The organism is Streptomyces sp. NPDC050263, assembly GCF_040655955.1.
GTDB lineage: Bacteria > Actinomycetota > Actinomycetes > Streptomycetales > Streptomycetaceae > Streptomyces.
This window is the reverse complement of the sequence record NZ_JBFAKW010000053.1, coordinates 1-55,439: the sequence shown is the minus strand read 5'-3', so window position 1 is coordinate 55,439 and position 55,439 is coordinate 1. Positions and strand designations below refer to the sequence as shown.

Here is a 55,439-nt window from a genome sequence, read left to right as displayed (position 1 = left end):
CGTGGGTGGGCTGTTCGGCCTGCGGGTCCAGGACGGTGGGCGGATGCGGGCTGTGCCCGGGACCGTGGATGATTCCCCGGTTGGCGGGGAAGCGTCCCAGGACTGGTGTCCCGTAGCGGGCGAGCTGGTCCTCGACGGCCAGGTCGAACTCGTCGGGCGGCATGTTCTGGTCGGCGGAGGTGAGGAGCAGCATCCCGGTCAGGGGGCGCTTCGGGGTCCATCGGCCCAGTTCCTGCTGCCGCCACTGCATGGCCGACTCGGCCGGCGTCAGCATCACGGCCCTGCCGTCCTGCCCGGTTGTGGCGGGGAGCGGGATGTGCCGCTCGTAGGGCTCTGCCCGGTGCACGAGGATCCTTGCGTCGGCGAGTCGGCTGAGGGTCCTGTCTTCCGAGGGCCAGTCGTCATTTCTGCCGATCAGGATGACTCGGTCGTAGGTGCGTCGGGCGTGCGCCAACGCGGCGGCGACTGTCTCGCCGTCGCGGGAGACTTCCAGGGATCAGAGTTCTCCGGGTGGTGGGGCGACGCGAAGCCGCCGCCATCCCGCGACCGTCTCCGGGACCGGGGCTGTGGCCCATGCCGGCCGGCCCCGGTCGAGGAGGCCGAACCCATGGTCCGGGTCCTGGGCCAGGACGACGGCGGTGGCCAGGCCCTGGGTCGTCCAGACGGCCGCGATCTGCTCGGCGATCCAGGACAGGTCTTCCCGGGCCACGCCGTCGGTGAGTGGTACGCCGGTGAGCTGGATGACGGCACCGTCGCGGTCCGGGACACCGCGGTCCGGGCTGCTGGCGTTGGTTTGCGGACGGCTGACGCTGAGACGATCACCGACAGCCGTCAGCGGCCGTGGACCGGGCGCCTGAATGTACGAGCCGAACGAGGCTTTCCGGCTGTGGACGGTGAGCACGCCCCGCCAGCCCCACCTCCCGGGACGCGGCGCCAGCCGTACCGTGCACCCCTCGGTGTCGCAGGTGTGGTTCAGGATGCGCAGGCCGCAGCCCACGACGTGGTCCGTGAGCACCTCGATGAGCCGGGCGTCGTCGAACTGTGGCCCGGCCACCTGACGTTCCACGATCCAGTCGAGCCCGTAGTCGGTCATCCGGGTGTCCACCTGCACCCCGGCGTAGCCGGCCAGGCTGTCCCACAGGCGCGGACGCCGCAGCAGCGCACTGCCCATCGCGGAGGAGGCGCTGAGCCGGCGAACCAGACTGCGCGCGGCCGGCTCCTTCCGTTTGGGCCCGGGTGCGGGACACTGAGGATCCCACTGCACGCTGTGCCCGGCCGCACGGATCTGCCCATCGTGGGCGGCCAGCAGCGCAGCCAGGTCCTCCCCGTGAGGTCCGGTCACCCACACCGCCGGTTCGGCCGACCACCACGACTGTTCGTACAGCCAGGTGCGGAACCCGAACCGCAACCGTGCACCGTCCATCTGCACGACCAGTCCGCGCACCCCGCGCCACGGTCCCTTCTTCGTGAGGGAGGGCAGCAGCCCGAACAGCGCCTGCACCTCCTCGGCCCGCTCCACCCGCAGTACCAAGCCCTCGTCCTCCGGCTTGGCCTCCCGTACCCCGAACGGCCGGGTCTGTCCGGTCACCGCGCCCAGCGCGGAGACAAGCACCGACTCCAGCCGCGCCTGGTTCGCCGAAGCGACTGGGACCAACTGGTCGAAGCGTTGAAGTGTGCCGAGGCGCAGCCGAGCGCCTTCCAAAGACTCACCGGTGAGCTGGGCGGCGGCGTTGCTGATCTGGTCGATGCTGTACATGGCGTGTTCCTTCCAGGCCGCCCCCCGACCTGGGCAGCGAAGGCGCATGTGAACACAGCAACAACACACAGGAAATGACGAAGATCAAACGACGTAGGTTCTCTGCTGATGCCCAGTGGTCGGGGCGGGCACCCAGAACTGGCCGCGTCCGAGGCCAGGCGGGACGAAACTAACCCATGCGTCCGTCGGGCTCCAACTGCATCACATGCTTATCGCTCGACTGGCGGTACGGACCCGGTTCGTTGTCGGTCTGGACAGCCTGCAGGGCCGTGCCCTGAACAGCCGGTGAAGGCTGGCGCTGCCGGGCAGTCGCTCCGCCGACGGTCGCATTGGGATGGGGATTTTCTCGAAGGGGGTTCTTCTGCACATGACGGGTATCAAGGTGGCAATGTGTACAGGCAATACCGGGAAGTTCCGAACAGCCCAGGAGCATCTTGCTCCATGGGGCATTGAAGTGGAACAGGTGCCGCTGGAGCTGGACGAGATCCAGACGGCGTCAGTCGTCGAGATTGCGCAGCACAAGGCTCGACAGGCGTATGCGATTCTCGGGCGGCCGTTGTTCGTCGAAGACTCAGGTTTCTACATCGAGGAGTTCGGCGGCTGGCCGGGGCCTATGGTCAAGCAGGCACTTGAGGCCTTCGGACCCAGCGGACTTACGCATCTCGCAGATCTCACGGAAAGAAGGACCTGCCGTTTCGCGAGTGCCGCCGTCTACGCGGAAGCTGACGGCCAGTTGAACACCTTCGCAGAGGACACGCGTAACCCAGGAACGATTGCGGCCGCTCCCGTTCGTGGAAACAGTTCACGGTCCTGGTCCGATCTGTGGTCGATCTTCGTGCCGAGCGGCGCAGTCACGACGCTGGCCGCGTTGCCGGAGGACGAGCAGAACCGTGTGTTCGCCGAGTGGGGAAAGAGTTCGGTCGTCGCAGCCTTGGGCGAGTGGCTGGCGCAGTCTCGTTGACATTGCGACGGTGATATCACCAGAGGGATAGGGAGTCGGGCGGCCTGTGGCTCATGGTGGTCATCCGTCACTTGCCGGGCTCTCATCGGATCTCCCGGTTGTCCTGCGGGGCTGCCCGGTGAGGTCGGCGAGCGATCCGTTCGCTTAGAGGAGATCGCGTTGACGCCCTAGCTCCTGCCCATCGAGAGGTTCCAGCTATGTCTCGCCCGCTCGAAGAATCGCCCTACGCGTTCACCGTCCCGCCTCTGGTCGAAGCGGTGCCAGCGGCACGGGAGCGAGTTGCGGACCGCGCTCGGTGGCTTGGGCTGCATCTGGGCGAGGAAACGATCAACGACTTGAAGCTGCTCACCGGGGAACTGGTTGCGAACTCGGTCACGCACACGAAGGCCGCGTGTGTGGTGTGCGTACGGTGGACCGGAGAGCGGCTCCGCGTGGAAGTCACGGATGCCGACCCCACCTCGGTGACTCCGTCCCAGGCGCTGTCCACGGACGAGCATGGCCGCGGCCTATTTCTCGTCGCAGCATTGGCAACAGAGTGGGGATCGCACCCCTGCACCGCGGGGAAGACCACTTGGTTCGAGCTGGCAGTCCCCACCTCTACGAAGCACACCGCAATCTTGACGTCCTCGCAGAGCGATGTGCCTGCTGAGAGGGTGATCGTCACCTGCGCAGGCAGTGCCCACCTGGCTTTCGCGAAAGCCGTACCAATAGCTGGTGCACAACCACGAGTTGAGCATCAAGCAGCCTGAGCGACGTCGACCACGCCGCTTCCATTCCCCGAAGCCAGGCATTGGCGCCTCGTGGCCTCCGTCCTGCCGGCCCCGGCGGAGTGCGGAACGTCATCGCGGCGGGGCGGGTCCAGTTGCCACTCCAGCTCCGCGAATCGCAGGACGCATTCGGACTCGCATAGGGGCTCAACACCGCGTTACCCGCGCTCTGCTCGTGAACCGGTGTCGGCGTGCTTGGTTTGGCGGTGCTCGAAGTCGTTGAGTCTCGACACCACTTCGCGATCAGTGGGGCGGGAAAAGTCGGTGGTTTTGGCGGCACCAGGGAACGCTGGCGCCGTTGCCTTATCCGCCAATTCCGAAGGGTAGCCCCTTGCGATCATTGCCCAGCGAACGTCGTATGACGTTGATCAGCTTCACCTGCGCTTCGGCGGGTGCCTGCCTGGCCTGTTCGAACTCCTCCGGACTCAGCGGGTCATGGAGCGGGGTGCGTTCGCCTCGCTCCACCTGGTTCAGGAAGGAATTTATGGCGCGGCCGAAATTGTCGATTTCCGTCGCAACCTCCGTGGGGGCGACCAGGGTTACGCGTATCAAGGCTGCGCTCCACTCGCCCCAGTCGTAGTCCCAGCCGCGCCGGTCACCATGCGCTCGCCGGAGTTCCATCGTGAACTTGGCGTAGTGACTGAACAGCTCCTGGTAGGCGGCAAGCTGCTGATCACGCGTCCACTGACGATCTTGAGCGCGGCGCGTGACGATACCGCCGACCAGCACACCCGCAGTGGCGGAAAGCGCACCAGCGGCCGTTGTCACCAGCGTGTCCAGCATCAAACCCCCTGAGGCCCCGCTGTCCCAACCTTCGGCGAGACGAACATACTGATCATCAGTCCTCGGAGACACCGATCTCCGGTGCAGGAAGTTCGGATCATAGGCCAGCGCGCGTCCCGCGTTCTTGGCAGACATCGTGACGATGCCCTGCCCTCCAGCTACGGGGTGAGCCGAAGGGCAGGGCGGCTTATCGGCAGAACGGTCGTGGCGAGACCAGGTTCCGTGGTGCTCTAGCGCAGCTCGCGAAGCAACGAGGCAGCGACGTCGGCCATGGTGTCGGTCAACGGCGCTTTCCTGCCCGTCCGTCGGAAGGCGCGCTCGACATTGGCGCACAACAGCAGGCGGGACAGCACGCCGCTGCGAGTCGACAGGACGTCGGAGAGCAGGGCCTGCACTCGGTCTGCGACCGTGGGCACGGTCAGGGAGGCGGACCACAAACAGGCCGCATCCCATCCGACCGGGCCCATGCCCCAGCTCTCCCAGTCGATGATCGACAGGCCGGGGCCGCAGAGGTTGGCGTATCCGAGATCGCCGTGGGCGCAGGCCCAGTCGGTGATCGTGGTGTCGATGTCCTTTCCGTAGACCTCGTGGATTCGACGGGTCAGGTGGGCCTGGCCCATGGACACGCGGTCCGTGGAGTGCTCCGAGAGGTTGACGAGCGCGGTCCGCAGGTCGATCCACCACCGCTCGGGCAGTCCAGGATCTGTGGTGATGTCGCCGGTGGCGGAGAGGGCTCCGTCTTCCACGAGCGTCATCTCGTCCGCCCGCCAGATCACGCCGCGTGCCTGGTCGGTCCAGACGGCTGCTGCCGACCATTCGGGGCGAGGCACGCCCTGGATGGCGGCTGCGGCCTCGAAGCCGGTCCAGGCCTGGGTGTCGATCTTCTCTATACGTCGCCAGGCGAGCCGGACCCAGGTGGCTTCGTCGGTTTGGAATCCGGCGGTTCCGTTGTACTTGCTGAAGTGGCCGTCCTCGCGCTTGAGCTGACGTCCGAGCCGGCGCTCGACGTCGTCGAGGACGTCGTCGAGCGGAACGGTCGAGAGGTCATCCAAGGTGGCTTGCACTTATTGGTCCTTCCTGGACGGGGCTCCTGCGCTCACGGTAGCCCTCTCGCGCAGCAGCGCCCGATACACCGTCACCGTCTTGGTGTTGACCTCAAGTCGCGAGCCACCGACAGCCTCGGCGAGGTGCTCGACGTGGGAGGTGCCGACCGCGAGACGGGTGACTTCGGGTATCGCGAACGCTGCGGCGACGCCTGCCTGAAGCGTGCTGCACTGCTGTCCCGGGACGAGAAACGTGGAGGTGTCCACGGTCTGCCAGATCGGGTCGTCCGCGTTCCCCGCGAAGGGAGCCATTCCCCACAGCTCTGTGATCCCTGCGCGGTCGACGAGTTCGTCCACCGCGTTGAGGATCCCGGCGGAGACGGTGAGGCCGGCGCGGACCATCGCCACGTCCGGGCGTGGAATCTCCCAGCTGGCATCGAGGAGAGACCGAGGGTCCCAGCTGGAGAGCCCCCAGCTCTTGCAGAGTCCCGACTCGCGCATCTCCAGGAGCGCGGCGCAGGCGCCGGCGAAGCCGGCGACCGAGGACTCGGGGTTGTGCAGGAGCACTGTGTCCGGCGTACGGCCGAGTTCCTGGGCCGACTGCTCGACGGCAGCGCGAAGCCGCGCCGGGTCGAGGTCGTGGCCGTCGGGGAAGTAGCCGACCTTCGTGGAGATGGTGAAGGCGGCGAGCAGGTCGTCGGCGATCGCCGCGAGGGTCCGGTGGGAGGTGAAGTGGTGGTAGTTGAACGCGGTGTCGAGGTCAGTGACACCCTGCTCCAGGGCGCCTTCTAGAAGGTGTCGGGTGTGACGAGTTCGGTGTAGGCCGAGAGCGATTCGACGGTCAGCGGTGCGCACAGCCCCTCCTGGATCAGGTTCTCGGCGAGCGTGGTGAGGTCTTGGTCGTCGTCGGTGAGGCGCACTGGGTGCCCGGACAGGAGAGTGCGAAGGGCGGGTTCCGCGCGGCTGTGGAAGGTGAGGCGCTTGCCGCCGCCGACCACCTGGACCGTGTCGCCAGAAGGTGTGATGACGGGTTCGAACTCCGTGACAGCCGCGGTGTACTGGAGCGGGCCGAACACCGGGATGTGGGGCATGTGCCGAGCGGGCGGCGTGTTCGCGCGCAGTTCCGCGAGGTATCGCTTGGGGTCGTACTCGCGGGCGAGGGCGGTCAGCTTCGTGGCGAGCACGTCGCCGTCGACGGTGTCGTCGCTGCGCTCCAGGTCCGTACGGAAGTCCTCGTCGGCGCGCGCGGCGTCGGACAGGAAGTTGGCCCAGGTCACACCGGTGCGCTTGGTGAGGCCGAAGGTCACGTGGAGGGAGTGGCCGTTGTCGCCGGAGCCGATCCTCGTTGCGGTGTGCCAGAAGCCGCGGGGTATGTGTATGACGTCGCCGGCCTGCATGGTGCCCTTCCAGAGCACCTCCTCCGACGGAGTGAGGTTGCGTTCGGCGTCGCGGTACATCGGTGCTGGGCGGGAGGGGCCTCGGACCTCCCAGGACTTCTCGCCGGAGAGCTGGACGGCGATTACGTCGTGGTCGTCCCAGTGCAGGTTGAAGCCGTCCGTGTCGCCGACGGCCAGGTAGGCGTTGGCCGAGGTGAGCTCGCCGGACCACCAGCCCAGCGCGCGGCAGGCGACTTCGAGGGTCGGGTCGAAGGAGTCGACGTGGTCCAGGACCACGGTTCCGCCGCCGTTGAGGATCCGGCCGAGGGCCGCCATGTCGGCCTGGCTGACGGCCTGCCTGCGCCGGTTGACGTTCGTCGACAGGAAGAGTGAGGGGTGCACCTCGTCTCCCTCGGCGTAGCAGCGCAGCTGGGGGTTGGCGAGCTGGCGGTGCCGGATGGTCTCCAGCAGCCGGTTCGGGGTCATCAGCCGGGCGATCAGATCCGGGTCGGCGAGGTGCCCGCGAGCGAACGCGGTGCCCACGGGCCCCGGCCCGCCCCAGCCGAGCGCCTTCTCGATACCTGTGACGAGCCGGTGCTCCATGGTTCCTCCTACTCCTTGGGAAGGTTCAGGTCGCGGTTGTCGCCGTCATCGCCCGCGCTGTTCTGCGAACTGGTGATGTCGGACCGTTCCGCCTCGCTGCGGTCGTGGGCCACGGCGAGCTGCTCGACGGCGACCAGCAGGCCGACACTGGTCCCGCCGCCCTCCTTCTTGGCCTTTGTACTCTTCGCGGTCGTGGTCACTCGGGTCTCCTCTCATCGGGGCCCTCGGTAGGCGAGTGGCCCGGGAATCCTGCGGCTGCAGGGGACGCAGCCGCTGAGTGGTGGTGCTGTCTGGCGCGGTGGGCGCCAGAAACCGCCCCGTGTTTGAGGCGTTCTCGGGTGGTGCAGGGGCGGTGCTCGTCGGCGGCGCGGTGCGCCGCGTGTCCGGCTGACGTGCCTGTGTTTGCGGAACCACGTGCTCCGCGACGCCAGCCATGGAGTCTCCGGGGCTTAACCCTGCCGCTGGTTGGCGGACTTCGCACATCACGGCCGTGATATCTCTCCAGTGATCCAGCAGCACTCGGCTCGGCGCCCGAGTTCTGGCGGAACTGCGGCTTCGGCCAGGTCAGTCCGGGCGTCGTCGGTAGTGCAGTCCGGGTGCGCGGTCGAGATCGAGGACGAAGCCGTTGATCGCCAGCTTGTCGTCGCCCGACGTGGCGGTAGGGAGCGTGAGCGTGTAGCCGTCCCCCGTGTACGTCGCGGACCCAGTGCGGGCAAGGCGGTCGCGTGTGCCTCGACGCCACAGGTACAGCGAGTCCTCGCTGCGGGTCAGGCGGACGGTGCCGGGCACGTCGTCGCAGGCGTATGTGCCGAGAGGGGTGTGTGGCGGGTCGGCGTCGGAGTGGTTCGTCGGCGAGGGCGGTGGCTCGGATCGGCGCTGCACGGATCGGGACAGAACTTCGCCGATGTCCGCTGTGGAGCAGGGATCGAGGTTGGCAAGAACGGTGGCGACGACGCTGTCGGCAGCGATTCCAGCATGGTTGGACAGGCAGATGACACGGAGTCCTGAGCTGGTGAGGTGGGTGGCCGCGGAGAACCCCTGTTCGTGACCGTAGTGGAAGACGGCGGTGCGGCTGGGGCCGCGGCTGGCGTACAGGCCGGCTCCGTACGTGAACGGAGGGTGGTCGCTGGGCCGATAGCCGAGTTGCCGCTCGAATGGGAGTGCGGCATCGGCGCAAGGTTGCCATTCGTGGTGCAGGTGGTCGAGCCACTGGTCGAGGTCTGCGGCGGAACACCACAGCGAGCCGGGGCCGGGCAGGGCGACCGGGCGCTCCTGGTGGAGCCAGCCGGGGGTGGTGCCCCGGTAGCTGGCGGCGGCGCCGGGGATGACCTCACGCGGATCGCTCTTGAATCGAGCAGCGGTCATGCCGAGCGGGGTGAAGACCTGCTCATCGGCAACTTCCTGTAATGCAGCGTCGTGGACGTGCCTGAGGACTGCGCCGAGGAGGAGATATCCGGTGTTGCTGTACAAGAAGCGGCCGGGCTCGACGGCTCGGTGGCCCTGACGGTAGGCCAGTTGCAGCAGGTCGTCGGCGGTGTAGTGATCGAGGTCGCGGAAACCGACCAGAGAGAGCATGGATTCGGCGTCGCGGATGCCGCCGTTGTGCCGGATGAGGTCGCCGATGGTCACGTCGGGGATCTGGAAGCGCGGCAGGATGTCGCCGACCGGCCGGTCCAGGTCGAGCAGCCGGTCACGTGCAGCGCGCACGCACAGGTACGCGGTGATCTGCTTGGCCACGGAGCCGACATTGAAGACGGTGTTCTCCCCGACGGGCGTGCCGAGTTCGACGCTCGCCACTCCGGTGTACGTCTGTGCCGGTGGTCGGTTGGCAGCGTGAACACGCAGGATCAGGCCGGGCTCATGGGTTCGGTCCGTAGGAATGGTGGCAGGCGTAGCGGCGGAGGCACTCGTCTTTGTCACAGGCTGAGAGCCTCGTGGTGGACGGCGTGCAGACGCTGGCGCAGGCCGGTGTCGGGGATGAGGGTGAGCGCGTGAGCGTGGTCGGCGGCTGTCGGGGCGAGCAGGTCGCGCTGTTGGGCGAGGTAGGCGGTCAGGAACCGGTGCAGGGTGCCGGTCGTCTGCGGCAGGACACGGGCGGTGTAGATCATGGTGAGGGGGAAGGCCCAGCAGGCGTGCAGGAAGCCGAAAGCAGGGCGCATCATCTGCTTCCACGGGGAGTGGAACCGGGCTTCGTCGCTGACTTTGGTGGCGGTGGCCGTGAGCGCGTCGTTGAGCCAGTTGTGGCCGGCTTCGTGGATGAGGTCGCGGGCCAGGACGACGGGCTCGTCGACGTGGTCACAGAAGACGGTGCCGGGCAGGCGGGTGATGGTCCAGCTGTCGAGGGCGTCGCCGAGTTGTTTGTGCCGCAGCAGAACCAGGACGACGGCGTGCGCGGCCAGCAGGTCGCCGAATCCGGTCTGTGCGCCCATGGAGCAGGCAGTGGCGGCCAGTTCCCGCAGGTCCGGTCCGGCTGCGATGGTGTCAGGGCCGAGCACGTAATACGGAGTCTCGGAGATTTCCGAGCGGGGCAGGCGGCCAAGGTCGGGGGCGACCATGATGCGCGGGCCGACCGCGGTGGGGGTGGACATCGCTGCTGTGTTCGCGTCCGTGTGGCTGGCGTACCAGTCGAAGGTGGTGGTGTCACTGGCGCGAGCGGCGGCTTCGGCGCCTTCAAGGACGTGGTGGGCCAGGCAGTAGTCGGCTGCCTCCGTTTCCGGAGGCCCAAGGGCGTCGGCCGAGTCCGGGGCGGCGGACCGGATGACAGCGCGGATCCGGAGAGTGCGGTCGCGATGCAGGATTTGGATGGGGGCGAACGAAAAGGCGATGGCAGGCGCGTCCACAGCGTAGGTCCTTCCGACTGGGCTGGGCCTGGGGCCGGACCGCGGTGGTCCGGCCCCAGGAGGTGCTCACGGGCGGCGTGCCGCCGGTGTGGTGCCCGATGATCAGACGGTGTTGTCCGTGCTGATCTCGGTCGTCGGCCAGCCCTCGGCGGAGACGCTGGAGGTGTGGGCGGTGCTGCGGACGGTCTCGTCGTCGCCGCGCAGGTCGTCCACGGCGGCGAGGAAGTCGCTGATCCGGTCGTTGTCCATGAGCATGCTCATCCTTTCCGAAACGGGGGGTCTTGAGGCCGTGCACCTGCTGGAGCCAGTGATGCGGCGGCGAGCGTGCGGATTTCACCGCGTCGTCCCTTCGGGAGAGGGCGGGGCAGTGACCGCGCTGAGCTTGCGCGGCTGTCGGGGGACTGCTTGGCACAGGGCGTCGCGAAGGTCGCTCATCGCAGGCCGGTCCTGCGGCACGTGGGTGAGAGCTGCGGAGATCGTCGGACGCAGGACCGGCGGTGCGGTGTCGAGCCGGGAATGGCCGTGACGAGGTATGTCCGCGCACAAGAAGCGGTAGACCAGGACCGCGAGGCTGAAGGTGTCGGCGGCCGGGGTGGCACGGTCGTAGGAGGTCGCGTACTCGGGAGGCCAGTGCACCTCGGGGCCCCGGGCCACGGGCCCGCGCGGGGTGTCGGTGCGGCGGGCCGCACCCAGGTCGGTGATCAGTCCGCGGCCGTCACGGATGAGGATGTTCTCCTGGTAGACGTCACGGTGAACAATCCCGCGCTCGTGGAGGACGCACAGTCCCTCGGCGACGTCGGCAAGGATGCCCAGCCCGGCCGCTACCCCGTCGCGGTCACCGGTCGTGGCTGCCAGGAAGGGACGGAAGTTGCCGCCAGGGCAGTACGGCATGGTGTACCAGCTGAACCGGTCGGTACTGCCTTCCTCCAGTAACGGCACGACCCGTTCGGCTCCAGCAGCGGTGCGGGCGACGGCGATCTCGTGGCGGAAGTCCGCGTGGGTAAGGGCCCGTTCGACCTCGGTCATCTCCGCGTACCAGTAGAAGCCGTAGGCGGCCCGGCGGGTGTTCTCGTCGAGCTCGGCCAGGACGTGGTTGCTGCCGAAGCCGGCCTTGAGGACCACCGGGGGCGCGTCGTCGCGGCTGGCGAGGACCAGGGTGCTCGCGCGGGTGAAGGCCAGCAGGTCGTGTACGTACCAGCCGGCGTCAGCGATCTGGTCAAGGACCCAGGCAGCCGGATGGAGGGGATGCAGTTGCATGGGGCAGCTCCTCACAGTCGCGCTGCCTGGCGAACGGCTGCATGCATCCGGTCCAGGCAAGCGGCGGTCAGCAGGTCGAGATCCGGCTCGGCGACACATGGGTGTCGCAGTACGGGCAGTCCGGTCTCCTCGGTCCAGACGGTGGCGGCCTGCTCATACAGATCGGCGAGCCGGGCGGCCGTCGGCGGGTCCTCGCCGAAGCGGCGCGATGCGGCCCGACTGGAGAGCCGGGCATGGCACAGCTCGGGTGGGGTGGTCAGCAGGACGGTCAGCTCCGCCCGCGCGGGCGTCACCTCGGCCAGCTGGCGGACGTAGTCGGCGACGGGACGCTCGTGCAGAAGCGCCAGCAGACAGGCGGTCGAGAGGGTGAGACGGTCAGCGACCACCGGACCCATGGACAGGGCAGGAGCAAGGTTGTGACGAGCGTGGAGTTCCAGATCGCGACGAGCGGCGGACACCGCCTGCTCGCTGGTCTCCGCCGGGCGGCCGGACCGCAGGCCGATGAGAGAGCGTGTGGCCTCAAGTGACAGCCAGGCGAACTGGCCGATGTGCCCGAGGTGGATGTCCTCGGCCGCAGCCGAGGACAGAAGCCGGTCGCGCAGCGTGCTCTTCCCGGCTCCAGCGATCCCCTCCAACGCCAGCAGCATGCGGCTCACCCCACGTGCTTCTCGGCGATGAGCCAGCTGATGAACTTCGCAACCCGGCCGCGCGCCACCGGCTCGGTGCCGTGGGTGAGTTGGGAGCCGTACAGCAGGGCGGTGCCCGGGACGGGACTCGTGCTCCACCTGGTGCGGGGCATCGTGGTGAACCAGTCGGCGGAGTGGTCGGCTCCGTCGTGGGCCAGCCACATACCTTCTGCGTAGCCCCGATCCGTGGCCTCGTTCAGACTGGTGCCCCACAGGCGGTCGCTTGAGGAGCTTTCGACGTAGAACGCGCCGCCGGCCTCCGCTTCGCTGATCACGACACTGATCCCAGCGATCTGCCGTGGCCAGGCAAGCGGGTCGGGGGCGATGCCGTCGAGGTGGCCTGTTATGTGCTGGCCGGGGCCGTATTCAACGTACGTCCACGGCCGGCAGGCGGTGATCGACGGCATGACACGGGACAGCGCGGGGCGGGTACGGTCGAAGGCATCCTGCAGCACCTGCTCGGCCTCGGCCGGAAGCTGCGGTATCTCCACCCTTCCGGCCGGCTCGTACACCGTCATGGCCTGTTCGTGGGAGTGTCCGGGGATCTCGTGGATGGATGTGGTTCGTTCCGCACCGAAGCGATTTCGCTCCTCTTCGGTGAGGAACCTGGTCATCACGGTCGCGAGTCGGGTCCGTTCCTCGGTGTCGAGGAATCCCTCGATGCTGCCGACCGTGACCGTCTCGGCAATGTGGATCACGAGCCGTTCCTCCTGATTTCGAGCACACGGCGGACGTCGTCCAAGCCGGTGCAGTGGTTGAGCCAGCTGGCCACGGGATGACGGGTGGTGGCGGTCGGGTCGGCCCACAGGGCCAGCAGCTCACGAGTCAGCGGCAGCTCCTCTGTCCTCGGGAGTGCCTCCGTATCCGCGGGTAAGGTGGTGAGCTGGCCCAGCGTCGGGCAGTGGGCCGTCTGCCAGTCGGCGAAGACCCGCCCGAGCCGGGCTGCCGCCGCCTGCCCGCAGGCGCGCAGGAGCGTTTCGCCGGGCTCTGCCTGCCAGTAACTCCGGAATTCGGTCTGCGCCCAACCGGCCGCAACCGCTTCGGCGGCGGAGGTGATGCGGCAGGTTGCACAGCACGCGCCGGTTTCGTGTGGACACGGTCGGAAGTGCTCCGGGAGGGTGGTCGCGACCTCGACGAGTGCTGTCCAAGCGGAGTCCGGCAGGAGGTCGGCGACGGCGCGACGGCCGGGGGCGGCAGCGTGGTTGCAGCATGCAGAGCCCGGCCCGGACAGTGGGCTGGGCCCGAGCGCAGGTTCGATGAACAGGGCGTGGAAGTACACGATCCGACCCAGTAACTGGTGCACCGTCAGAGCGCCTGCGGCTCTGCTCATGCCAGCGCCTCCTCCGGGGTGTGCGCGGCAGCCTGTGGCATCGGGCAGGAGCATCCGCAGCCCGCCGAAGGGTCCTCGTCGCACAGGGTGTTCACGACGGCCTCGGTAGCCGCGCCAACGGCATCGAAGTACGCGGACCAGCCATGGCCGGGAGCCGGCCGGAATGCCAAGTCGAGCACCGGGACCGTCCGGCTCGTGGCCTCGCACGTCAGCTCTGCGCGCCCGACGGTCACCTGCACCGCCGTGGGCAAGGCGGGGGTGGCCGCGGTGACCGCGCGGCACAGCGCGGCGGCGACCTGGGCGTACTCGGCGGGACCACGCGGGATGATGCCAACCCGCCGTTCGGTGGGCACCAGGTCGAGACCGGTATAGGGATGGCCCTGGCAGCTGTCGTACGTGACACAACCCCACGCGCGGGTGACGACGTCGACCAGAGACCGCACCCCGGGCTCGATCGCCTCGTGCCACTGGGCGTGGGCCGGATCCAGGTCATCGGCCTCATGGACGCCGGGTAGCCCGACCATGTTGATGTTGCCGTGCGCGCTGGTTTGAAGCCGCACAGGAGTCCTGGCCACATCGGGGCGGTCCCATCGCGTGAGGAAGGTGCCGACGTCACGCATGCTGTTCGGGACGCGGGGACGCCAGCGCGCGGTACGGCACCAGGCACCGGCAGGGTGGGCGGGTTGTGCGAGGAGCGCGGCAATGCCGTCGATCATCCGTATCCGGTAGTCACAGTAGGAGTCCTGGTCCCCGGCCTGCTCGTGGCGCCAGCGGGTAGCCACGCAGCCGCCGCCGCAGGCGGACTGGTACGCGCAGGTGGTGCACCGCTCCATCAGGGCCTTGCCCTGGTTCAGCAGCGGCAGCCGCCGCTGGGCCGCGACGACACCGGCCTGATCGGGGGCCTGGTCGAGGCGAGTGAGCTGGGCCTGGGGCCAGGGCAGTTCGTCGCAGCTGCCGAGTCGACCGTCCGGGTAGAGAGTGAAGACGTGGTCACATTTCAGGTTGGAGAAGTGGCAGAAGCCGGTGTCCAGCCCGCGCAGCCGCCGGATGGCGGACACGGCCGGCTCCAGCTTGATGCGGGCGAAGTGCCCGGCGTCGATCCACCGGATGGTGGTGGCGAGCACGAACTCGGCGTACTCGGTCGGCCTGATCGACCAGTCTGGACCGCCGGGGCCGCGCACGGCAGCGTCCTGGAGCCGTCTGCTTGCCGGACGACGGCGTCCCTGGCCTGCGGTCGGACGCTGGACGGATGTGTCGAAGCAGGGCACGAAGCTGACGGCGTTGACCGCCTCGAAGCCTGCGAGGTGGTCCAGGACCGCCGCGGCACGGCCGAGTACGGCCGGGGTGACAGCGGCGATCACGCCGGTCTTCCGGCCCCGGGCGGCCAGCAGTCTCAGCGCGGTGGCGACTCGCGGGTAGACCGGCTGACCGTCGTAGCCGACTCGCCAGGCGTTGCCCGCCGCATCCCCGTCCAGGGAAATGCCGATCTCAAGGTCCGGGTACAGGTTGTCGAAGAGGTCCAGCCACTCCTCGGCGAGCAGTACGCCATTGGTCTGGAGCGAGACGCGGACCACGCCGGGCTGGGCAGCCAGTTCGCGCAGGATGTCGGCGACGTGGTCACGACCGGCGGTCAGTGGTTCGCCGCCGTGGAGTTCGACGGCGAGTGGACGCCCCTGGAAGAGCTCGGCGAGTCGGCGAACCTGGCCGGCGTCGATCCGGGCTCCTCCCGGGGCCTCCTTGCGTTTCTCGTAGCAGTACAGGCAGTCGATGTCGCAGGTCTCACCGCGTAACTTCAAGATCACCGATACGGCGCTGTCGGTCTCCTCGGCGTCCAGGCCGCGGTACAGCTGGGTGATCAAGTCGTGCTGTTCGATGGTGCGGTGCATCGGCTGCCTCCTGGGGGCCGTGACCGGACAGGGATCAGTCGTACAGGCGTCCCAGCAAGGCGCCCTGGCCGGACTGGAGGATGTGGGCGGCTTCCAACGGGATCCAGAAGCACTCGAAGTGTGTGGGCTCCTGTTCCCCGTCGTGGTCCTCCTGGCTCATCCACCGCTCCCGGGTGGGCTCGGTCAGTTCCAGGTGGAAGACGTGGCGCCGCTGGAGCTCGAACCGGTACGGGCTGATGTCGTACTCGGTCTCGCCGAGCTTCCGTACGATCTTGAAGTCCTTCAGGCCGGTCTCCTCGCGAGCCTCGCGCAGCGCCGCCGCCTCCGGTGTCTCGCCGGCGCGGATGCTGCCGGCCGGGACCTGGATACCGACTTCCTCGTACGTGTAGTCGGTGTGCCGGAACACCAGCAGCTTTCCGTCGCGCACGACGTAGCACAGCACTTTGTCCTTGGTGACCTTCTCGGGCACGGGACATCCCTCTTTCATTCGTCGGAATCGGGCGCGCATCGGTCGGCGCCCAGGCCGCAGCGCACAGCTGTATGCACCCTGTGGTGACGGACAGCTGACGCCGGGCGAACGACCTTGAGTCTAGGTCGTACAACCAGGCACAATTTCAGCCTGATAATGGCCGAACTGGCTTGCGGAATAAGGGAGATGGGGCATCGATCGGAGTGTCCAAGGCAGAGTGCTCCGAAACTGCCGGAAGGGCACATCTCGCTGGTGATATAACGTGAGTGATATGGGGCCGAGCAGCGCCCAGGCAGTGGCAATAGCATCGGCGTGCATGGTCTGTCGAGAACCATCGGTCTCGTGGTTTCCACTTCGCTCTCCGCGCGATCGCGGCCGTCAGCCGGCATGCCGGGCGCCGATCCGCGACGGGAGATCCAACTCCGCCCAACCGGTTCTGCCTGGTCCTGAGCACTGCTCGCCCCAGCGGTCGGCAAGTACCTTGAGGAGCCTCACCCGGCAGACACGCTGAGGGTCGGGAACGTCAGCAATCGGTTGACGTGGCTCTTCGACAGCGTTGTGCACTTCGATCCGTAGGGCATGCCCTACGCGTACGTAGCGGGTCTCGATCTCCCCAATCGTCAGGATCTTGGCTTGGCGCAAGGCAGTGGTGAAGAGTTCCGACAGGACGAGGACAGCCACGTCTTCCAAGCTTGACCAGCCCCATACGCAGAGCACTTTGCGAAGTTCACTGCGGGCGAGTCCAACGCATCGCGGGTGGTGGCTCCAGCGCAGCACCATCGCGTCGCCGACACCATCGCCCGTCCGGTACGCCACAGTCACTCTGTTGCCTCCCCGCGCAGGTGGCTTGGTCGTGAAGACCGTAGGTCCCTCCAGGGGGCCGGACCCGGAAGAATTTTCCGGGTCCGTCAATGAACCCTTCTACGGCAGGCGCTACTTGATGGCGCCGAGCCGCATGGCCAGGTCCTGGACATCGCGACGGCGGGATCGCTTGTGGAGCCGACGCGCCAGGTCCCGAGCGAACTCGTGTGCCTTGATCTGCTCGGGAGCGGTTCGATAGGCACGCTTGAGATGGTCTACCGCCTCATCTGTCCGCCCTGCCTCGGCATAGGCACGGGCAACATCCAGTCGCGCCCGCCCCTGTCGCTCCACCGGCAATCCTGCCGCCCTGGCTCTCGGCGCTATGTCCACGGCAAGTTGGACGTCCTCGAATTCCAGGGCGAGCGCGAGCCGGTGGATCTCGACGTTGCCGGGGCCGAAGGAGGTCCACATCTCGTTGGAGTCGCCGCCGAGGAGGTGTGCTGCTTCTTGGGCCTTCCCCATCATGTGATCCGCCAGCGCCCGGTTCCGCATCCGGGCTGCCGCGACGGCCCCGTTGAGGAACAGGATCCCGTACAGGGAGAGGGAAGCCGGTGTGGAGCGCCACCAGCCGGGTTCGAGGTCGTCTGCCGCGTCAAGGGTGACGTTCACCGCCTCAGCCGGCATGCCGGCGCCGAGTTGGACATGCGCGACACCTCGGCGCAGAGCGAGCATCGTGGCGGGGTCTTCGGACTGTGAGGCCGCCATGTCGCCCTGGTCCACAGCGGTCCAGGCCAGGTTGGTCTCGCCCAACTTTCGTAGAAGTACTGCTGCCACGTGGCAGGTCAGTGCGAACAACCGGAGTGCCTCGACGTGCTCGGCGCCAGCTGCGCGTTCCCGTGTCGCCAGCCGGGCGTCCGCGAGTAGCCCGGGCAGGCACTCTCCAAGGCGCGCGAACTGGCAATTCTGATAGAGCCCCCAGGCTTCGTCGACTGAGAAGGAGAGACGTTCGAGGCGTACGGTTTCACGGCCGTCGTACAGCGAGCCCGCCAGTCGGCGTGACTGCATGAGTGCGGTGCGAATCGCCGGAATGCTGGCCGTGTGACGACCGTGGTCGTCCAAGAGCGTCGGCGTGCCCTGAAGGTCCTCAACGTGTACTCGCAGAGCGTGTGCCAGGTCCGCGAGCATCTTCACGTTGTTCACCGGTATGCGTTCGGACTCGACCCGGTACACCCAGTCCTCGGAACGTCCAAGAAGTTCGCCGAGTTGGCGCTGGCTCAGGCCCCGGCGTTTCCGGTAGAACCGGACTCGTTTGCCGAACGGCAGATGGTCGGTCATTCCCCGCATTGGCACGCCCCCTCAGCCTGGTCGATCGAGTGTCACACGGCGTGAGCGCGCGCGGCAGGAGAACCATCGTCTGAGGGCGTCCGTGATCTGGAACGTAGGCTGGCCCCATCGGAGGGCAAGGGCGGGGAGCGGTCCTCGGCGAACACGGAGGACGAGAGCAAGTGATCTCAACGCAGGCATGGGCGGATGCTCGGCAGCTGTGGGACTTCCAGCAGATGGGTCACGAGCTGCGACCTTGCTCCGTGGCGATCGGACTCGGCAGCCACGACCTGGGAGTGGCCGACACCACCGCGGACCTCTACCACCGTGGCATGGCGCCGCTCATCGTCTTCACCGGAGCGACCAGCCGTACGACGCGTGAGCGCATGCCCCGAGGTGAGGCCGAACACTATCGGGACCGTGCGGTGGCGCTCGGGGTTCCTGAGAACGCCATCATCGTCGAGCCGAAGGCCCGGAACACGGGCGAGAACATCCGCTTCTCCCGCGCTCTCCTGGAAGAACAGCGCGTTCCTGTATCGTCGGTCCTGCTGGTCAGCAAGCCGTACGAGGAACGGCGGGCCTATGCGACGGCGCGAAAGCTCTGGCCGGACGTCGAGTGGGTGAGCGCCTCCACGCCCATGACACTCTCCGAATACGTCGATTCGATCCAGGATGCCCGCCTGGTCATCGACATGCTGGTGGGGGCCCAGCAGCGGCTCATGGTGTACCCGCGGCAAGGGTTCATGATCGCGCAGGAGATTCCCGACGACGTGGCGGCGGCTTTCGAACGGTTGCGTAGCGACGGGTTCACGAGCCGACTCGTACCGGAAGACGTGGAACGGGCCTGAGCTTCGGTCCATCCCGGTCTGTGCTCTTTCAGGCGGCGCCCCATCGGGCTTGGGCGTCCATGTTCCTGAGAGTCTCTATGCGGTACGACAACTGCTGGGCTGCGGCAGTATCTCCTCGATCCGCACGCCGAACGAAGGATCCAAGTGTGTGAAGGTCTCGGATTTCGCAGACAACCGAGAGGCCGGACCATTGTCGGATGTCCTGGCCGTACTGCTCGCTGAAGTTGTCCAGTTCTCCGGCGGTACGCCCGAAGCGGACCCCTTGGAACGTATTGGCCAGGTCGATCTCGCGTGGGCCGAATGCTGCTTCGTCCCAGTCGCCAAGTCTGACGCCCTGACCGTCCCAGAGGGTGTTGCCTGGATATGCGTCACCGTGGATATGGCCGTGGCCCAAGGGGAAGTCGAGCTTCCCGTAAGCGTCCAGGAGTTCCTTCCTCCTGGCCGTCAGCCACTCTCGCTGTTGCGGCGCCAGGTACGTGCTGTGGTCCACGGCATTCTTGAACGACGTAAGTGGTCGATACTTCGGCAGTACCAGAGGCGGGGGTGGCAGGTCGTGCAGGGCCCGTAGGAGATCGCCCAAGCGCCCAGCCGGTGGCGCGCCGTGGTCAGGCTGCGGGTAGTGCTGCCAGAAGGTGACAACGTACGGGCCGTACGCCACCGGCTGGGGGATGTCCACAGGCTCTGTCGCCGGGAAGTCGTTCGCGACGAGCCAGCGTGCCAGTGACACGGCGGTTTCGAGGCGCCGCTGCTGCGAGATTGGACTAACACGTACTACAACGCCTTCTGCAGCAAGAAGGAACACAGAAGTGGCGTGGCGGTGAAGTTGGGTGAGGGAACGGTCTGGCAGCCCCGACGCTCGGCAGGCCATGAGGGCGGCGGACTCAGGAGAGACCATCATTGTCATGAGGTGAGGGCCCTCGCTCTCGTGTCGATCACCTGATAGCCGCGGGTCGCGTCCGCAAGTTCGCGGGCGGTTCGGTCGCGGGCGAACCGCGGTTCTTCCAGAAGCCTAGCCACTCCCTGCACCGAGTCGCCGAGCTGTCGGATACGGCGCTCCACCGGCAGCTCCAGGATGGGCTGGAGCTGCTCGCCGGCTCCCTCGATCTCTCCAGTGGCGATGCGCGCCGTGACGATGTCGAGGCGCGCCAGGGCTTCGTCGCCGTACGACCGCTGCTCCCTCGGGCCCATCTCGTACAGATCGATTGCGGCGGCGGCGTGCTGCTCGGCCCTCTCGTGTTCGCCGAGGAGGGCGTACGTTCCACCGATGTAGTACTCCTGCTTGGCTTCCGGGAAAGTGAGCAACCCTCCGAACCTGGTTAGCCCGGTGGGGTCTGTTCGCTGTTCGCGGGCCTGCTCAAGCTCCTTGAGCGCTGCCAGGGCCGTGTTCCGGTCTCCGACGCGTGCCGCAGCCCTGGCCCCGATCGCCGCGGTTCTGACCCGGGTCTCGCCGACGGGGGCGAACCGGATCGCCTGTTGCGTGTACTCAAGGGCTGTGTGCCGGTGGGTCGACCACTCCGCGATCAGTGCGGCTGTGCCCTTGACCCATGCCCGGAGATCGTCGTGGTCGGCGTGCTCGGCGAGCGTCCCGGCTGTCTGGAGTTGGGCGACAGCGGAGTCCTGGTCGCCGAGATTCTGTGACGCGTGGGCGAGGAGCAGGCAGCTCGTGCCGGCGAGGAGGTACAACTCGCGGGTTTGGCCAGGTGGTTGGTGGCCGCTCAGCAGGGAGAAGAGTTGGTCTCTCGTCGACAGCAGGTCGTGGAAGAGCGGGTACAGCGGAGCGTGGACGTAGTCCGTCGCGATCCGGGTGATCCTGGACTCCAGCCCCTCAAGTTCGACGTCGCTCACGTTGCTCTTCGTGGCCACTTCCGCGAACTGCAGTGATTGGGCCGCAGCTTGTATCGCGAGCTCATAGAGGTCTGCCGCCTGCTCGCCGGTCGCGACCTGGAGATCGACGGCGGGCGGTCCTGGGTGCGACAACGGCGGTGGAGTGAGGGCTGCGTGATGCTCACGGAACGGTGGGGGGAGCAAGGCGGCGGGTGCTTCGATGCCGTTGAGGAACCTCGCGACCTTGTCGAGGGTCGTCAGTCGGCGGGTCCCTGCTTCGAGCATGGACAGGAAACCCTGGCTGAGCCCCGTCATGTGGGCCATGTCGTCCTGGCGAAGCTTTGCCCGCTCGCGGATGAGACGGCTCGCGCGCCCGAAGTCCCATGCGGCGATGGCGGATTGGACCTCCGGATGCTGCCAGACGGTGTCTGGAACGCGGCGTTGAAGGCGGGTGTCGAGACGCCTGCCGCGTGCACACGCGGAACACCAGTCCTCATCGTTGTACTGGCTCAAGCGGCATCCGCAGTCAGCGCATCCGCGAGCGTGCCTTGGCATCGCACCCCCGTTTCTCGTCTGCGCCCGACAGCGTAGGCGGGGTACGCGCGTGCCGGTATCACTCATGTAATACGGGCAGTTGAGGCGCTCGCTCTGCAGGGGCAGCCGCCTCAGACGCGGCCGAGTGTCGTTTTGACGATGGCGTCCAGGAGCTGTGGGAGGTCTTCGAGACTGTCGAGGACCACGTCGGCTCCGGCCGTGGAGAGTTCGGCGGCAGTGGTCTTGCCAGAGGCGATTCCGATCACAGGAGCGCCGCCTTCAAGCCCGGTACGGACGTCTTCGAGGGAGTCTCCGATGATGACCGTGTTGGAGCGGCTGAAGGCGGTGGTTCCGTACTTGGCCTGGGCTCGCTCCTGTGCGACGGCGACGAGAGCTGGTCGGTGGTCGTCGTCCGAGGAGTATCCGCCGATCTCCGTGTCAAGGTACCCGTCGAGGTGGAACGCTTCGAGCTTCAATAGTGCGTTGGGCTTGAGGTTTCCCGTGACGACGGTAGGAACGCAATCCGGTTGGGCGTGCACGGCCTTGAGTGCGTCCACGGCGCCAGGCAGGAGCACGCCTTGCTCACGAAGGTCGTCGGCGTGCGCGGCGAGGCGCTGCGGCAGGAGTCCCACCATGCGTGGCACCAGGCCGTGGACGTCTGCCTCGGGGACGCCGTTGTCCAGGAGCAGGGAGCGAATGGCGAGGGGCATGGTGACGCCGGTGCCGCGGGCCGGAAGGCGTTCCGCAGGACGTCCGACGATCTCCGCGAAGGTTTCCCGGTACACCTGTCGATCGATGTCACCGACGTACAGGAGCGTGCGGTCGATGTCCCACAGCACGAGAATCTGCCTGGCGTCGGTCAAGTTCGGCTCCCTGTTGCCGTCACGACGGCGCGTCGTTCCAGGACGTCTTGAGCGTACGGGCTGTGGGCGACGGGCTGGAGTTGTTGGATCATGCTCGTGACGTGACTGTCGAACCGTGCCGACTGAAGCTTCTCGGCGAGGTCGAGGACCTCGTGCGCTGTGGCGCAGCCGGCTTCGACGTCGCCCTGCTCGATGTGGGCGGTTGCGGCGCGGGAGAGGAACAGGCCCCTCGTGCGGTGGTCCGCTGGGTTGAGCGCCTCCCGGGCCTTCGTGAAGCTGGCCACGGCGCTGCGGGGGTCGCCGAGGTCCAGGTAGCAGCTGCCGGCCTGTCCGTGGATCTCGCCCTCGTTGACCCAGTAGAGCCAGTGCGGGTCGTACTCCGAGCGGCCTTGGGCGCAGAGTTCAGCGGCTCTTCCGAGTGCGGCGAGGGCCGCCTGGCGTTCGCCGAGTTTGGCGTGCCCGCGGGCCTGTCGGGTCAGCAGCATCGCTTCGAGCGCGGGCGTGCCGAGTTTCCTGATCTTGTGGCGGGCCCGCTGTGCCGCGGTGACGGCGTGGTGCGGAGCGCCGGTGGAGTAGCCGTGGATGGCGATGTAGGACAGGGCGCCGGCGCCGAGCCGTATGTCTTGAGAGGCCTTCGCGGCGCGGAGTGCGGCATAGAGGTAACTGAGTGGGCGGTCGCGATCGCCTGAGTCGAAGACGAACCAGCCTGTCTGGGTGGCGGTGTCGGAGATGATCGCCGCCAGCCGTCGCCCTGTGGCCTCGTCGTACGACGTTTCTTCCAGGAGGTGCTGGAGGAACTGGAGATGGCGGTTGCCGAGACTGGTGAGGGTGCCGCTGCCGTCGCTGGCGTCCATGGTTCGCAGGTTGTCGGTGGTGCGCTGGAGACCATCGAGGAGGTCGTGGGAGAGGCGGCTTCCCGCTGCTGCTCGATGAAGGGGTTCGGCTTCGGCGATGTCCCACGCGTTCACGAACGCGGTGAGGGCGACGCCGCTCGCGGTGAGGAATCGTCGACGGTCCATCCCGCTGCCTCCTACCGCGGTATCCAGTGCTGCCACCATACGGGCCGCAGTCCAGGGCAGGCTGGGATCGGCGTCGCCGACGAACTGGACCGGCTGCTCCTGTGCTGCTGAGGCGGCAGTGTGCGGGAGGGGAAGGGCGACCAGGTCGGCGGGTACACCAAGGCCGGTGAGGAACTCGACGATCTTGTCGATGTTGGTGAGGCGGCGGTTGCCCTTCTCCAGCATGGACAGGAACGCCTGGCTCAGGCCCGTGAGATGGGCCATGTCCTCTTGGCGGAGACCACCGCGGAGTCGGATGAGGCGGCTGGCTCGGCCGAAATCCCAAGCCGCGAGCGCGTTTCGCACATCTGGGTCGTTCCAGATGTGTTCCGGGATAGTAGGGGTGTGTTTCTGCCGTGTTCGTGAGCGAAGGCAGGCGGCGCAGAAATTGTCCGTGTTGTACTGGCTCAGGGGGCAGCCGCACCGGTCACAGCGTCGCTGCGCCTGCTGAAGCACTCTTTCCTCCCCCGGCCGAGCGCATGTGGTTCCTGGCCTTTCTGGAACCGGAATCACCTCAGTGATATCACCCTCGGAATGTGCGTAATCACCTTTCAGTAAACAGTCTTGGGGATCAGCCAACGTCCTTGTGACATCAGTTGCTTGGTCAAGCGGCTCAGTCAGTGTGTCCGGACGCACAGGAGATCCCGGTGATTGCCTCGCCAGGCCGAGTTGAAGCCGTCCCTGATCCGCCCGCAGCCCAGCGGCCAGTCGCACCTGTGGTGCCGCCGGACGGCTGGCGGCGGTTGCAGCGCCGCCCCCTCTCACAGGAGTCGGCGTTGCCGTGCGCGCAGACCGAACTGCCCTGGAGGATCCAACTCGCCCCACGTCCGCTGCCGCGACTCGGGCCCGTCGATGTCGTGCAGGCGGGACTGCTCGTCGGCTTACGTGCGGTCGAGGGTGCCCGGAGCCGGGGCCTCCCTGTGGGGCCGGTGCTCTGCTGCCACGCGCACTCGCGGATCCACATCCCGGTCGAAGCGGGCACGGCATACCGGTGGCACGTTCCACAGACCGTGTGCCGTGCGGGGCGCCTGTGGGAATGCGCGGTCGACAGACCGGTCGCCAGGTACTCGCGCTGCTCGACGGTATGGCTGCTTCCCCCTGAGGGACATCCGGAAGGCACCGACAGCGCCGCGCTCTATCACTGGCTCGCCCTGACGCGGTCGGCCGGCGTGCGCAACAGGGAGGCCCTGCATGGCGGTTAGCGTCTCGGCCGTCGTCCTCTTGGCGATCATCACGTTCCTGCTCATCAAGAAGGGCGGGCTCAAAACCGGGCACGCGGTGGTCTGCACCCTCCTCGGCTTCTACCTTGCCAGTTCCTCGATCGCGCCAACGATCTCTGAGGCCACAACGAGCCTGGCGCGCATGATCGGCGGGATCACGTTCTAGGCCCCCGCCGATGACCTGGGCGACATGAGCGGGCCTCCTTGGACTCCATCCAACTGTCGCCAGCCCGGCGGTCCATCAACTTGCCGGTCCTGTTGCTCTGTCGCAGTCCACTTCGACCCCAGTGAGAGATCCGATGAGACACGAAACAGCCGTCGCGGCATCCGTTGGTCTGGCCGCGGTGCTCGTTGTCGCGCTCGGGCTGGCCGCATACTTCGCATGGCTCTCCGCCAAGCACCGTGCTCAGGCCGTACGTTGGCAAGAGACCGCCGCTGCCCAGGACTCGGCCCTGGTCGCGCTGCTTTCGCAGGGCCTCGAAACGGTCGCGGCCTCGCTCCAGTGGCCAGAGCCGGCCTCGGCGGAGTTCGAGGTCCCGGACTGTCTCGCCGGTTCGGATTTCGTGGAGAACCTTCGGATGCTCGGCGAGGAGTATGCCGCCGACCTGCATCGAGTGCAGGGAGCGACGGCGGTTTCGACACGTCAGCAAGTCGAAGCCGAGGCGCGCGAGTCGGCGAAGGCAGCCGTCAAGGCGTTCGCCACCGCGATGGTGAGCACCGGCATCAACGTGAGCAGCGAGGTGGCCCAGGCGCTCCGCCGACATCACGGCAGTGCCGTCTTCGCGACGCTGACCAAGATCGATCACGGCGTCCAGCAGATGCTCCACCAGGCACAGTCGTACGTCGTGCTCGCTGGAGGGCTCCTCGGGCAGCGGTGGCCCGCCAGCACACTCACGGACGTCGTCGGGGCGGCCCAGGGAGCGATTCCCGACTACACACGGGTCCACCCGTATGCGTCTGACCGGGCAGTGATCGCCCGCATGGTCGGGCCGGTGAAGCTCATCCTGAGCCACCTCCTCGACAACGCCGCACGCTATTCGCCGCCTCAGACTCAGGTGGAGGTGAACGCCCAGCACGGCCACCACGGAATCACTCTCCTCATCGACGACGCCGGCAAGCGCATGAGCGAGGAGGAACTGAAGCGCGCGCGGCGCATCCTGGACGGCCGCCAGGAGGTCGACATCCTCACCCTGGAGGCGCACCCGAGGGTCGGCTTCCCGGTGATCGCGCTCCTTGCCCGCCGGTATGGCATGAAGGTGGTGCTCACGGACTCCAACCGCTACGGCGGGATGTGCGCCTCGGTCTTCCTGCCCGAGGACCTTCTCACCACTGCTGCGGTTGAGCTCGAACCGGCTCTTCAGCCCGCCCGCGTAGCGGCGCCTGCGCCTTCTTCCCCCGCTCTGACGGAGAACGGACTGCCGACGCGCACGTCTCGCCAACCGGTGCATGCGCAGCAACAGGCTTCTGCCGGGCGCCGCACGAGTACCGAACCGGCCCGGCCCGCGGTCATCGGCGCCTGGCAGCAGGCAAACAGACAGGCTCGCGGCACGGCCGCACCCCCGCAGGATCGCGCCGGGGACACCGACGTACACCCCGACCAGGAAGAAAGGCCTCTCGACTCATGACGACGCAGGTGAACAGGCTCGGCTGGATGCTCGGGGACCTCACGAGCATGCCGGATGTCAGCTACGCCGTCCTGCTGGCCACGGACGGTCTCGCCCTGGGCTACTCGGAATCGGTGGACCGTGACACGGCAGACAAGGTCGCCGCGTCCACCAGCGGCTTTCACTCCATTGGCGTCGCGTTGGCCCCGTACACCGGTGGCAAGAAGAACGGCCTGCGCCAGGTCGTCGCCGAGTTCGACGAGGGACTCCTGTTCGTCAAGACGGTCGGCCACAACGCGTTGTTGGCGGTCTCGACGACCGAGACGGTGGACGCCGAAATCCTCACCTACCGGATGAACGGACTGACCGAGCGCCTCGGTGCGGAACTGTCCAGCCCGGCAAGGGACAAGGGTGACGAAGGCGGCGCTCGGCCATGAGCGCTCTGCGGCGCGATCCCGACATGGTCCGAGCGTATGTCCGGACACGAGGACACTCGTCACCGTCCCGCGACGGCCTGACCCTGACGACCCTGGTTCGCGCCGCAGACCGCCCGCTCCACGGCCTCGACGTCGAAGCCCGGCGGATCCTGCGGATCTGCAACGGGCCGATCGTGATCGCCGAGATCGCCTCGCTCCTCGATCTGCCCCCCACCGTCGCTCTCATCGTCGTCTCCGGACTTCTCGACACCGGCCACCTCAACACCCCGGCACCGGCCGACCAGCCGGACATCAGCGTTATTGAGGAAGTGCTCAATGGACTCCGTGCTCTCGTCTGAGCACCAATACCTCCCGGCCACCGTGACCCGGTCAGCGAAGATCCTGATCGCCGGCCACTTCGGAGCAGGCAAGACGACTCTGGTTGGCAGCGTTTCGGAGATCAAACCGCTGAGGACCGAGGAGCCGATCACAGAAGCCAGCACCGGCATCGACGACCTCGCCGGCCTGCCCAGCAAGACGGAGACGACGGTCGCCTTCGACTTCGGCCGCCGCACCCTCAGCCCCCATCTGGCCCTCTACCTGTTCGGCACCCCCGGACAAAACCGGTTCACCCCCTTCTGGGAGCACCTCTTCCACGGGGCGCTGGGCGCGCTGGTCCTCGTCGACACCCGTCGGCTCCAGGACTCCGACGCGGTTCTCGCGCTCTTCGAGGAACGCGGCCTGCCGTTCGGAGTCGCCGTCAACGAATGGGACGGCGCTCAACGGTTCGACCTCGACGAGGTCCGCCGGGCCCTGGCTCTCGACGACGACGTGGTGGTCACGTCCTGCGACGCCCGCGACGAAGTGTCCTCCATCCACGCGCTGATCGCGTTCGTCGAATACCTCCACCGATCCAGCCGACTGGAGCACCTGTCGTGACTATGCCGCCACCGCCATCGCAGGCCAGCCACCGCGCTCACGCCGGTCAGACGCGGTTCGCGATGTACGCACCGGAGTTCGCAGCTGATCCCTCCCGCTTCTACACGCAGATGCGGGAGCAGCACGGAACACTGGCCCCGGTCTACCTGGACCCCGATGTGCCCGCCACGCTGGTGATCGGCTACCAGACCGCGGTGCGTATCCTTCACGACCCCGTACGGTTCCCCGCCGACCCGCGGGTCTGGCAACAAGGCGTCCCCACGCACTGCCCAGTCCTGCCGATGCTGGAGCACCGCCCCAACGCGCTGCGCAATTCCGGTCCCGCTCACGCTCGTTACCGTGCCGCGAACACGTCCGCCCTCGACCATGTCCGCCAGCACGAACTGCAGGCCATGGTGCAGCAGATCGCCATTCCCCTGATCAACGAGATGTGCGAGGTGGGCCATGCGGACCTGCTGACGCAGTACGCACAGCCTCTGGCCTTCCAGGTCCTCAACGCGATCCTCGGCTGCCCACCGGAGATCGGCCAGCGTGTAGCCCTCGGAATGGCCGCGATCTTCGAAGGCGTGAACGCCGAGGCCGGCAACGCCATGCTCTCCGAGGCTCTCAGCGAACTTGTCGACCTCAAGCGCCGCCATCCGGGCATGGATGTCACCACCGGCCTGTTGAGCCACCCGACGCAGCTGAACGAGCTGGAGCTGATACACCAGCTGGTCACCCTCTACGGCGCCGGCATCGAGCCTGAGCAGAACGTCATCGCGAACACCCTCCTGCTGATCGTCAGCGACGAGCGGTACTCCGGCGACGTGCTCCGGGGGAGCCTGAGCGTCCGCGACGCTCTCGACGAGCTGCTCTTCGTGGACCCTCCGCTGGCCAACTTCTGTGTGTCGTATCCGCCACGTCCGGTTGAGATCGACGGCGTTGTCCTACCCGCCCATCAGCCGGTCGTCATCAGCATGGCCGCCTGCAACAACGACCCCGCGGTCATCTCCGACCAGCGGGCCGGCAACCGCTCTCACCTGACGTGGAGCGCCGGGCCCCACGGCTGCCCCGCCCAGCCCCTGGCCTACCTCATCGCCCAGGTGGCCATCGAGCAGATCCTCGACGCCCTCCCCGAAATGGAACTCGCCGTCCCCGCCGACCACCTCACCTGCCGCCCCGGCCCGTTCCACCGCTCCCTGACCGGCCTGCCGGTCCGCTTCCCCCCGTCGCCGCGCCTCACTCTGAGCTAGGGAGAACCCGACATGGACCGCACCCTGCCCCTTGTCCTCGACCCCACCGGCCGTGCGCGCGCGGCCGAAGAAGACGCCCTCCACGCCGCCGGTCCCGCCACGCTCGTGGACATCCTCGGCGTGACCGCCTGGTCGGTCAGCGACCCGGCCATCCTCAAAGGCCTTCTGAACGACGCCCGGGTGTCCAAGGACGCCAGCAGGCACTGGCCGGCGTTCATCAGCGGCGAGATCACCGAGAAGTGGCCGCTGGCCCTGTGGGTCGGCGTGGACAACATGTTCACCGCCTACGGAGACAACCACCGACGGCTGAGGCGTCTCGTCAGCAAGGCGTTCACCGCCCGACGTACCGCCCAGATGGCGCCGCGCATCGAACAGATCACCGCCCGCCTCATCGACCGGATGGCCCGGACCCAGCCCGGCGAGGTCGTCGAACTGCGCGAGGCCCTCGCCTTTCCCCTGCCGATCCAGGTCATCGGCGATCTCATGGGTCTGACCGAGGACGTGTGGCCCCGCTTCCGGACCGTGGTCGACGGAGTCTTCGACACCACGCTCACCAGCGAGGAGGCCCGCGCCAACACCATGGCCCTGTACGGCATCCTCACCGAACTGGTCGCGTCCAAGCGGGCCACCCCCGGGGAGGACATCACGTCGACGCTCATCGACGTACGCGACGACGAAGGCGACGGCTCCGTTCTCACGGAGCAGGAACTCCTGGACACGCTGCTCCTGATCATCAGCGCCGGCTACGAGACGACCGTAAACCTGCTAGATCAAGCGGTCACCGCGCTGCTCACCCGCCCCGAGCAACTCGCTCACGTCCGGGCGGGGCGCGCGTCCTGGGACGACGTGATCGAGGAGTCCCTCCGCTACGCCGCGCCCATCAGCCACCTGCCGCTTCGCTACGCCGTCGAGGACATCCCCCTCCCGGACGGGATCGTGATCAGCCAGGGCGCGGCGATCCTCGCCTCGTACGGCGCCGCCAGCCGCCATCCGAACCTGCACGGCGCCACCGCGGGAGCCTTCGACGTCCTGCGGGAGGACAAGCAGCATCTCGCTTTCGGACACGGCGCTCACTTCTGCCTCGGCGCTCCCCTGGCCCGTGCCGAAGCGCGAGCCGCGCTGCCCGCCCTCTTCGACGGTTTCCCGGACATGGCTCTCGCCGTGCCGCCCGAGGACCTTGAGCCGGTGGCGAGCCTCCTCGTCAACGGACACCGAACGGTGCCCGTGCGGCTGCAGCCCACGCGCCGACCCGGCTGAGCCGGGGATAAGGGCGCGTACAGGGTCGTCTCTATCAAGTGGGAAATGCCCAGTTCAGCGCCCGTTGTCAGTGCCTTTTGGCAGGCTATGCACCCACACGTGAATACCCAGAGAATCCACCCAGTCACATACTGTGCGCGCCTGTGACTGGGTGGCCCGGCGAACGAAAGGGCGCACCGAGGTGACGAACATGCCCGGCGCACTCCACCAACTGGTGGAGTCGGTAACCAACACATACACCGTGGTTGCCGAGCACCCCCGCCCCGGCACCATCAGGCCGTCCCTCTGGGAAGTCCACGCGCCCGGGGGCCGACGGTGGTTCGCCAAGCAGCACGTGGGCCCCAAGCTGCACCGACGCGAGGTCGACGCCTATCGCAAGTGGACGGTCTCCCTCGGCGAGGGCCGGACGCCCGACCTGGTCGCCTCCGAGGCCGTCTCACACACCGTCCTGGTGACCGCTGTGCCCGGACACAGCCTCGACTCGCTCCAGCTGCCGGCCGAGCAGAAGCGCAAGGCCTACGAGCAGGCCGGGGAGCTCCTTGCACGCCATCACGCGGCGGCCAGCGACGAGCCCACCGCGGACACGACCGAGGGCGAGTGGGAAGAGACGGTGTCGAAGGTCCTGGCACCTGCCACCGCGTACGTGCCCAAGCACGAACTCTCAATAGTACGAGCCCTCCTGAGCAAGCCGCCCCCACGGCTGCCCCAGGTCGCCGGGCACGGCGACTACATGCCGAAGAACTGGATGTGGGACGCCTCCGAGCAACTGCTGAGGGTCATCGACTTCGAACGCGCCGAGCTCCAGCCCGCACCCCGCCGGGATCTCAGCCGCCTGCGCTACCGGATCCTGCACCAGAACCCGGACCTCAATGCGGCGTTCCACCACGGGTACGGCAGCACGCTCACCGAGGAGGAACTGGCGGCGTGCCGGGCGTACGGGGCCCTGGACGCTGTCGACTCCCTGGCCTGGGGCATCCAGCATCACGACATCGGCCTGGTCGACGAAGCCCACACCATGCTGGAGAACCTGCGCCTGGAGACCGGCAAGAGCGTGTGGAGCGGGTGGCGCGCGTGAATACCTTCGCCGGAACGTCCGCCCACTACCGATGCTTTCCCCTGGGCGTCCCCGTCGTCCTTACCCCCTTCGCCGACAGAGGAGTGCTCACGGAGGGCAACGCGTTTACCGTCCCCACGGCACGTCGTCCATTGGCAACCGAAGGCCTGTGATCCCCATGGACGAAGCAGAGCAGGGTGCGGCGTTGACCGCTGACGTGCTGGAGGACCGGTACGGACTCGTCGTCGACCTCGTCGAGCCGGTGCACATGGGCACGGACACGATCAACCGACGAGTCCTGACCGACGACGGGCTGCGATTGTTCGTCAAGCAGTACCCGGCAATGGCCGACCTGGACGAGGCACGCAACGCGTGGGACATGTCGGAATACTGCCGAGCCGCAGAACTCCCCGTTCCACGCGTGTGGCCCGACGCCGACGACAACCTGGTCACCATCGCGGAAGGCAGCGCATGGGCTGTCGTCGACGAGGTCCCAGGCCGGGTGACCACATCAGCCATGACGATCCCCCTCGCCGAACACATCGGCGTCGTCATGGGACGCATGCACCGTGCGCTCGCCGCGTACCCGCTGCCCAGGCGCCTGCAGCAGACCCGCTGGCAGACGGAGTCCGTCGAGGACGCCGTAGCAAAGTGCGACACCGTGATGGCCAGAGCCACGCGGCAAGGCCACGACCACCTTGACCAACTGCGAGTCGACCTCGACCAGCGGCATACGGACTTACGTACCCACGCTGCCGAGCTGCGGGAGCAGCTGCCCGAAACGCTCGTGGAGCAGGCGCTGCACGCGGATCTCACCCGCACCAATCTGATCACCCTCGACGATGCCGTCACCGGCATCATTGACTTCCGCTGCGCCAGCGCGCTGCCTGTCTGGGAGCTGGGGCGAGCGGCGTTCGACCCACGCACGGTCGCGACCAGCACCGAGTGGACTGCCTGCGCCCTGGCCATGGTGAGCGCCTACCGCTCGGAGCATCCCAGCCTGCCGATGCAAGAGGTCCGGGCCTGTGCCCGGATCGCACTGCTGTACATGCTGTTCAGCTTCTACGGTGCCACCACCGCCGAGTACGACCTGCCTCGAGACGCGGAGGTGGATCTGAAGCGGTACTGGCGCGAGCGCCAGACCGCCATTCGCCGTCTGCTCGGTGACCTTGAGGGCCTCGAAGACGAGCTCACGGCCCTCGGGGCGAGCGGAGACACCTCATGACCATCCCGCGGCTATCAACTGCGCAGTATTCCAGTGGTGTTGGGCAATGGCATCAATCGCGCGCGGCATACAGGGGGACGCCTTGGTGTATCGAACAGTGATCGGCCTGTACCTGGTTCTCATCCGTAACCAGCCCGTGCTGGGCTTCTGCACAACCCCGGCCGGGCGCCGCGTCTCGGTGGAGGGCTGGAGCTGATGACACCCATCCCGAAGCCCACTGCCACAACCGCACAGACCGACGAGGCGGAGGCATCGGATGAGGAGTCGAAGTTCGTCCTCCCCGGCGACCGCCGCATCGAGGCCGCCAACGCGATCACCACCCGCGCGATGGCCCAGCGCCTGCCCCAACTGATTCGCCGATCCCTTGCACTGGGCTGGCAGGTCGACCGCACTGCGGTCATTGCCTTGCTCGGCGTCCAGCTCCTGTCGGGGGTGCTGGAAGCGTTCGGGCTGATGGCCACTACGGGGGTGATCAAGCCGCTGATCGCATCGCAGCACATCAGCGGCGACCAACTCCGCTCCGCTGTACCTTCCCTTGTCGTCCGGTCGGGGCCATCGGTCTGCGGGCCCTGCTGGGTATCGTCTCCACCGCGCTGTCGGCCCGGCTGGCCCCGCGTATCGCCCGGGAGGCCGAACTCAAGCTCCTCGACGCGGCGACCAAGGCGGAACTGGCCGCGTACGACAACCCCGGATACCAGTTTAAGTTCAGTAGCAAGGGTGACCTGCCGGATAGTCGAACAAGTGTTCTGATTGGTGGTGGGGGTCCAGAGCGGGTGTCGCGTGATTTCCTCCGATGAAGAAATCTACGGAGAGGGGGGTGCGGGCGGGCGGGTCCGTACGACACCAAGGTGATGGAACAGGCTGGGATCGACGATGAGGATCTCCTCGAGGCCTGGCGGCAAGGCAAGCTCAGCCGCCGGGACCTCTATGTTGGCGTCTCTGCTCCGATGCGCCAGGCAGCCCGCCGGGGAATCAGGTCGATCACCTCGTCGGATCCAGATCCGCATGAAGTCGACGATTCCGTGGCCCAGGCATTCCTGGAACTGGAGGGACGGGAGCCCATGGAGGTGACGTCCCTCGTGGGGTTCGCCGTCAGGATTGCCTTCCGTCGCGGGCAGGATTCAGGTCGCAGGACCATTCGTGAGCGCGAGCAGATGCGCAGCATGATCAACCACCTGGGGATTACGGCCGACCCTCAGTTTCACGACGACGACATGTGTGAGGCAGCGGAACGGGAAGTGCTGCTTGGCCATGCCCTCAGGTGCATGGCGGGGCTGACTGATGAGCAGCTCGACATCGTGCGTACGACGATCATGGAGAGTGAGAGTCTGTCTGATTGGGCACTACGTGCGGGCAAGTCGCACCAGTCGGCTTCCCGGCAGAGGACCCGGGCGCTCGAGTCGCTGCGACGATGTGTGAGGTCCAAGACTTCGACGGCGGGAGGCAACGATGAGTCGCGATGACGAGCTCGACAATGCGGTCGACGACCTCATCGAGCGGTACCTGCTCTTCTTGCGTGGCCGCGGACCCGAGCCGGACCTGTCCGTGCTGCCACCAGATCGCCGTGCCGAGGTAGCGGAGCAACTTGAGATCGTCACGGCCCTGGTCGACCGCGACACCTCTCTCCCGCCCATCGAGGAGGATCCCGTGGCCATGCGCCTGGGACTACTCGACACTGCGCGGCAGGACCAGCCTTCATCGAACCTTCAGCCGCTGCCCCACACAGATGGCGGGCCTGATGACGCTCCGGTGGTGATCGCCCTGCAGGATCTGGTCTTCCGATTCAACCAACTGGTTGCGGTCGACTTCGCCCCAGCTTGGGTGTCGAGGGCACCAAATGCGATGCGGCCTGTCGCTCAGTGCACGGCACCGGGCGAGACCGTCGCCGTATTCGTGGCTGTTGTGGACGAATGGTCACGAGAGCCGGAGGCAGTTGCCAAATTCTTTCGTCTTCACCCCGAAGTATCGGCCGTCGCACTCGTGTCGCAGGATGCTGAACGCGCCGTAGTGGTGACACCGGCGGACGCCCACCGCTCTGTCGACACTGTTCACGGCTGGCTCGCGCCCCACAGTCCGTCGCCGCCAGAGCTGCTCAGCATCGCACTCGGTCGACACTTCGACCAGTGCCTGCCAGCGTGGGAGCAGGTAGCCGACCTTGATGACCTTCTAGGCCTCGGAGATCTCAACTCCGCTGTGTCCGAGATCAGTGCCAAGCAGATCGCGGAGGCGCGCCGGAGCAGGCCAAAGCTGATGTACAAGAAGAATAGTCTCCGAGTGCTCAGCGAGCTTGATCCTTTGGCAATCGCTGAAGTCGTCATCGATGTTCAGTCCGGGCACCTGGAAGGCGACGACCTGGTCGAGCGCCTCGCCCGCCTGGCAGAGGCAGTCGCGTCGTGATCCGTAACATCCGCCTCGTCAACTGGCGGGCCTACCAGGAACTGGACCTTGCTCTCACCCGGCCCGTCACATTCTTCGTCGCCCCCAACGGCGTCGGGAAGACGTCCCTGGTCGAAGCGGTGCGGTGGGGTATGTTCGGTACTCCCGAGGACCGTGACCGAGGCCGGGCTGTACGCGGTGGCCATGAATCGGCGACGGTAGAGCTCGACCTCACCTTGCCGGGCTCCGTCGACGTACGCGTTACTCGTACGCTCAAACGGAACGGAGCCGCCACATTCGAAGCCTGCGTCGACGGCAACGCTGTCGATGAAGGTCGTTATCGGACGATCCTTCGCGACGCATGGGGCGCGGATCCACGACTTCTGGACTCGCTGGTCTTCGAATCAGTCGCAGCTGGCAGGAACACCGGCTTCCCCATCCGCGATCACCTTGCCGATGTTTTCGGCATCGAGCCCCTGCTCAGCGCCGCTAGCCAACTCAAGGCGCGGCGCAGCGATCTGGCCAAGAAGATTAAGTCACTTCGGGATGACCTGAGCGGCAGCGACGAGGCCATCGCAGCCGCTGTTCGGCGTGTCGATGGCCTCGACACTGAGCTCCAGCTTGTGACCGCAGAGCGTCGCGCCACTGATGACGCGGTCAATGAACTGGAGCCAGCAGCTGCTTTGGCCGCAAGCTGGGACCGCTACCGCGAGGATGCGCTGGCCTACAGCAGTCGCATTCAGAGCCTTGTGGCGGAGATGGCCGGCATGCTCGAAGTCGGTGACAAGGATCCACGGATCGCGCTCACTCGCGGCGAGCGGGAGGCATCCACGGCACTCGAAGAGGGGATCAGGGCCAAAGCGGCGGCCGAGGTCCAGGCGGCGTCCTCAGCTTCGGCTACGGACCTACTGCATTCCGCGGGCGACCGCTGCCCGACCTGCTTGAGGCCGCTGGCTGACGATGAACGTGACGCCGCGCTCGCCTCGCACGGAGATATTGGCAGTCACGCCCACACGGAGATCGAGCAGCACGACCGCCAGACGGCCGCTGCGCGAGAGCGCCTCAGCGCAATCTCGCGGTTCGGGCAAGCCCTCAACGAGTACCGCGCACCCAGCGAGCCCGAACGGCCCGACCCAGGCCCAGAAGCATCCATTGCGTTGGCTGAGGTCCGCCTACAGGCATCGGAACTTGCCGAGCGACACGGAGCGCTGAACTCGCAACGCGAGGCCGCACGGCTGAAGCTGGAGGAGCTTTGCCGGACTGCGGAGGACCAGTCCGCTCTCGAAGCGGCCGCTCGCGAGGACCTCGTCGTAGAGGTCACGCAGAAATCCCTGAACGAGGTAGCAGACCGGTATTTGGCCGAAAGGATTGAGCCGCTCGTCCACGAGATCGGTCGTCGGTGGAAGCTCGTGTTCGGCAGCGAGGGTCTCAAATTCGGATCAGATGGACAGCTCAGTTTCAGCCACGGTGATTTCGATCTTGCGCTTGGCGATCTCAGCGGAGGGGAGCGCGCTACCGCGCTCCTTGTCACTCGGCTCCTGCTGGCGGGCTCGGTCACAAGAGCGTCGACGATCTGGTTTGACGAGCCGCTCGAGCACCTCGATCCACGCCGCCGTGCCGCAGTCGCTCGCACCATGGTCCTTGCAGCCCAGGCCGGAGCCGTCGGCCAGATTCTGGTCACCACGTACGAGGAGGGGCTGGCCCGCCGACTCGCAGCGACCGCCCCTGACATCGTTGAACTGACCTACGCCCGCACTGACCCTCGATAGTCCGGAAAAGTTTGGGGCCAGGGGGTGCGGATCCAGCTTCGGCTTCGACCTTGTGGTGAGAGCCCGCAACAGGCGGACCGATAAGAGGAGGCCACAATGGCGGCCGTCCACACCGACAATCTGACCGACGATTCCAACCGAAGCGGCCCCGAGGGGCGCAGAGCGACGTTCGTCTTCGACGTCGACGACATCACCTACGAGTACAACCGTCCCACCATCACCGGCACCGAGGTCATGACACTGGCCGGAATCGCGCCCAGCGAGGGGCTGATCCAGATCCTTCCGGACGGGACCCGCAAGACGGTCGATCCGGACGACACGATCCACCTCGTCCCCGGCGTCCAGTTCAAGCGTCGTCCGCGCTTCAAGCGAGGCTGAGCCCTGTGGCAATCGCCCCTCGACTTGGGGAACGCCTTGCGCAGGAGACCCTGCTCCTGCGCAAGGCGTTCCCCAACGCCACCATCGACCCTGAGGCGCTCGTCGTGACTCTCACCGACCACAAGCTTCCGGCCGGTTGGTCGCACGACCGGACCGACGTGCTGTTCGCGATCCCCACCAACTACCCGGCCGGGCAGCCCGACAACATCTGCGCCAGACCCGACCTCACTCTCGCCGACGGATCCGTGCCCGGTAACAGCCAGGGCATCCAGACTCATGCCGAACAGCAGTGGCTGCAGTTCTCCTATCACGTCGACCCCAACGACTGGCGGCCCACTGCCAACCCGGAAGTCGGCAGTAACCTCGCCGACTACCTGGCCGGCGCCTTGACCCGATTGGAGGAAGCGAGCTGATGGCAATGGGCACTCTCAAGTTCACTGATTCCGACCACTGGGCTCTCATCGAAGAGCACCTCGCCGAAGCCTCCGGGGAACGGTTCGCGTTCGCGTTCACCGACACCATCCGCAACGACAGTGAAGGCCCCGTCCTGGAGGTGGTTGATGTCGTCCTCATCGACGATCGCGATGTCGAACGAGGTCCTGGCGGTTGGTACCTAGCCGGCCGTGCCCTCGACCACGTTCACAATCGTGCGGCCGCATCCGGTCAGGGGCTGGTCGAATTCCATAACCACCACCTGGGACCGCCGGGCTTCTCCCGCACGGACGAATCCGCCCTGGCACCGATGGCTGAGTACATGCTCGACCTCGTTCCCGGAACGCCCTACGGCGCCGCAGTCTGGGCGCAGGGCAGCGTGCGCGCCGACTGGTGGAGGACTGAAGGGAGCGGCGGAGTCGAACGAGGCCGGTTCCGCACCGTGACGGCGATCGGCGAACAACTCCGCGTCCTCAACACTGCTCCTGTCGCTGACGAGCGCTTCATCCGTCAGCTTCCGCTCCTGGGCCCAGAAGCCCAGGCGGCAATCGCCACGATGCGGGTTGCCGTCATCGGCGCTGGGGGCACGGGATCACATGCTGCGTTGAACCTTGCCTACCTCGGGTTCCGCGATGTACTCATCCTTGACGACGATGTTGTCGAGACGACGAATCTCAACCGGCTGGTGACCGCTGACAATGCCGACACCGGCAGCCCGAAGACGGTTGTGGCGCGGCGTCGGATGCGCGCCATCGACCCCCTGATCCAGGTCCGCAACCTGCCCGGGCTGACGGTCGACGGGACCCACCCAGAGCTCCACGACGTCGATCTCATCATCGGTTGCGTGGACCACGACGGACCCCGCCAGCGGCTCAACCAGATCGCCGTCGACACCCGCACCCCCTACATCGACATTGCCACCGGGGTCGACGACACCCATGAGCCCTTCGCGCTCGGCGGCCGTGTCGTGTTCGTCCTGCCCAACGGCCCGTGCCTAAGTTGCCTCGACGAGCTTGATTCCGCCGAAATCGCCCGCTGGGCCAAGACAACCGATCAACAGAACCTCGACCGGGTGCACGGCTACGGAACCGGTACCGCGAACCCATCCGTAGTCCACCTCAACGGGCTCGCAGTCAACGCCGCGCTCACCGAGATAGTCGCTTGGCTCTCGGGAGCGAGGCGGCCAGCCCGATGGCTCGACATCGATCTTCTCGGGACCGCCACACGCCCCGGAGTTCAGATCGCGCCTCGTAAGGTCGCGGAGCGAAACGTCGGATGCATTGAATGCGGGGTGATACCGAGGTCTGGATAGCGCTCTTGGTACTGCCCATGAGCGAACGCGACAGGGTCCGTCGGATGGCGTACCAGCAGCCCGAGGTCGATTTCGCCACCGCACCGTCGGCGTCGATCCCCGAGGAGCTCCACGATCTGGTCGCCGCCTGGCGCGAGTCGAACTCGTTCAGGAACAGGGCGTTCGCGGTCACCGACCCGGTCGAGATCGACTTCAACTCGCCCGAGGCACAGGCCGCGGAACTCCCCGCCTCCAACGGCATCGGCACCGCGCGCGGGCTGGCACGCATGTACGCGGCACTGATCGGCGAGGTGGACGGCGTACGTCTGTTCACGCCGGAGACCGTCGCGTCGGTGGCCCGGGAACAGTCCTGCGGGACGGACCGGGTGATGCTGATCCCGAGCCGGTTCGGCTCCGGCTACATGCTGCCCACCGACACCAACCCCATGACCGGCCCCACCGCCTTCGGTCACGCCGGCCGAGGCGGCTCCCTCGCCTTCGCCGACCCGGAACACGGCATCGCCTTCGGCTACGTGATGAACCACATCATCGAGGACCCGGACGATGCGCGGGCGGCGTCGCTGGTGGAGGCGGTGCGAGCCTCGCTGACGTAACCGGGGGCCTCTCCCGCTTCCATGGAACGCTAGAGCGTCGCAGTTGGCCCACAGCCCCCGTCAGGCCGCAGCGTTCGTGGTCTTGGACTTGGGTACATCGACATGCCCCATAGCCCGGTCGATCGTGATCTCGATGACCACGCGCTCCGGATCCGGGGCCGGCGTCCGCCCGTACCTCTTGCCGTAGCGCATCACGGCGTCGTTCACAGCCGCTGGGTGCGTGCGGACCTCGGCCGTGCCCTCCAGCGTCGCCCAGCGGCCTCCGTCCACTTGGCAGACGGCGACGCGTGCTTGGCCGGGCAACGCTGCTTGAAGGTTGGCGACTTTCTTACTCGATTTGCGAGTGATAACCAGAGCTGTACCGGCGTCGGCGTCCACGGTGACCCCAACCGGCACGACATGCGGGCGGCCGTCCGGCCGGAGCGTCGTCAGGGTGCACAAGTGGTACTCGTTCCAGAACTCCAGGTAGCCATCACTTTGGCGGTTTATCTCGGTGCGCATGGCCGGAAAGCGTAATCGCGAATGATGTCCATGCTGTCTGAAAGTGGCTAGGGCCACACCTCGCCCCTTGGCTCAGGATTCGAGGGGTTTAGGTATTAATGGAGATGTTTGACCCATGTATTAATGGTGCAAAAATCTCGGATCGGTAACAAACTCGGCGCCTCTCGTGGTGGTTGGCGTGGGCGCGTCAGGTGTGAGAAGTGCCAGCTCAAAAGCATGATCCATATCCAGCTGTGCCGATTTGGTGCGATTCATTGTGTGGGGGTCGGTGGGGCCTGAGAGGCGACTTTCAGTCAGATCTCGACATGAGCTTCACGTAGTGTCCGATGCAGTTCCCGAAGCCCGCCGAGGGCGCTTGATGTCGTGTCATTACCTGTTCGCTCTAGCGACTCTCGATGGTGAGGAGTCTTGGGCGTGCACCCCTTGCGGCCCATCGGCCGGGGCGTTCGCAGCCTGGTTTGACGCGCCGCCTTCGATGCCCGTGATCACTTTCGGCTGTGTCATGCGACGGGGACTGGATCTGATTTGAAACGGGCGCGGTCGTTGCCCGGCTTCGTGGACGAGCCATCCACGGCTGGTACGAAGGGGATTACTGATGTGGTCGGGAAGAAGTGACCGCGATGCGGCTGAACCCGAGGTGCCTGCGCAGGGCGCGGTGAGCCGTCGGCGGTTGGGGCGATGGCGCACCGCTCAGAAGCGGACGGTGGAGCGAGACCTGCACCGTCGGCTGCGGCGAGAGCTTCAGGACCTCGGCGTCCAGCCTCCGCTGGACGTGAAGGAGTTGTGCCGGGCACTCGGCGAGAGACGGGGGCGCCCGATCGTCCTGCGGCCTTTCCCGCTGGAGAAGCCGGGACCGTCGGGGCTGTGGGTCGACACGCCGCAGATGGACGTGGTCCTCTTCCAGCAGGAAACGACCCCTCTGCACCAAGACCACATCATCCTGCACGAGGTGTTCCACATCATCGTGGCCGAGGACGAGCCGGCCGAGGAGGAGCAGGAAGCCCCGGACGACTTCGTCGAGGGCTGGGCCAGCATGATCCCGGTGCTCGACCCCGCGCTGATCCGGCGCGTGGCCCGTCGGTGCTCGTACGACGACGGGGAGGAGTGCGCCGTCGAACTCGCGGCCACGATCATCCTGGAGTGGTCGTCGGTGCTTGATCACGTCACCCCGATGTCCGAGGACCCCTCGGTCCGACGTGTCCAGGCGGCGCTGGGCGACCGACGAGGGTGGCTCTGACCCGTGACCGGAGTAATTCTCCTGGGCCTCGCTGCTGCCGTAGTCTGGAAGCTGTACCAGTGGTCGCGAGCGCCCCATGACGCGCCGCTTCGTTCCGTCACCCTGTGCCTGCTGAGTGCCGCGCTGTCCTATCCGTTGGCCATGCCCGGCGGCGCCTCGGGCGTCGACACCGTGGCCGGACACGGCACCGCGAAACTGATCCAGAACGTGCTGCTCCTGCTCACGGTCTACTTCCTGATGTGCTTCTACCTGTACTCGGCCGACGAACGGACCGGGCGGCTTCGCGCCAGGCGGGAGGCTCTCATAGTGGGAGCCGTGGCAGTGGCGATCACGGTCGCCGCGCTGTCGGTCCCGCACGACGTGTTCGCCGGTTCCTTCAGTACGGCGGACATGACGATCCCGCAGATCGCCTTCTTCTACGCTGGCGCCGGCCTGTACCTCATGTACGCCCTCGGCGTCGCCGGCCGGTGGACTCGCCGCTATGCCCGCATGTCGCGGCGACCGCACGCCACTGGCCTGTGGATGGCCGCCATCGGCCTCAGCACAATGGCGGTGGCCTGCGCCGTGCGCGCAGTCTTCGTCGTCATCCGATGGAGCGGTAAGACCGTGCCGCAGCCGCTCATGGCGGGCGTCGCGTTCCTCCTCGTGGTGTCCATCCTGCTGTTCTTCGTGGGCGTCACCTACCCCGGGGCCACCGCGAGGATCACGGCGGTACGGCTCTGGCTGCGCCGCCGCCGCGACCACCGTCGGCTGGCTCCGCTGTGGCAACTGCTCGCCGAGGCCTATCCCGAGAACGTGCTGAAGCCTGCCTCCTCCGAACTCTGGGACCGGTGGCGGGCGCGTGGCGTGCACCGCCGTTACCACCGACGGATAGTGGAGTGTCGTGACGGGCTGGTTGACGTCAGCCCGTTCCTGGCCGACGCGTCGGAGGACACCGAAGTGCTCGAACTCCCCCCTGCCGTGTTGGCGCACCGCCTTCGGCACGCCGTAAGCACGATTGGAAAGGGAGCCCTTGCGCCACGTCCGGCGGTACCGCTGGCGGTGCCCAAGGAGGACAACCGGGAAGCAGATGTCCGTCAGCTGATCGCCGTCTCGGACGCGCTGCGCCTGTCGGCCTGACCACCGAAGTACCAAGGAGAGACCAGATGCTGATCACCGCAGGCCGAGTCCTCGTCGACTCCGGGACGTACCTGGACGACGGCGCCATCCTCATCGAGGGTGACTCGATCACGGCGGTGGGACCACGGGCAGAGATCGCGGAGCAGGTCGGCGCGGACGCGGTGCACCTCGCGTTCCCCGAGGGAACGGTCTTGCCGGGTCTCATCGACGCACACGTCCACCTCGCGTTCGACGGAGGCGCGGACCCCGTGGCCACGCTCCACGAGTCCAGCGACGAGACCCTGCTGAACGACATGCGCCGCCGTGCGGAACAGCTCCTGCTCAGCGGCGTGACCACGGCCCGTGACCTGGGCGACCGAAACGGCCTCGCCCTCCGCCTGGACGAGGAGATCGCCCAAGGCAGCACGCCGGGCCCTCGGATCGTCTCGGCGGGCACGCCCGCGACCCCGCCCGGGGGACACTGTCACTTCCTCGGGGGCGAGGTCTCCGGCGTGACCGAGGTCCGCGACCTCGTACGGCGCAACATCACGGCGGGTGCCGGCGCGATCAAGGCGATGGTCACCGGAGGCGGCCTGACCAAGGACGGACCGAAGAGCTGGCAGAACCAGTTCACCCCGGAAGAGCTCCAGGCCCTGGTGGACGAGGCCCACCAGGCTGGCCTGCCGGTGGCCGCCCACGCGCACGGTACGGACGGCATCACCGCGGCCGTGGAAGCGGGCGTCGACACGATCGAGCACTGCACGTGGATGACGAACGACGGCTTCGACCTCCGTCCGGACGTCCTGAAGCAGATCATCGACCGTGGCATTGCGGTCTGTCCGGCCGTCAGTCCTCACTGGCAGATGCTTCCCCGCTTCTTCGGCGAGGAGCGGGCGGCGGCCATGTTCGATCTCGTGCGGCAGATGGCGGAGGCAGGCGTCAAGCTCATCGCCGGGACCGACGCAGGGGTCCAGCGCGCAGGGTTCGACGGGTTGGTGCCCGCCCTGTCGTTCTATGCGCACCTTGGTCTGCCGAACAGCAGGATCCTCGACATGGCGACCGCCGACGCGGCCGATGCGCTCGGGCTGGGTGAGACGACGGGGCAGCTCGCTCCCGGTTTCTGCGCGGACCTGCTCGTGGTCGGCGGGGATCCCCTCGATGATCTCGATGCGCTGAAGGCGGTGCTCACCGTCGTCGCAGCGGGGCGGCGGTATGAGCCGCGCGAGGCGGCGCAGCAGTCGTAGCTGCTCATTGCCTGTCCGGCGGTACCTCGGGGGCTCTGGACGGGCACTACTCGTCCGCGTCCGGCTCCCGCTCCTCCAGCTCCGCGACCAAGTCGTTGACGAACTTCATGGCGTCCGACGGCAGGCCCTGAGCCCCCATACCTCGGCCCCTGACGCGGCCCACGGACCCCTTCTTCGACGCGGACAAGAGTCGCAGACCCTCGTAGACCTGGCGGGCCACGGCGTCGTCCGGCTGGAAGTACATAGGGGACACGCCGAGGAAGGCGGCCAGGCCATCGAGGACGACGGGCGAGGCGGATTCCTCAGTGCCCGTCCGGAGCGCGTGAACCCCTTCCTCGGTAATGACCTGCGACCCGGCGTGAGCGTTGACCGCGTCAGCGATCTCAGTATCGGACGGGGGCCCTTGCGGCCCCGGGTACGAGCCCGTCAGGATCAGAGTGATCTTCTCAGCGAGAGACCCGGGCGACCCGGTGGCGACGGGGGCAGCTGCCACGGCATGCGTTTCAGGTTCTCCGCCCCCCTTCTTCCGCTCCTCTGCCTCGGCGATCGAACGGTCCGCCGCCCGCCGCAGCTCCTCTTCGGTCACGTCGTACGTCGCTGCCAAGGCCGGGATGTACTTGTCTCGGAGCGGACGGTCACCCCGTTCCGCTCCGGCGACCGGGCCGGCGCTCTTCATCTCGATCACCGCGGCCATCTCGTACTGGTAGAGGCCGGCGTCGCAGCGCAGATCCGCCAAGTTGGGTAGCCCGTAACGCGGAAACAGATCGTTCAGGTCGCGCTTGAGCACCCTGGCCAGGGCAGGCAGCTTCTCCGGGTCGGGGGTCGCCAGCCCAGTCTCCCAGCCGGCGACGGTCGAGTCGCCCACGCCGAGGGCGTCGGCCACCTCGGTCTGAGTGATCTCGGCAGCTCGACGCACCGCGCGGAGACGACCTCTGTCGAAGTGGCGAGCGGACATCGGACCTCGTTTTTACTCAAACCGAAGAAACGTCGGTGCGTTGACTTTTTCCGTAAATCGCAATAGCTTCATCTTAGCGAAAAACGAGGTGCCCCGCACGCCTGCTCAGGTCTTCGTCCGCCGCTCCTTCTGCAGTGTCTCGGCGTTGCAGGGAGGGTGCGCGAGGCTCGGGCAGTCCCGCGGACGGAGCGTTCCCGTATCGCAGCCGGCGCCCGAGCGTTCGCGTTTCCCGGGCGTCGGACAGTGCGCGATCTCGCCCCTTTGTGTGGGCTCTGGGATTGCTCGGACGGCTATTCCCTGTCCCTGTATGGGACTTGGTGGTTGCCACCACACGGAGGGGTGTTCCATGTCTCCCATTGCGGATGGCATTCCGGTCGCTGCCGGGACTGATTCGTTAAGCGACTTGTGACGTTCCTGTACTTGCGCGCGGCCTGCTGAGGTGGGGTCAATCATCTGTTTGATGCAGCCTCAACTACGTAGCGATGCTGCGTCTCTGGAGTCCGGGCCGGGTTGATTGCGTCCATGTGCCGACGGACTTCACGCGTGCCAGTCCAGGATGCGGAGTCCTGCCCGGTCCGTGCTGAAGAGTGGCCCCCGGTGCAGGCGCTGCCCGGCGTCCGTCCGGGCTCCGGCCCCTTCATGCGCCACGCCGCGAACCTCCTGACGCCGTGCCTGGGGAGATCGTGCATCGAGTCTCGTAAATATATGTCGAGTTGGCGTCGAAATGGACCAATGCGCGCCGCCCGCTGGAACGTTGGCAACACCAGGCATATGTTGCTGCTCCGCCGGCGAAACCGCCGGGTCGCAGCCCACGCGAGAAGGAGGGAAACCAGAACCGCGTCAATCGCCAAGTCCGCGATTTTCAGAGGGAAATGAGACCGGCGTCCAGAAGTTAGCAGCTTCCGGACGCCGGGACCGCCACCCCGAAGGGCGCGGATTCATAACCGGGGCGAGTCGGCTGACCTTTTCGACGAGAACGGCCGCCCCACCCCACCTACGAGTGAGGAATTCTCGCATGCCCGCATCCCGGAGCGGAAGGGCGCTCGCCGCCCAGCCCGCCAAGGCCGTTGCACCCACCGACGGTATCCGCCAGCACCGCCTGGCTGCCCTTCTGACGGACATGGTGCCCGGTGCCCGCATCATCCGCGTCTCGCAGCACCAGCCCAGCCAGACCTGGCCGAGCCCCTACACCCGCGCGTACGACGAGCGGGGGCAGCCCATACCTCTCAACCGGACCCAGCGCGTGGCCACCGCCCGCTGGGTGATCCGAGCCTTCCCCGAAAAGAACTGGGATGAGGCGCACGACCTCGACCTGACCACCGGGATCCTGCAGCCCGCTGCTGGGGCCTGCGCTCCATCGGACGGGGGCCGCTGACCCGTGGCCCGGATCCGAACGATCAAGCCCGAGGCCTTCGCGTCCGAGTCGCTCGCCGCGGTCTCCCTCACCGCTGAGCGGACCTTCTTCGGTCTTCTCACCCAGGCCGACGACCACGGCCGCTTCCGCGACCAGCCTGCCGTCATCACCGGACTGCTGTGGTCGCTGCGCCCGGAGCACGGCCCCGTGGACGTCGAGGACGACCTGACCCAGCTCGCCGCCGCCCATCTGATCTGCCGCTACGAGGGCGACGACGGCAAGCGGTACCTGCACATCGTCACCTGGCGCCAACACCAGAAGATCAACCGACCCAGCGGCGTCCGCTTCCCCGCCTGCCCCGACCACGACGTCGAGCAGCTCAGCCAGGGCGCACCACAACCTCACGGAGACGTCATGGAGTCCTCCCTGAAGGCTCACGGAGGACTCCGTGAGGGCTCACGCACCGCGCAGGAACTCTCCGAGCATCGGAAAACAGCAGCTCAGAGCACATTCCACGAGCCCTCGCGGAGCCGTCATGGAGGACTCAGTGAGCCTTCCACGAGTCCTCACGGTCCGGATCTAGGACCTAGGAACTTGGATCTAGGAACTACTTCTCCTTCGGGGAGCGCAGGCGCCCCCGCGCCGGAGACCGTCTCGACTCAGCAGCTCATGGCCGAGTACGCCGCTGCCTGTGCCCACCGTCCGCCCAGCGGGGTGCTCGGTCACCTCGGACGGGAGACCGCCAAGCTCCTCGCCGAAGGCATCGATCCTGCCCACATCCGCGCAGGGCTGGCCCGCCACCGGGCCAAGGGGCTGCACCCGAGCACGCTGCCGAGCCTTGTCCACGAGGCGATGAACGCCACCTCCGCCGGTTTGGTGCGGACGGAATCGCGGCCTAACGTGCCCGGTCACCGGGCCTGGGCCAATCCTGCCGACCCTGCCGCCGCCTACGCCGAGGAGCTGTGATGCGCGACCACGACGCCCAGCCCATCGGCGGCATCGCCCGCCGCCTGGCCAACATCCTCACCTCCCGGGGCATCGACCCGGCCGCCCCGATCACCGACCCGGTCGAGCCCATCCCGGCCCTCCAGGCGGCCCAGGCCCGCATCCCGGCCCGCTACCAGACCGCCATCGCCGACCACCCGGCGGTCGCCGCCTGGGTCCGCGAGGTCGCCGAGGCCGGCCGTCCCGGACCGGAGGGAGCCCCCGGCATCGCCCAGGGCCGCTCGCTGCTGATCGTCGGCACCACCGGCACCGGCAAGACCCACCAGGCGTACGGCGCGATCCGGTCTCTGCTCATCGCCGGAGTCCGGCTGCGCTGGAAGGCGACCACGGCCGCCGACCTGTACGCGGAGCTGCGGCCCCGCCCCGGGCACGACGGTGAGCGGGAGCTGATGGACCTCGCCCGCTGCCCGCTGCTGATCATCGACGACCTCGGTGCGGCCAAGAACAGCGAGTGGACCGAGGAGATCACGATGCGGCTGATCAACCGCCGCTACAACGAGATGCTCCCGACCCTCATCACCACCAACCTCGGCATGGCCGACCTGCGTCAGCACGTCGGCGACCGGGTCGCCTCCCGGTTGACCGAGATGAGCGACAAGGTCATCCTCGACGGCCCCGACCGCAGACGAGCCCTCGCAGCCGATCGTCGCCGCATCCCTGCCGCCTGATCCCTGCCGCGACTGGCTGCCACCGCTTCCGCCTCCTTCACGCACCAACCCCCGGGTCGCGTATGCCCAAAACGCGCCCGGGGCGACCGGAGACACCCACATGCACAGCACCGAGAACCAGATGCCGCGCACCCTCGGCGACCTCACTTGGCACGAGAGCGCCGCCTGCCGCTCGACGCCCCACCACCAGGTCGACCCGGACCTTTTCTTCCCCGAGCCGGACGAGATGGACCGCATCCGCGCCGCCAAGGCCCTGTGTGCGCAGTGCCCCGTCCGTGCCACCTGCCTCGACGCCGCCCTCGAAAACGGTGACCGCGACGGCATCCGGGGCGGCTTGACCGAAGAGGAACGCGACCCGCTGCACCGCAAGTTCCAAAGCCGTTTCGAATACGCCCGCGTGAACGCCGTGCTGGCCGGTCGCGACATCCACCTCACCCAGGCCGAGCGCGACGCCGTCGTACGCGCCGCCTACCAGGACGAGATGCCGGCCGAACGGCTCGCCTGGCTGCTCAAGGTCACCGAGGAGCACGCCGAGAAGCTCTACCGCCGCACCCGCCGGGAGATCCGCAACCGGGCCGTCGACCAGCAGAAGAAGACAAACAAGGGGAAGAGGAAGTCCAAGAGCCGTACCAAGGTGCTCAAGGCACCCGCAGCGGAGACCCCCGCACGAGGCGACCTCGGGACGGCCGCGTGAGCCAGAACGCGCCGATACCGGCGCGGATCACCGGCTGGGACCGGGCCGCCATCGTCGCCCTCGGCGGCGCCGGCTGCGCGCTCTCGTACGACGCCCTGCAGCAGATGGCCACCGCCATCCACGTCCGCGGACCCCTCACGTTCCTCTTCCCCTTGGTGATCGACGGCTTCATCGCCTACGGGGTACGCGCCCTCCTGGTCCTGCGCACCGCCTCCTTCGCCGCCCGTCTGTACGTGTGGATGCTGTTCGGCACGGCGACGACGGCCAGCATCTGGGCCAACGCCCTGCACGCCGTGCGCCTCAACCAGCAGAGTCCCGGGGGCGGCGGACTGCGGCTCGGCGACGTAACCGTCGGCGCGCTGTCCACCCTCGCTCCGCTCGCCCTGGCCGGAGCCGTCCACCTGTACATCCTCATCGCCCGGCGGGTGGCCGAAGCCGGTCACCACGGACAGCCGGGCACCTTCGGCGTCCACACCGACCGGATCACGGCTGACCGGCCGGAGACTCCGGTCGATGCGGACGGACGCCGGCCGGTCCCGGTCACCTCCGGACACTCGGCCGCCCTCTCCGTATCGGAGAGCAGCCGTCCGGCGGTTACCTCCGGCCCGGACATGCCGCGGACGACTGACCGGGAGGAGCTGTCCGGACACCCGGAGAGCGCCCCGGAGCCGGCGGACGGCGGAGACGACGCTGGCCTGGGCGGACAGCCGGTCAGTAGACCTTCCCCGGTCACCCGCCTGCGGCTGGCCGCCCCGTCGGTCACCGAGCCGGAGACCGGCCCGGACACCGCCTCAGAGACCTCGGACAACGGCGGCCCGGACACCGCCCCGTCGGCGGACACCCTCCTGCCGATCGCCCGTCAGGCGGTCACCGCCGCAGGCAAGATCACCCGAGAGGTCGTCGCGGACGCCATCCGCGGACAGGGCAAAACCCTGGCCAACGACCGGCTGACTGCCCTGATGCGCCAGCTCCGCGCCGAAACCGGACAGGACTCGGTCACCAAGACTGGCTGACCGAACAGCCCGGACAGGCGGGCGGCCAACGGCATCAACCTGGCAGCCCGCCCCGCACCCCACCACGTTCCACACGCCCCGGAGACAGACAATGCGCACCACACCGGCCACCCCTGCCGAAGCCGACGCCTGGATCACCGTGCTCCGCCAGTACGGACACCTTCACCACGCCGAACCCGGCCCGGACGGCACCTGGACCGTGCAGCTGACCCCGACCAGCACGCCCCGCACCCTGCACCACCCGGTCCTCGCCCTCGACTTCGTCGCCGAGGTCCTCCACGACGTGCGCCGCACGAAGGCCCAGACACTCCGATGACACGCTCCGAGCGGGTCGACATCACCTCTGACCTGCAACAAGACCACTGCCCGGCACGCAGCCGAGCAAGCTGTACCTTCCGAAACTCCTTCGCGGCCCAGGGCCGCGAAGGAGTTTCGGAAGGGCTTACCCCCGCCTCAGGAGGGGTGGGGGAGACCCGGCACCAGGGGGCGCCGGGCTCGGAGGCTGCGACCGAGGGCGGATCGCAGCCAGGAGAGGAACCGAACCCGCCCGCTCCGACGCGTACACGCCCTCGCCTGCGCCAGAGCGTCCACCGCGACCAAGTCCGCAGCGTCCGCCTGACCCAGGACGAACTCGACCTGGTGAAGCGCGCCGCGGAAGCCGTCGGCCTGAAGACCGCCGGGTTCCTCGCCGACGCCGCGGTCGCGGTCGCCCATGCCCAAGGAGGTTCCCAGCCATGGCTGTTGGACCAGCGCGGCCGAGTCGAAGAACTCATGGCCGCCAGCACACAGCTCGCCCGCGCCGGCAACAACCTCAACCAGGTGGCCCGCATCCTCAACTCCGGCGGTCAGGTGGAGTACGCGGACGACGCGGTCGCCCGTGTCCTGCGGGCCGCAGACCGGGTCGAGGCCGCCGCGACCGAGATGGCACGACGCTGACAGTGGTCCCCGACATCTCCACCGGCAGCCGCACGTATGGACTGCTCAACTACCTCTACGGACCAGGCCGTCGGGACGAGCACACCGACCCGCACCTCGTCGCGTCCTGGATGCCCGGGCTCGCCCCTGACCCCGGACGTGACCCGTCCGCCACGCTCAAGCAGCTCACCGACCGGCTCGACCTGCCCGTGCTCGCCCTCCCGAAGAACCGCCGTCCGGCCCGGCACGTGTGGCACTGCCCCGTCCGTACGGCGCCCGGCGACCGTCACCTCAGCGATGCCGAATGGGCCGAGGTCGCCCGCCGCATCGTCCACGCCACCGGCATCGCCGAAAAAGGCGACGACAAGGCCTGCCGGTGGATCGCCGTACGCCACGCCGACGACCACATCCACCTCGTCGCCACCCTCGTCCGCGAAGACGGCCGCCGCCCCCGCCGCCACCAGGACGGCATCCGTGCCCAGGCCGAATGCCGTGAGATCGAGGAGGAGTTCGGCCTGCAGATCCTCAACGGCGGTGACCGCACCGCCGCCCAGCGCCCCACCAGCGCCGAACGCTCCAAGGCCGAGCGATCCGGCCGGACCGAGACACCCCGCGAGACGCTGCGGGAAAGCGTCCGGCACGCCCTGGCCGGAGCCGCCAGCGAGGAGGAGTTCTTCCACCGCCTCGCCGAAGCCGGCCTTCGGGTCGAACAGCGCATCGCCCCGTCCGGCGACACCCTCGGCTACAAGGTCGCCCTCCCCGGCGACCGCAACCGCGACGGCCAACCCGTCTGGTTCTCCGGCTCGAAACTCGCCCCGGACCTCTCTCTCCGCAGGATCCGCCAGCGCCTCGACGCCGTACGGCCCGATGACGACGAGCCCGTCACCGACCATCCTGATGAACGAGTACCTCGCCCGGCCCGCGCCCGGCGCCAGGCAGCCCCGGTCGCCGAACGGGCGGTATCGATCCTCGACGGGGACGACGACGAGGACTCCGCCGCCCAACTCGCCGGCGTCGGCGAACTTCTCGACGCACTCGCCCAGACTGCCCCGGCCTCAACCCGCAAGGAACTCGCCGAGGCCGCTCGCGCCTTCGAGCGCGCCACCCGCTGCCACGTCCGCGCCGAGCGCGCCGACAACCGAGCCATCCGCTCCGCCGCCCGCGGCATCATCCGCGCCGGCAACGCCCTCGGCAAAGGCGAAGACGGTGGCACCACCGCGATGCTCCTGTCCACGATGGTCCTCGTCACCATCGCCGCCGTGCACTGGCACTCCGCCCGCGGCCACGCGCAACAGGCAGCAGCCGCCCAACAAGCCGCTCAACACCTGCGCAGCGCCTACCGATCGGCCGCCTCTGCCCCCATGGGTGTGATGCGCGAGCAGGGCCGACTCCTACCCGAGCCCGTACGAGAGCGGTACGCCGGCACTCTCGAATCCGTCCTCCCTGAGCAGGCCGACTCCGTACGCCGTCAATCCGGATGGGACGCCCTCGCCGCCACCCTGGACCAGGCCGAGCGTGCAGGACACGACCCGGAAGACCTGCTCCAGCGGGCCATCGAATGGCGCGAACTGGACACCGCGGACAACGTGACCGACGTACTCGTCTGGCGACTGCGACGCATCGCCAAACTGCCCGCCACCATGGACTCACCCCGTGCCCGTACGAACGCGCGGGCAGCGCAGTCGCGCCCTCACCCGACTCTGCCGCTGGCGCCCGAGACGTTGGTGGAGACCCACCGTGCTGATCCTCGTTCCCGAGGTCCGAGGCGCTGAGCAGCGCAAAGAGCTGGACAACGACGGTCGGCGCCTATTAGGGCTGATTGAATGGAGAAGACGATGCAGACACTTAACGAGGGTCTCCACGCTCAGAGAACCGTCCTGCCGGACACGGCCTTCGACGACGATCCGCTGCTGCGGCTTCAGCAGGAGACGCAGCTCGGCGACGGCAGCATCGGTCTGCGTGCCACCACCCACCCCGAGGAAATCGTCATCACCGGGATCCCCGTGATGTGCCCGCAGTGTGGCGCTCGGCGCGACTGGATGGTGATCTGCGACCGTAACGAGATCAGCATCCGCTGCCGTTGCGCACACCAGTGGGTCGAGCGTGAGCTGACCCGCGCGGACTACGAGGCGATGATCGACGTAGGAGGCCAGGACTACCCGAGCTTGGAGGCTGCGGCCCAGGCCGCGGGCTACGACGGCACGCTCGCCGGCACCTATTTCGCCCAGTCGGGTAGCCGAGTCACGGCAACGTGACCCGGTTAGCCGGCTACCCGGCTAACCGTTGCGACTGGGTTGTCCCTTCTGCTGCCGACACACAGGCGTCCACGAGCCGCATACCCCCGGCTGCCATCTTGCCCCGCTCGCAGGTGAGGAGCTCGTAGATCTTGCGGACGGTGCCTGCCGGGTCTGGGGAGTCGGTGACCTGTCGGAGGACTTCCGCGTTGAAGGCATTCATGGCGGGCCCGCCGATTCCAGCCTTGTTGGTGGCGGCCTGGTTGGCCTTGATCTGGGCGATAATCCGTTCGGCGGTCGTGGTCGTCATGCCAGGACCCCCGTCCGCCCAGACTCGACCTGGTCGAGGAGACGGGCGAGCGTGTCCCACACGCGGTCGGGATCTCCCGTCTCCAGAATCATCTCGGCCGCCGTGTCCAGGGCGCGGTCGAGGGCGCCGCCGTGGGCCTGCTTCTCCTCGGTGATACTCCGCAGATTGCGGACGACCTCAGGCCGGGCAGCCTCATGGGCGGCGGGCAGCCGGTCGACGGCATCCGCCAGACTCCAGCCAGCGGGGACCAGGTACGACGCCGGGCCGCAGTTGTTGACGCGGACCGTGGGGGTGGCGACGCGCGAACCCAGCTCGACGTTCAGACGGAGCCGGGAGGCCTCCTGGAACAGGGCGGTGATGTCTGGCCCCATCCCGTCGAGGACCGTCTCACGGACGGCGTACCCGTGCTTGTGGAGCAGGACGCGGGCGAGCCACACGGCTGTGCCCGGGTTGATCCGGTGTCGATCGTAGACGACGGTGGCCGTGTCGCCCTCGACGCGGAGGTCGGCGGCCTTGCCGGGGGAGACGACGGGGCCACGACGGACGGTCAGCGTGAGGTCGCGGGGGATCGTGGTTATCATGCCGTCACTCTCTGGTGGGAGAGGAGGGCTCGGACGGCGCGCAGGCGGATGACGGGGTCCTGGCCGGTGGGGACGACGAGGATGCGGCGGCTGTCCTTGTGCTCCAGGTAGTGGGCGAGGAACCCGTCGCGCAGCTCGGAGTCGAGGGTGGAGGCGTCCCACTCCACGACCTGGACGCCGCGTTCGGCAGTGAGCGCCTCGAAGGCGGCCGTGGGATCGGAAAGGGCCGCCATGATGCGGTCGACGGCCTCGTCGACGCGGGCCTGCATCACGGGGTCGACGTTGAGCGTGTCGGGCTGTGGGGCCAGTGAAGTGAGGTGTTTGGTGCCGACGCTTGTTGCTGCCTTGGACATGATCTTGTTCCTTGGTTTGAAGGTGCAGGGTTGAGGCCTCGTGACCGGTGTCGGAACCACCAGCCGAGGCTTGTTCTTCATTGGTAGGCGTTCTGCCGAACGCGGGTCGACATGGGTCACCTGTCCGGGCGGTGTCGCCCCCAAATACCGTTTGCTTGGCGCTAGGTGGCACGTATGATGCGCTGTTCTCGCTGGCTACCGGTGGTTCGTTAAATCCGGCAGTAGACGTCAATGCCGTGTCCGGTGGTGACCGCGTCGATCAGGGCCTGGAGCTCGGAGGGTGGGTCCTTGTCCGTCCAGGCTTGCCACCACCGGTTGAGGGTGACGGCGGGGTGAGCCAGGAACGGGTGGCGCGTAAGGCCCCGGGCCAGCAAGGCTGTTGGGGCTGGTGGGACGGGGCCTGTCCCCCAAGGCCACGAGGGCTGCCCCAACTCTTGGGGCAGCCCTCGTTGTTTGTAGCAATGGATCTTTAGCTGGCGGCCAGGTGGTTCGCGAGGTGCAACGCGTCGGTGGCCACGGATAGCGCGGCGTGCAGGCCGATGACCTCGAACAATGTGGGGTGCACGACTGGAGTCCAGTCGCCCTGAAGGCCCGGCCAGTTGGCGAGGAGGACCTTGGCCGAGGCCAGACCGAGGTGAGCGGTCACGTCCATTCCGTCTCTGAGGCTGGGTTCCCAGCTCAGCAGGATGGAGCCGGGGCGGAGCCGGTCGGACGTCAGGTCGGACATCCACAGTGTGCGGATCGGCTGGGCGGGATGGGGAGGCACGCTGCGGAGGAGGGCGGCCCGTGCAGATCCAGGCATGGGATGACGGACCAGGTCACTGAGGATCAATTGGTGCGAGGGGTTGATCGGCGGCGCAGAGTGCTGCGTACGGGGGTGACAGGTCATACGTCAGACCAGTCCAGCTGGTTGCGGACGGCGGGCGATAGCACGCCCTCCTGGCCGTTCTCGGCGATGTAGACGGCTCCGTTCGATCCGGTGATCTCCACGATGCGGCCGATGCGGTGGGCGTACGGCCAGTCCGGGTTGATGGCGAAGTACGCGGGCAGGTCGGGATCGAAGGTCTGGAGCTGATGGACCAGCTGGCCGACGGTGAACTCGTAGGGCAAGACAGCCTCCTGGACGATGGGGGTGCTAAGCGGGGGCGTGTTGGGCGGTTTTAGTCGTCTGCGTCGAGTCGAAGGAGTTCACGCAGCACGGCGGGGCCCTTGGGCGGTGCGGCGGACTCCGTTCGCTGCTGTTCGGCGCGATGCCGCACGCCTTGCGCGGTGGAGTAGTTCTTTGTGGACGAGCGGCTGCTCGTCCAGGAGGAGCAGCTGCACGACGCGACGAAGTGATCTCGTCCCGTGCACCCCTCGGTGAGCGGCTTACCGCTTCTGGTGTGCAGGTGTTCCGAAGGACAGACGGTGTTGTCGGCGTGGTACGCGGTCACGGTGATCGAGTGGCGGAGCATGGGGCGGCCTCCAGGACAAAGATGGGCAGGTGCTGCGGCGGCTGAAGTTGGGTGTCAGACGCAGCTGCAGTAACGGGTGGGGTAGGCGACCAGCGCGGCGAGGAACCCGGCTACGGCCCGTGCCGGGGTGTCCGGACCGAAGGTCTGGCGCCAGGCCGTGGTGCCGTCGTTGTCCGTGACGTGGATGTGCCACAGCTCGCCGCGCGCTGCCTCCTGGCTTTCGGGGAGGAAGCCCACGTACACGCGCTGGTCGGGGCTGGAGCAGTGGACGTTGCAGTCCAGATCGGGGACGACGTCCCATCCCTGGCTCTTGAGGAGGTCGGTGACGTGTCGGGCACAGTGGCATTCGAGAAGCCACTCACGCTCGCCGAGGGCGTGCGGAGGAAGCTCGGCCAGGGGCTGGAACGGAGCGGTGGCGGTGAGCTTCACGAGCAGAGAACCCTTCGTTGACCTGCGGTTTTTCCGGGCTCCCGTACGTTGACATGGTCTTGGGCGGTGTCTCCAGTCGTTGCCCGCGGTGTCTGTCTGCCGTGGGCGAACTGACCGCGGATGCGACGGCTGACGTCCGTTCAACGCGGAATGAAACGGCCGCTCCCTCAGCTGGTGCGGGAGCGGCCGTTCACGGAGCCGAGTGGAGAGAAGGGGAGGAACTGGTTTGGGCAGTGAGGAGATCCGCGTGCACGACGAGGCTGTCGACGACGTCGAGGCGGCGTCGGTCGGCCGGTCCCGGATGGCTGATGGGCGGCGGATTGAGCTGAGCGTGGAGGAGCTGGCGCGGCTGGTGGACGCCGAGGCCGACGGATCGCTGTGAGCGGACCTGTACCAGTGGGCTGGCCTCGGCTAGCGCCACGCAGACTGAGATGCGTGGCGCGGAGCAATGTGTTGCGGCAGGGCCTCGGCGATCGACGCGTTCCTAGTGCCGTAGCAGGGAATGTTTGCCCTGTTGTGATGTGACGCGTCGTCCGGGTGCTGTGCCGGGCGGCGCGTGTCCGGCACTCTGTCCGGGTG

At 67.5% G+C, this 55,439-nt stretch carries 62 protein-coding genes and 1 pseudogene (1 of these 63 running past the window's edge); 32 read left to right on the top strand and 31 right to left on the bottom strand.

All coding sequences use genetic code 11. The annotated features are described in order from the left end of the window. On the bottom strand, positions 1 to 346 hold the 5' portion of the coding sequence (locus AB0J04_RS23675) for a hypothetical protein (protein ID WP_363170535.1). 113 nt of this gene lie to the left of the window's left edge; 346 of the gene's 459 nt are visible here — the first part of the coding sequence; its start codon is at positions 344 to 346; its stop codon lies off the left edge, out of view. Positions 347 to 496: 150 nt separating this feature from the next. Beyond that, positions 497 to 1,756 carry a hypothetical protein gene (locus AB0J04_RS23670; RefSeq protein WP_363170534.1) on the bottom strand — a complete coding sequence of 420 codons (1,260 nt, stop codon included), beginning with the start codon at positions 1,754 to 1,756 and terminating at the stop codon, positions 497 to 499. 367 nt (positions 1,757 to 2,123) lie between these two features. On the opposite strand from AB0J04_RS23670, the gene AB0J04_RS23665 reads away from it, so the two are divergent. Both AB0J04_RS23665 and AB0J04_RS23660 read left to right on the top strand, forming a co-directional pair. Further along, entirely contained in the window at positions 2,124 to 2,717 is a 594-nt protein-coding gene (locus tag AB0J04_RS23665) for a non-canonical purine NTP pyrophosphatase (RefSeq protein ID WP_363170533.1), read from the top strand. A gap of 197 nt (positions 2,718 to 2,914) precedes the next feature. Beyond that, positions 2,915 to 3,466, top strand: a complete 552-nt coding sequence (locus tag AB0J04_RS23660) for an ATP-binding protein (protein WP_363170532.1) — start codon at positions 2,915 to 2,917, stop codon at positions 3,464 to 3,466. 321 nt (positions 3,467 to 3,787) lie between these two features. On the opposite strand, the gene AB0J04_RS23655 is transcribed toward AB0J04_RS23660, so the two are convergent. The 16 genes from AB0J04_RS23655 to AB0J04_RS23580 all read right to left on the bottom strand — a co-directional run bounded on the left by AB0J04_RS23655 (position 3,788) and on the right by AB0J04_RS23580 (position 17,893). Next, positions 3,788 to 4,402, bottom strand: coding sequence for a hypothetical protein (locus AB0J04_RS23655; protein ID WP_363170531.1), 615 nt, complete (start codon positions 4,400 to 4,402; stop codon positions 3,788 to 3,790). 95 nt (positions 4,403 to 4,497) lie between these two features. After that, a complete protein-coding gene (locus AB0J04_RS23650; protein ID WP_363170530.1) occupies positions 4,498 to 5,331 on the bottom strand; it encodes an aminoglycoside phosphotransferase in 834 nt (277 codons plus the stop codon). Further along, a complete protein-coding gene (locus tag AB0J04_RS23645) occupies positions 5,332 to 6,165 on the bottom strand; it encodes an aldo/keto reductase (protein ID WP_363170529.1) in 834 nt (277 codons plus the stop codon). Further along, positions 6,099 to 7,289, bottom strand: a complete 1,191-nt coding sequence (locus AB0J04_RS23640) for a cupin domain-containing protein (RefSeq protein WP_363170528.1) — start codon at positions 7,287 to 7,289, stop codon at positions 6,099 to 6,101. Before AB0J04_RS23640 ends, AB0J04_RS23645 begins: the two co-directional genes overlap by 67 nt. A gap of 8 nt (positions 7,290 to 7,297) precedes the next feature. Next, positions 7,298 to 7,489, bottom strand: a complete 192-nt coding sequence (locus AB0J04_RS23635) for a hypothetical protein (protein ID WP_328410708.1) — start codon at positions 7,487 to 7,489, stop codon at positions 7,298 to 7,300. A 364-nt stretch (positions 7,490 to 7,853) separates the two neighbouring features. Then, positions 7,854 to 9,209: a serine hydrolase domain-containing protein gene (locus AB0J04_RS23630; RefSeq protein ID WP_363170527.1), complete on the bottom strand. Its 1,356-nt coding sequence runs from the start codon at positions 9,207 to 9,209 to the stop codon at positions 7,854 to 7,856. Continuing rightward, the gene (locus AB0J04_RS23625) at positions 9,206 to 10,129 is read right to left on the bottom strand and encodes an HEXXH motif-containing putative peptide modification protein (RefSeq protein ID WP_363170526.1); all 924 of its coding nucleotides are present in this window, start codon (positions 10,127 to 10,129) and stop codon (positions 9,206 to 9,208) included. Before AB0J04_RS23625 ends, AB0J04_RS23630 begins: the two co-directional genes overlap by 4 nt. 102 nt (positions 10,130 to 10,231) lie before the next feature. Beyond that, positions 10,232 to 10,384, bottom strand: a complete 153-nt coding sequence (locus AB0J04_RS23620; RefSeq protein ID WP_363170525.1) for a hypothetical protein — start codon at positions 10,382 to 10,384, stop codon at positions 10,232 to 10,234. Between the two features lie 78 nt (positions 10,385 to 10,462). Continuing rightward, complete coding sequence (locus AB0J04_RS23615; protein ID WP_363170524.1) at positions 10,463 to 11,386, bottom strand: protein kinase; 924 nt, start codon at positions 11,384 to 11,386, stop codon at positions 10,463 to 10,465. 11 nt (positions 11,387 to 11,397) lie between these two features. Further along, complete coding sequence (locus tag AB0J04_RS23610; RefSeq protein ID WP_363170523.1) at positions 11,398 to 12,042, bottom strand: hypothetical protein; 645 nt, start codon at positions 12,040 to 12,042, stop codon at positions 11,398 to 11,400. Beyond that, on the bottom strand, positions 12,039 to 12,770 hold the full coding sequence (locus AB0J04_RS23605; RefSeq protein ID WP_363170522.1) for a hypothetical protein: 732 nt from the start codon (positions 12,768 to 12,770) through the stop codon (positions 12,039 to 12,041). Before AB0J04_RS23605 ends, AB0J04_RS23610 begins: the two co-directional genes overlap by 4 nt. After that, a complete protein-coding gene (locus AB0J04_RS23600; RefSeq protein WP_363170521.1) occupies positions 12,767 to 13,402 on the bottom strand; it encodes a hypothetical protein in 636 nt (211 codons plus the stop codon). The genes AB0J04_RS23605 and AB0J04_RS23600 overlap by 4 nt, the downstream gene beginning before the upstream one ends. Beyond that, a complete protein-coding gene (locus tag AB0J04_RS23595; protein ID WP_363170520.1) occupies positions 13,399 to 15,288 on the bottom strand; it encodes a radical SAM protein in 1,890 nt (629 codons plus the stop codon). Before AB0J04_RS23595 ends, AB0J04_RS23600 begins: the two co-directional genes overlap by 4 nt. Before the next feature lie 34 nt (positions 15,289 to 15,322). After that, positions 15,323 to 15,757, bottom strand: coding sequence for an NUDIX domain-containing protein (locus AB0J04_RS23590; RefSeq protein WP_363170519.1), 435 nt, complete (start codon positions 15,755 to 15,757; stop codon positions 15,323 to 15,325). Between the two features lie 378 nt (positions 15,758 to 16,135). Beyond that, positions 16,136 to 16,579 (bottom strand): ATP-binding protein, encoded by a 444-nt coding sequence (locus AB0J04_RS23585; protein WP_363170518.1) that lies wholly within the window; start codon positions 16,577 to 16,579, stop codon positions 16,136 to 16,138. Between the two features lie 111 nt (positions 16,580 to 16,690). Then, on the bottom strand, positions 16,691 to 17,893 hold the full coding sequence (locus AB0J04_RS23580) for a helix-turn-helix transcriptional regulator (protein ID WP_363170517.1): 1,203 nt from the start codon (positions 17,891 to 17,893) through the stop codon (positions 16,691 to 16,693). Between the two features lie 170 nt (positions 17,894 to 18,063). Between AB0J04_RS23580 and AB0J04_RS23575 the strand changes: the two genes are divergently transcribed. After that, entirely contained in the window at positions 18,064 to 18,729 is a 666-nt protein-coding gene (locus AB0J04_RS23575; protein WP_363170516.1) for a YdcF family protein, read from the top strand. Between the two features lie 28 nt (positions 18,730 to 18,757). Here AB0J04_RS23575 and AB0J04_RS23570 read toward each other — a convergent pair whose 3' ends face one another. The 4 genes from AB0J04_RS23570 to AB0J04_RS23555 all read right to left on the bottom strand — a co-directional run bounded on the left by AB0J04_RS23570 (position 18,758) and on the right by AB0J04_RS23555 (position 23,314). Then, entirely contained in the window at positions 18,758 to 19,597 is an 840-nt protein-coding gene (locus AB0J04_RS23570; RefSeq protein ID WP_363170542.1) for an aminoglycoside phosphotransferase family protein, read from the bottom strand. A 32-nt stretch (positions 19,598 to 19,629) separates the two neighbouring features. After that, positions 19,630 to 21,066 carry a helix-turn-helix transcriptional regulator gene (locus AB0J04_RS23565; RefSeq protein WP_363170515.1) on the bottom strand — a complete coding sequence of 479 codons (1,437 nt, stop codon included), beginning with the start codon at positions 21,064 to 21,066 and terminating at the stop codon, positions 19,630 to 19,632. A 152-nt stretch (positions 21,067 to 21,218) separates the two neighbouring features. After that, positions 21,219 to 21,950: a haloacid dehalogenase-like hydrolase gene (locus AB0J04_RS23560; protein WP_363170514.1), complete on the bottom strand. Its 732-nt coding sequence runs from the start codon at positions 21,948 to 21,950 to the stop codon at positions 21,219 to 21,221. Continuing rightward, positions 21,947 to 23,314, bottom strand: coding sequence for a helix-turn-helix transcriptional regulator (locus tag AB0J04_RS23555; protein ID WP_363170513.1), 1,368 nt, complete (start codon positions 23,312 to 23,314; stop codon positions 21,947 to 21,949). The genes AB0J04_RS23560 and AB0J04_RS23555 overlap by 4 nt, the downstream gene beginning before the upstream one ends. Before the next feature lie 885 nt (positions 23,315 to 24,199). Here AB0J04_RS23555 and AB0J04_RS23550 point away from each other — a divergent pair. The 16 genes and pseudogenes from AB0J04_RS23550 to AB0J04_RS23475 form a co-directional block, all read left to right on the top strand. Next, complete coding sequence (locus AB0J04_RS23550) at positions 24,200 to 24,394, top strand: hypothetical protein (protein WP_363170512.1); 195 nt, start codon at positions 24,200 to 24,202, stop codon at positions 24,392 to 24,394. Between the two features lie 133 nt (positions 24,395 to 24,527). Further along, a complete protein-coding gene (locus tag AB0J04_RS23545; RefSeq protein WP_363170511.1) occupies positions 24,528 to 25,853 on the top strand; it encodes an ATP-binding protein in 1,326 nt (441 codons plus the stop codon). Continuing rightward, positions 25,850 to 26,269 carry a roadblock/LC7 domain-containing protein gene (locus tag AB0J04_RS23540; protein WP_055522486.1) on the top strand — a complete coding sequence of 140 codons (420 nt, stop codon included), beginning with the start codon at positions 25,850 to 25,852 and terminating at the stop codon, positions 26,267 to 26,269. The genes AB0J04_RS23545 and AB0J04_RS23540 overlap by 4 nt, the downstream gene beginning before the upstream one ends. Continuing rightward, entirely contained in the window at positions 26,266 to 26,607 is a 342-nt protein-coding gene (locus tag AB0J04_RS23535; RefSeq protein WP_046707968.1) for a DUF742 domain-containing protein, read from the top strand. The genes AB0J04_RS23540 and AB0J04_RS23535 overlap by 4 nt, the downstream gene beginning before the upstream one ends. Next, positions 26,585 to 27,187 carry an ATP/GTP-binding protein gene (locus AB0J04_RS23530; protein WP_318324771.1) on the top strand — a complete coding sequence of 201 codons (603 nt, stop codon included), beginning with the start codon at positions 26,585 to 26,587 and terminating at the stop codon, positions 27,185 to 27,187. Before AB0J04_RS23535 ends, AB0J04_RS23530 begins: the two co-directional genes overlap by 23 nt. Positions 27,188 to 27,249: 62 nt before the next feature. Further along, positions 27,250 to 28,419 carry a cytochrome P450 gene (locus tag AB0J04_RS23525; RefSeq protein ID WP_363170510.1) on the top strand — a complete coding sequence of 390 codons (1,170 nt, stop codon included), beginning with the start codon at positions 27,250 to 27,252 and terminating at the stop codon, positions 28,417 to 28,419. A gap of 12 nt (positions 28,420 to 28,431) precedes the next feature. Then, a complete protein-coding gene (locus AB0J04_RS23520; protein WP_363170509.1) occupies positions 28,432 to 29,676 on the top strand; it encodes a cytochrome P450 in 1,245 nt (414 codons plus the stop codon). Positions 29,677 to 29,866: 190 nt separating this feature from the next. Then, positions 29,867 to 30,751: an aminoglycoside phosphotransferase family protein gene (locus tag AB0J04_RS23515; RefSeq protein ID WP_363170508.1), complete on the top strand. Its 885-nt coding sequence runs from the start codon at positions 29,867 to 29,869 to the stop codon at positions 30,749 to 30,751. Positions 30,752 to 30,908: 157 nt separating this feature from the next. After that, positions 30,909 to 31,955, top strand: coding sequence for a phosphotransferase (locus AB0J04_RS23510; protein WP_363170507.1), 1,047 nt, complete (start codon positions 30,909 to 30,911; stop codon positions 31,953 to 31,955). An 848-nt stretch (positions 31,956 to 32,803) separates the two neighbouring features. Then, complete coding sequence (locus AB0J04_RS23505) at positions 32,804 to 33,418, top strand: hypothetical protein (RefSeq protein WP_363170506.1); 615 nt, start codon at positions 32,804 to 32,806, stop codon at positions 33,416 to 33,418. Further along, positions 33,405 to 34,352: a hypothetical protein gene (locus AB0J04_RS23500; protein ID WP_363170505.1), complete on the top strand. Its 948-nt coding sequence runs from the start codon at positions 33,405 to 33,407 to the stop codon at positions 34,350 to 34,352. Before AB0J04_RS23505 ends, AB0J04_RS23500 begins: the two co-directional genes overlap by 14 nt. Next, the gene (locus AB0J04_RS23495) at positions 34,349 to 36,100 is read left to right on the top strand and encodes an AAA family ATPase (RefSeq protein ID WP_363170504.1); all 1,752 of its coding nucleotides are present in this window, start codon (positions 34,349 to 34,351) and stop codon (positions 36,098 to 36,100) included. The genes AB0J04_RS23500 and AB0J04_RS23495 overlap by 4 nt, the downstream gene beginning before the upstream one ends. 96 nt (positions 36,101 to 36,196) lie before the next feature. Next, positions 36,197 to 36,478 carry a multiubiquitin domain-containing protein gene (locus AB0J04_RS23490; protein WP_363170503.1) on the top strand — a complete coding sequence of 94 codons (282 nt, stop codon included), beginning with the start codon at positions 36,197 to 36,199 and terminating at the stop codon, positions 36,476 to 36,478. Between the two features lie 5 nt (positions 36,479 to 36,483). Continuing rightward, positions 36,484 to 36,891: an E2/UBC family protein gene (locus tag AB0J04_RS23485; protein WP_351770400.1), complete on the top strand. Its 408-nt coding sequence runs from the start codon at positions 36,484 to 36,486 to the stop codon at positions 36,889 to 36,891. After that, complete coding sequence (locus AB0J04_RS23480; protein ID WP_363170502.1) at positions 36,891 to 38,222, top strand: ThiF family adenylyltransferase; 1,332 nt, start codon at positions 36,891 to 36,893, stop codon at positions 38,220 to 38,222. Before AB0J04_RS23485 ends, AB0J04_RS23480 begins: the two co-directional genes overlap by 1 nt. Before the next feature lie 11 nt (positions 38,223 to 38,233). Beyond that, positions 38,234 to 38,815: pseudogene (locus AB0J04_RS23475) on the top strand (serine hydrolase domain-containing protein); the annotation flags it as partial. 60 nt (positions 38,816 to 38,875) lie between these two features. Here AB0J04_RS23475 and AB0J04_RS23470 read toward each other — a convergent pair. Continuing rightward, positions 38,876 to 39,316, bottom strand: a complete 441-nt coding sequence (locus tag AB0J04_RS23470; RefSeq protein ID WP_363170501.1) for a PPOX class F420-dependent oxidoreductase — start codon at positions 39,314 to 39,316, stop codon at positions 38,876 to 38,878. Between the two features lie 703 nt (positions 39,317 to 40,019). Between AB0J04_RS23470 and AB0J04_RS23465 the strand changes: the two genes are divergently transcribed. Genes AB0J04_RS23465 through AB0J04_RS23455 form a run of 3 tightly spaced genes read left to right on the top strand, consistent with a single transcriptional unit; the run spans position 40,020 to position 42,895 of the window. Further along, complete coding sequence (locus tag AB0J04_RS23465) at positions 40,020 to 40,553, top strand: hypothetical protein (protein WP_363170500.1); 534 nt, start codon at positions 40,020 to 40,022, stop codon at positions 40,551 to 40,553. Between the two features lie 3 nt (positions 40,554 to 40,556). After that, complete coding sequence (locus AB0J04_RS23460; protein WP_363170499.1) at positions 40,557 to 41,672, top strand: MAB_1171c family putative transporter; 1,116 nt, start codon at positions 40,557 to 40,559, stop codon at positions 41,670 to 41,672. Between the two features lie 26 nt (positions 41,673 to 41,698). After that, positions 41,699 to 42,895, top strand: a complete 1,197-nt coding sequence (locus tag AB0J04_RS23455) for an amidohydrolase family protein (RefSeq protein WP_363170498.1) — start codon at positions 41,699 to 41,701, stop codon at positions 42,893 to 42,895. Between the two features lie 46 nt (positions 42,896 to 42,941). On the opposite strand, the gene AB0J04_RS23450 is transcribed toward AB0J04_RS23455, so the two are convergent. Beyond that, positions 42,942 to 43,850 carry a helix-turn-helix transcriptional regulator gene (locus AB0J04_RS23450; protein WP_363170497.1) on the bottom strand — a complete coding sequence of 303 codons (909 nt, stop codon included), beginning with the start codon at positions 43,848 to 43,850 and terminating at the stop codon, positions 42,942 to 42,944. 1,015 nt (positions 43,851 to 44,865) lie between these two features. Here AB0J04_RS23450 and AB0J04_RS23445 point away from each other — a divergent pair. The 9 genes from AB0J04_RS23445 to AB0J04_RS23405 all read left to right on the top strand — a co-directional run bounded on the left by AB0J04_RS23445 (position 44,866) and on the right by AB0J04_RS23405 (position 51,754). After that, the gene (locus AB0J04_RS23445) at positions 44,866 to 45,225 is read left to right on the top strand and encodes a hypothetical protein (RefSeq protein ID WP_363170496.1); all 360 of its coding nucleotides are present in this window, start codon (positions 44,866 to 44,868) and stop codon (positions 45,223 to 45,225) included. Between the two features lie 3 nt (positions 45,226 to 45,228). Beyond that, positions 45,229 to 46,170, top strand: a complete 942-nt coding sequence (locus tag AB0J04_RS23440) for a hypothetical protein (RefSeq protein WP_363170495.1) — start codon at positions 45,229 to 45,231, stop codon at positions 46,168 to 46,170. After that, positions 46,170 to 46,877, top strand: a complete 708-nt coding sequence (locus AB0J04_RS23435) for an ATP-binding protein (protein ID WP_363170494.1) — start codon at positions 46,170 to 46,172, stop codon at positions 46,875 to 46,877. The genes AB0J04_RS23440 and AB0J04_RS23435 overlap by 1 nt, the downstream gene beginning before the upstream one ends. 100 nt (positions 46,878 to 46,977) lie before the next feature. After that, positions 46,978 to 47,571 (top strand): WhiB family transcriptional regulator, encoded by a 594-nt coding sequence (locus tag AB0J04_RS23430; protein WP_363170493.1) that lies wholly within the window; start codon positions 46,978 to 46,980, stop codon positions 47,569 to 47,571. Further along, positions 47,568 to 48,584 carry a DUF2637 domain-containing protein gene (locus AB0J04_RS23425; RefSeq protein ID WP_363170492.1) on the top strand — a complete coding sequence of 339 codons (1,017 nt, stop codon included), beginning with the start codon at positions 47,568 to 47,570 and terminating at the stop codon, positions 48,582 to 48,584. The genes AB0J04_RS23430 and AB0J04_RS23425 overlap by 4 nt, the downstream gene beginning before the upstream one ends. 91 nt (positions 48,585 to 48,675) lie before the next feature. Next, complete coding sequence (locus AB0J04_RS23420) at positions 48,676 to 48,900, top strand: hypothetical protein (RefSeq protein ID WP_363170491.1); 225 nt, start codon at positions 48,676 to 48,678, stop codon at positions 48,898 to 48,900. Between the two features lie 146 nt (positions 48,901 to 49,046). Then, positions 49,047 to 49,520: a plasmid mobilization relaxosome protein MobC gene (gene mobC / locus AB0J04_RS23415; RefSeq protein WP_363170490.1), complete on the top strand. Its 474-nt coding sequence runs from the start codon at positions 49,047 to 49,049 to the stop codon at positions 49,518 to 49,520. Positions 49,521 to 49,522: 2 nt separating this feature from the next. Further along, entirely contained in the window at positions 49,523 to 51,271 is a 1,749-nt protein-coding gene (locus tag AB0J04_RS23410) for a relaxase/mobilization nuclease domain-containing protein (RefSeq protein WP_363170489.1), read from the top strand. A gap of 51 nt (positions 51,272 to 51,322) precedes the next feature. Further along, entirely contained in the window at positions 51,323 to 51,754 is a 432-nt protein-coding gene (locus AB0J04_RS23405) for a hypothetical protein (protein ID WP_363170488.1), read from the top strand. A 13-nt stretch (positions 51,755 to 51,767) separates the two neighbouring features. Here AB0J04_RS23405 and AB0J04_RS23400 read toward each other — a convergent pair whose 3' ends face one another. The 7 genes from AB0J04_RS23400 to AB0J04_RS23370 form a co-directional block, all read right to left on the bottom strand. Further along, the gene (locus tag AB0J04_RS23400; protein ID WP_363170487.1) at positions 51,768 to 52,043 is read right to left on the bottom strand and encodes a hypothetical protein; all 276 of its coding nucleotides are present in this window, start codon (positions 52,041 to 52,043) and stop codon (positions 51,768 to 51,770) included. After that, on the bottom strand, positions 52,040 to 52,624 hold the full coding sequence (locus tag AB0J04_RS23395; protein WP_363170486.1) for a hypothetical protein: 585 nt from the start codon (positions 52,622 to 52,624) through the stop codon (positions 52,040 to 52,042). Before AB0J04_RS23395 ends, AB0J04_RS23400 begins: the two co-directional genes overlap by 4 nt. Then, complete coding sequence (locus AB0J04_RS23390; protein ID WP_363170485.1) at positions 52,621 to 52,977, bottom strand: hypothetical protein; 357 nt, start codon at positions 52,975 to 52,977, stop codon at positions 52,621 to 52,623. Before AB0J04_RS23390 ends, AB0J04_RS23395 begins: the two co-directional genes overlap by 4 nt. Before the next feature lie 469 nt (positions 52,978 to 53,446). After that, on the bottom strand, positions 53,447 to 53,743 hold the full coding sequence (locus tag AB0J04_RS23385; protein WP_363170484.1) for an esterase: 297 nt from the start codon (positions 53,741 to 53,743) through the stop codon (positions 53,447 to 53,449). 119 nt (positions 53,744 to 53,862) lie between these two features. Then, on the bottom strand, positions 53,863 to 54,087 hold the full coding sequence (locus AB0J04_RS23380; protein WP_363170483.1) for a hypothetical protein: 225 nt from the start codon (positions 54,085 to 54,087) through the stop codon (positions 53,863 to 53,865). Between the two features lie 50 nt (positions 54,088 to 54,137). After that, the gene (locus tag AB0J04_RS23375; RefSeq protein ID WP_363170482.1) at positions 54,138 to 54,431 is read right to left on the bottom strand and encodes a hypothetical protein; all 294 of its coding nucleotides are present in this window, start codon (positions 54,429 to 54,431) and stop codon (positions 54,138 to 54,140) included. Between the two features lie 54 nt (positions 54,432 to 54,485). Then, a complete protein-coding gene (locus tag AB0J04_RS23370) occupies positions 54,486 to 54,860 on the bottom strand; it encodes a DUF317 domain-containing protein (RefSeq protein WP_363170481.1) in 375 nt (124 codons plus the stop codon). A 247-nt stretch (positions 54,861 to 55,107) separates the two neighbouring features. Between AB0J04_RS23370 and AB0J04_RS23365 the strand changes: the two genes are divergently transcribed. Then, positions 55,108 to 55,242, top strand: coding sequence for a hypothetical protein (locus tag AB0J04_RS23365; protein ID WP_363170480.1), 135 nt, complete (start codon positions 55,108 to 55,110; stop codon positions 55,240 to 55,242). The last annotated feature ends 197 nt before the right edge of the window (positions 55,243 to 55,439 follow it).

Bases quoted from the DNA above. Each gene is read 5' to 3' on its own strand.
- AB0J04_RS23670 (WP_363170534.1), bottom strand. From the start codon at position 1,756: ATGTACAGCATCGACCAGATCAGCAACGCCGCCGCCCAGCTCACCGGT.
- AB0J04_RS23665 (WP_363170533.1), top strand. From the start codon at position 2,124: ATGACGGGTATCAAGGTGGCAATGTGTACAGGCAATACCGGGAAGTTC.
- AB0J04_RS23660 (WP_363170532.1), top strand. From the start codon at position 2,915: ATGTCTCGCCCGCTCGAAGAATCGCCCTACGCGTTCACCGTCCCGCCT.
- AB0J04_RS23655 (WP_363170531.1), bottom strand. From the start codon at position 4,402: ATGTCTGCCAAGAACGCGGGACGCGCGCTGGCCTATGATCCGAACTTC.
- AB0J04_RS23640 (WP_363170528.1), bottom strand. From the start codon at position 7,289: ATGGAGCACCGGCTCGTCACAGGTATCGAGAAGGCGCTCGGCTGGGGC.
- AB0J04_RS23620 (WP_363170525.1), bottom strand. From the start codon at position 10,384: ATGCTCATGGACAACGACCGGATCAGCGACTTCCTCGCCGCCGTGGAC.
- AB0J04_RS23615 (WP_363170524.1), bottom strand. From the start codon at position 11,386: ATGCAACTGCATCCCCTCCATCCGGCTGCCTGGGTCCTTGACCAGATC.
- AB0J04_RS23600 (WP_363170521.1), bottom strand. From the start codon at position 13,402: ATGAGCAGAGCCGCAGGCGCTCTGACGGTGCACCAGTTACTGGGTCGG.
- AB0J04_RS23595 (WP_363170520.1), bottom strand. From the start codon at position 15,288: ATGCACCGCACCATCGAACAGCACGACTTGATCACCCAGCTGTACCGC.
- AB0J04_RS23580 (WP_363170517.1), bottom strand. From the start codon at position 17,893: ATGACCGACCATCTGCCGTTCGGCAAACGAGTCCGGTTCTACCGGAAA.
- AB0J04_RS23570 (WP_363170542.1), bottom strand. From the start codon at position 19,597: ATGGCCTGCCGAGCGTCGGGGCTGCCAGACCGTTCCCTCACCCAACTT.
- AB0J04_RS23550 (WP_363170512.1), top strand. From the start codon at position 24,200: ATGGCGGTTAGCGTCTCGGCCGTCGTCCTCTTGGCGATCATCACGTTC.
- AB0J04_RS23545 (WP_363170511.1), top strand. From the start codon at position 24,528: ATGAGACACGAAACAGCCGTCGCGGCATCCGTTGGTCTGGCCGCGGTG.
- AB0J04_RS23540 (WP_055522486.1), top strand. From the start codon at position 25,850: ATGACGACGCAGGTGAACAGGCTCGGCTGGATGCTCGGGGACCTCACG.
- AB0J04_RS23535 (WP_046707968.1), top strand. From the start codon at position 26,266: ATGAGCGCTCTGCGGCGCGATCCCGACATGGTCCGAGCGTATGTCCGG.
- AB0J04_RS23530 (WP_318324771.1), top strand. From the start codon at position 26,585: ATGGACTCCGTGCTCTCGTCTGAGCACCAATACCTCCCGGCCACCGTG.
- AB0J04_RS23525 (WP_363170510.1), top strand. From the start codon at position 27,250: ATGTACGCACCGGAGTTCGCAGCTGATCCCTCCCGCTTCTACACGCAG.
- AB0J04_RS23520 (WP_363170509.1), top strand. From the start codon at position 28,432: ATGGACCGCACCCTGCCCCTTGTCCTCGACCCCACCGGCCGTGCGCGC.
- AB0J04_RS23515 (WP_363170508.1), top strand. From the start codon at position 29,867: ATGCCCGGCGCACTCCACCAACTGGTGGAGTCGGTAACCAACACATAC.
- AB0J04_RS23510 (WP_363170507.1), top strand. From the start codon at position 30,909: ATGGACGAAGCAGAGCAGGGTGCGGCGTTGACCGCTGACGTGCTGGAG.
- AB0J04_RS23500 (WP_363170505.1), top strand. From the start codon at position 33,405: ATGAGTCGCGATGACGAGCTCGACAATGCGGTCGACGACCTCATCGAG.
- AB0J04_RS23490 (WP_363170503.1), top strand. From the start codon at position 36,197: ATGGCGGCCGTCCACACCGACAATCTGACCGACGATTCCAACCGAAGC.
- AB0J04_RS23480 (WP_363170502.1), top strand. From the start codon at position 36,891: ATGGCAATGGGCACTCTCAAGTTCACTGATTCCGACCACTGGGCTCTC.
- AB0J04_RS23470 (WP_363170501.1), bottom strand. From the start codon at position 39,316: ATGCGCACCGAGATAAACCGCCAAAGTGATGGCTACCTGGAGTTCTGG.
- AB0J04_RS23455 (WP_363170498.1), top strand. From the start codon at position 41,699: ATGCTGATCACCGCAGGCCGAGTCCTCGTCGACTCCGGGACGTACCTG.
- AB0J04_RS23450 (WP_363170497.1), bottom strand. From the start codon at position 43,850: ATGTCCGCTCGCCACTTCGACAGAGGTCGTCTCCGCGCGGTGCGTCGA.
- AB0J04_RS23445 (WP_363170496.1), top strand. From the start codon at position 44,866: ATGCCCGCATCCCGGAGCGGAAGGGCGCTCGCCGCCCAGCCCGCCAAG.
- AB0J04_RS23435 (WP_363170494.1), top strand. From the start codon at position 46,170: ATGCGCGACCACGACGCCCAGCCCATCGGCGGCATCGCCCGCCGCCTG.
- AB0J04_RS23430 (WP_363170493.1), top strand. From the start codon at position 46,978: ATGCACAGCACCGAGAACCAGATGCCGCGCACCCTCGGCGACCTCACT.
- AB0J04_RS23420 (WP_363170491.1), top strand. From the start codon at position 48,676: ATGCGCACCACACCGGCCACCCCTGCCGAAGCCGACGCCTGGATCACC.
- AB0J04_RS23405 (WP_363170488.1), top strand. From the start codon at position 51,323: ATGGAGAAGACGATGCAGACACTTAACGAGGGTCTCCACGCTCAGAGA.
- AB0J04_RS23400 (WP_363170487.1), bottom strand. From the start codon at position 52,043: ATGACGACCACGACCGCCGAACGGATTATCGCCCAGATCAAGGCCAAC.
- AB0J04_RS23395 (WP_363170486.1), bottom strand. From the start codon at position 52,624: ATGATAACCACGATCCCCCGCGACCTCACGCTGACCGTCCGTCGTGGC.
- AB0J04_RS23390 (WP_363170485.1), bottom strand. From the start codon at position 52,977: ATGTCCAAGGCAGCAACAAGCGTCGGCACCAAACACCTCACTTCACTG.
- AB0J04_RS23375 (WP_363170482.1), bottom strand. From the start codon at position 54,431: ATGCTCCGCCACTCGATCACCGTGACCGCGTACCACGCCGACAACACC.